This window comes from Blastococcus sp. SYSU DS0617, assembly GCF_054051075.1.
Genome location: NZ_JBJHAO010000010.1, coordinates 112,369 through 165,054 on the forward strand (window position 1 = coordinate 112,369; position 52,686 = coordinate 165,054).

General features: G+C 75.7%; 48 protein-coding genes, 1 pseudogene and 1 riboswitch (1 of these 50 only partly in view). Of the genes and pseudogenes, 29 read left to right on the forward strand and 20 right to left on the reverse strand.

The window, feature by feature from the left end; translation table 11 throughout:
* The 3 genes from pknB to ACI793_RS12885 all read right to left on the reverse strand — a co-directional run.
* A protein-coding gene (gene pknB / locus ACI793_RS12875) for a Stk1 family PASTA domain-containing Ser/Thr kinase (protein WP_456606763.1) crosses the window boundary here: on the reverse strand, positions 1–676 show its beginning. The gene continues 1,298 nt to the left of window position 1, outside the view; only the first 676 of its 1,974 coding nucleotides appear in the window; its start codon is at positions 674–676; the stop codon falls past the left edge of the window.
* Positions 677–785: 109 nt separating this feature from the next.
* Positions 786–2,255: a glycine hydroxymethyltransferase gene (locus tag ACI793_RS12880; protein WP_456606764.1), complete on the reverse strand. Its 1,470-nt coding sequence runs from the start codon at positions 2,253–2,255 to the stop codon at positions 786–788.
* Between the two features lie 26 nt (positions 2,256–2,281).
* Positions 2,282–2,366, reverse strand: a riboswitch (ZMP/ZTP riboswitch).
* Positions 2,367–2,370: 4 nt separating this feature from the next.
* Positions 2,371–3,501, reverse strand: a complete 1,131-nt coding sequence (locus tag ACI793_RS12885) for an alpha-hydroxy acid oxidase (RefSeq protein ID WP_456606765.1) — start codon at positions 3,499–3,501, stop codon at positions 2,371–2,373.
* 13 nt (positions 3,502–3,514) lie between these two features.
* Here ACI793_RS12885 and ACI793_RS12890 point away from each other — a divergent pair, with 13 nt between their 5' ends.
* The 3 genes and pseudogenes from ACI793_RS12890 to ACI793_RS12900 form a co-directional block, all read left to right on the forward strand.
* On the forward strand, positions 3,515–3,838 hold the full coding sequence (locus ACI793_RS12890; RefSeq protein ID WP_456606766.1) for an Rv2175c family DNA-binding protein: 324 nt from the start codon (positions 3,515–3,517) through the stop codon (positions 3,836–3,838).
* A gap of 43 nt (positions 3,839–3,881) precedes the next feature.
* Complete coding sequence (locus ACI793_RS12895) at positions 3,882–4,226, forward strand: lycopene cyclase domain-containing protein (RefSeq protein WP_456606767.1); 345 nt, start codon at positions 3,882–3,884, stop codon at positions 4,224–4,226.
* Between the two features lie 41 nt (positions 4,227–4,267).
* Positions 4,268–4,432: pseudogene (locus ACI793_RS12900) on the forward strand (lycopene cyclase domain-containing protein); the annotation flags it as partial.
* Here ACI793_RS12900 and ACI793_RS12905 read toward each other — a convergent pair.
* Genes ACI793_RS12905 through ACI793_RS12915 form a run of 3 tightly spaced genes read right to left on the reverse strand, consistent with a single transcriptional unit; the run spans position 4,429 to position 7,995 of the window.
* The gene (locus tag ACI793_RS12905) at positions 4,429–5,376 is read right to left on the reverse strand and encodes a phytoene/squalene synthase family protein (RefSeq protein WP_456606768.1); all 948 of its coding nucleotides are present in this window, start codon (positions 5,374–5,376) and stop codon (positions 4,429–4,431) included. The pseudogene ACI793_RS12900 and the gene ACI793_RS12905 overlap by 4 nt on opposite strands.
* On the reverse strand, positions 5,373–6,866 hold the full coding sequence (crtI, locus tag ACI793_RS12910; RefSeq protein ID WP_456606769.1) for a phytoene desaturase family protein: 1,494 nt from the start codon (positions 6,864–6,866) through the stop codon (positions 5,373–5,375). The genes ACI793_RS12905 and crtI overlap by 4 nt, the downstream gene beginning before the upstream one ends.
* A gap of 1 nt (position 6,867) precedes the next feature.
* Positions 6,868–7,995 (reverse strand): polyprenyl synthetase family protein, encoded by a 1,128-nt coding sequence (locus tag ACI793_RS12915; RefSeq protein WP_456606770.1) that lies wholly within the window; start codon positions 7,993–7,995, stop codon positions 6,868–6,870.
* A 179-nt stretch (positions 7,996–8,174) separates the two neighbouring features.
* Here ACI793_RS12915 and metF point away from each other — a divergent pair, with 179 nt between their 5' ends.
* Entirely contained in the window at positions 8,175–9,089 is a 915-nt protein-coding gene (metF, locus tag ACI793_RS12920; RefSeq protein ID WP_456606771.1) for a methylenetetrahydrofolate reductase [NAD(P)H], read from the forward strand.
* Here the strand turns inward: metF and ACI793_RS12925 are convergent.
* A complete protein-coding gene (locus tag ACI793_RS12925; protein ID WP_456606772.1) occupies positions 9,076–9,714 on the reverse strand; it encodes a hypothetical protein in 639 nt (212 codons plus the stop codon). The genes metF and ACI793_RS12925 overlap by 14 nt on opposite strands.
* A gap of 213 nt (positions 9,715–9,927) precedes the next feature.
* Between ACI793_RS12925 and ACI793_RS12930 the strand changes: the two genes are divergently transcribed.
* Both ACI793_RS12930 and ACI793_RS12935 read left to right on the forward strand, forming a co-directional pair.
* Positions 9,928–10,617 carry a CDP-alcohol phosphatidyltransferase family protein gene (locus tag ACI793_RS12930; RefSeq protein WP_456606773.1) on the forward strand — a complete coding sequence of 230 codons (690 nt, stop codon included), beginning with the start codon at positions 9,928–9,930 and terminating at the stop codon, positions 10,615–10,617.
* Positions 10,618–10,781: 164 nt separating this feature from the next.
* Complete coding sequence (locus tag ACI793_RS12935) at positions 10,782–11,759, forward strand: carbohydrate kinase family protein (protein ID WP_456606774.1); 978 nt, start codon at positions 10,782–10,784, stop codon at positions 11,757–11,759.
* On the opposite strand, the gene ACI793_RS12940 is transcribed toward ACI793_RS12935, so the two are convergent.
* The 6 genes from ACI793_RS12940 to ACI793_RS12965 are packed head-to-tail and all read right to left on the reverse strand — an operon-like array spanning position 11,756 to position 17,167.
* The gene (locus ACI793_RS12940; protein ID WP_456606775.1) at positions 11,756–12,412 is read right to left on the reverse strand and encodes a flavin reductase family protein; all 657 of its coding nucleotides are present in this window, start codon (positions 12,410–12,412) and stop codon (positions 11,756–11,758) included. The genes ACI793_RS12935 and ACI793_RS12940 overlap by 4 nt on opposite strands.
* Positions 12,409–13,569, reverse strand: coding sequence for a glycosyltransferase (locus ACI793_RS12945; RefSeq protein ID WP_456606776.1), 1,161 nt, complete (start codon positions 13,567–13,569; stop codon positions 12,409–12,411). Before ACI793_RS12945 ends, ACI793_RS12940 begins: the two co-directional genes overlap by 4 nt.
* Complete coding sequence (locus ACI793_RS12950; protein WP_456606777.1) at positions 13,566–14,336, reverse strand: carotenoid biosynthesis protein; 771 nt, start codon at positions 14,334–14,336, stop codon at positions 13,566–13,568. Before ACI793_RS12950 ends, ACI793_RS12945 begins: the two co-directional genes overlap by 4 nt.
* 47 nt (positions 14,337–14,383) lie before the next feature.
* Positions 14,384–16,054, reverse strand: a complete 1,671-nt coding sequence (locus ACI793_RS12955; protein ID WP_456606778.1) for a phytoene desaturase family protein — start codon at positions 16,052–16,054, stop codon at positions 14,384–14,386.
* A 1-nt stretch (position 16,055) separates the two neighbouring features.
* On the reverse strand, positions 16,056–16,658 hold the full coding sequence (locus tag ACI793_RS12960) for a GNAT family N-acetyltransferase (RefSeq protein WP_456606779.1): 603 nt from the start codon (positions 16,656–16,658) through the stop codon (positions 16,056–16,058).
* Positions 16,655–17,167: a YbaK/EbsC family protein gene (locus ACI793_RS12965; protein WP_456606780.1), complete on the reverse strand. Its 513-nt coding sequence runs from the start codon at positions 17,165–17,167 to the stop codon at positions 16,655–16,657. The genes ACI793_RS12960 and ACI793_RS12965 overlap by 4 nt, the downstream gene beginning before the upstream one ends.
* A gap of 219 nt (positions 17,168–17,386) precedes the next feature.
* Here ACI793_RS12965 and ACI793_RS12970 point away from each other — a divergent pair, with 219 nt between their 5' ends.
* From ACI793_RS12970 to ACI793_RS12985, 4 genes are all read left to right on the forward strand, one after another.
* A complete protein-coding gene (locus ACI793_RS12970; RefSeq protein WP_456606781.1) occupies positions 17,387–17,710 on the forward strand; it encodes a DUF6504 family protein in 324 nt (107 codons plus the stop codon).
* Positions 17,710–18,186, forward strand: coding sequence for an SAV_6107 family HEPN domain-containing protein (locus ACI793_RS12975; RefSeq protein ID WP_456606782.1), 477 nt, complete (start codon positions 17,710–17,712; stop codon positions 18,184–18,186). Before ACI793_RS12970 ends, ACI793_RS12975 begins: the two co-directional genes overlap by 1 nt.
* Before the next feature lie 73 nt (positions 18,187–18,259).
* The gene (locus ACI793_RS12980) at positions 18,260–22,087 is read left to right on the forward strand and encodes a DNA polymerase III subunit alpha (protein WP_456606783.1); all 3,828 of its coding nucleotides are present in this window, start codon (positions 18,260–18,262) and stop codon (positions 22,085–22,087) included.
* Between the two features lie 156 nt (positions 22,088–22,243).
* Entirely contained in the window at positions 22,244–22,849 is a 606-nt protein-coding gene (locus tag ACI793_RS12985) for a hypothetical protein (RefSeq protein ID WP_456606784.1), read from the forward strand.
* 166 nt (positions 22,850–23,015) lie between these two features.
* Here ACI793_RS12985 and ACI793_RS12990 read toward each other — a convergent pair whose 3' ends face one another.
* Positions 23,016–23,210 carry a hypothetical protein gene (locus ACI793_RS12990; protein WP_456606785.1) on the reverse strand — a complete coding sequence of 65 codons (195 nt, stop codon included), beginning with the start codon at positions 23,208–23,210 and terminating at the stop codon, positions 23,016–23,018.
* Between the two features lie 167 nt (positions 23,211–23,377).
* Here ACI793_RS12990 and ACI793_RS12995 point away from each other — a divergent pair, with 167 nt between their 5' ends.
* The 4 genes from ACI793_RS12995 (at position 23,378) to ACI793_RS13010 (ending at position 26,758) form a co-directional block, all read left to right on the forward strand.
* Positions 23,378–23,980 (forward strand): GDSL-type esterase/lipase family protein, encoded by a 603-nt coding sequence (locus tag ACI793_RS12995; RefSeq protein WP_456606786.1) that lies wholly within the window; start codon positions 23,378–23,380, stop codon positions 23,978–23,980.
* Positions 23,981–24,271: 291 nt separating this feature from the next.
* Positions 24,272–24,760, forward strand: coding sequence for a VOC family protein (locus ACI793_RS13000; RefSeq protein WP_456606787.1), 489 nt, complete (start codon positions 24,272–24,274; stop codon positions 24,758–24,760).
* Positions 24,761–24,827: 67 nt separating this feature from the next.
* Positions 24,828–25,577, forward strand: coding sequence for a class I SAM-dependent methyltransferase (locus tag ACI793_RS13005; protein WP_456606788.1), 750 nt, complete (start codon positions 24,828–24,830; stop codon positions 25,575–25,577).
* Positions 25,577–26,758, forward strand: a complete 1,182-nt coding sequence (locus ACI793_RS13010; protein ID WP_456606789.1) for an alkaline phosphatase family protein — start codon at positions 25,577–25,579, stop codon at positions 26,756–26,758. Before ACI793_RS13005 ends, ACI793_RS13010 begins: the two co-directional genes overlap by 1 nt.
* An 18-nt stretch (positions 26,759–26,776) precedes the next feature.
* Here the strand turns inward: ACI793_RS13010 and ACI793_RS13015 are convergent, their stop codons facing one another.
* The 3 genes from ACI793_RS13015 to ACI793_RS13025 are packed head-to-tail and all read right to left on the reverse strand — an operon-like array spanning position 26,777 to position 29,288.
* Positions 26,777–27,706 (reverse strand): sucrase ferredoxin, encoded by a 930-nt coding sequence (locus ACI793_RS13015; RefSeq protein ID WP_456606790.1) that lies wholly within the window; start codon positions 27,704–27,706, stop codon positions 26,777–26,779.
* A gap of 38 nt (positions 27,707–27,744) precedes the next feature.
* A complete protein-coding gene (locus ACI793_RS13020; RefSeq protein WP_456606791.1) occupies positions 27,745–28,998 on the reverse strand; it encodes a cupin domain-containing protein in 1,254 nt (417 codons plus the stop codon).
* A 26-nt stretch (positions 28,999–29,024) separates the two neighbouring features.
* Positions 29,025–29,288, reverse strand: coding sequence for a hypothetical protein (locus ACI793_RS13025; protein WP_456606792.1), 264 nt, complete (start codon positions 29,286–29,288; stop codon positions 29,025–29,027).
* Between the two features lie 241 nt (positions 29,289–29,529).
* On the opposite strand from ACI793_RS13025, the gene ACI793_RS13030 reads away from it, so the two are divergent.
* From ACI793_RS13030 to ACI793_RS13040, 3 genes are all read left to right on the forward strand, one after another.
* Positions 29,530–30,216, forward strand: a complete 687-nt coding sequence (locus tag ACI793_RS13030) for a permease (protein WP_456606793.1) — start codon at positions 29,530–29,532, stop codon at positions 30,214–30,216.
* 75 nt (positions 30,217–30,291) lie between these two features.
* Positions 30,292–31,596, forward strand: a complete 1,305-nt coding sequence (gene dinB, locus ACI793_RS13035; RefSeq protein ID WP_456606794.1) for a DNA polymerase IV — start codon at positions 30,292–30,294, stop codon at positions 31,594–31,596.
* A gap of 125 nt (positions 31,597–31,721) precedes the next feature.
* Entirely contained in the window at positions 31,722–32,135 is a 414-nt protein-coding gene (locus ACI793_RS13040; RefSeq protein WP_456606795.1) for a DUF3040 domain-containing protein, read from the forward strand.
* A gap of 94 nt (positions 32,136–32,229) precedes the next feature.
* Here the strand turns inward: ACI793_RS13040 and ACI793_RS13045 are convergent, their stop codons facing one another.
* From ACI793_RS13045 to ACI793_RS13055, 3 genes are read right to left on the reverse strand one after another with little or no spacing between them, the layout of a single operon-like run.
* A complete protein-coding gene (locus ACI793_RS13045; RefSeq protein WP_456606796.1) occupies positions 32,230–34,551 on the reverse strand; it encodes a transglutaminase TgpA family protein in 2,322 nt (773 codons plus the stop codon).
* Complete coding sequence (locus ACI793_RS13050) at positions 34,548–35,867, reverse strand: DUF58 domain-containing protein (RefSeq protein WP_456606797.1); 1,320 nt, start codon at positions 35,865–35,867, stop codon at positions 34,548–34,550. The genes ACI793_RS13045 and ACI793_RS13050 overlap by 4 nt, the downstream gene beginning before the upstream one ends.
* A 5-nt stretch (positions 35,868–35,872) precedes the next feature.
* Positions 35,873–36,826 (reverse strand): AAA family ATPase, encoded by a 954-nt coding sequence (locus tag ACI793_RS13055; RefSeq protein WP_456606798.1) that lies wholly within the window; start codon positions 36,824–36,826, stop codon positions 35,873–35,875.
* Positions 36,827–37,079: 253 nt separating this feature from the next.
* On the opposite strand from ACI793_RS13055, the gene mraZ reads away from it, so the two are divergent.
* From mraZ to ACI793_RS13115, 12 genes are all read left to right on the forward strand, one after another.
* Entirely contained in the window at positions 37,080–37,514 is a 435-nt protein-coding gene (gene mraZ / locus ACI793_RS13060) for a division/cell wall cluster transcriptional repressor MraZ (protein WP_116452767.1), read from the forward strand.
* Positions 37,515–37,993: 479 nt separating this feature from the next.
* Positions 37,994–38,989, forward strand: coding sequence for a 16S rRNA (cytosine(1402)-N(4))-methyltransferase RsmH (gene rsmH, locus ACI793_RS13065; protein ID WP_456606799.1), 996 nt, complete (start codon positions 37,994–37,996; stop codon positions 38,987–38,989).
* Positions 38,986–39,567, forward strand: coding sequence for a hypothetical protein (locus ACI793_RS13070; RefSeq protein ID WP_456606800.1), 582 nt, complete (start codon positions 38,986–38,988; stop codon positions 39,565–39,567). The genes rsmH and ACI793_RS13070 overlap by 4 nt, the downstream gene beginning before the upstream one ends.
* Before the next feature lie 2 nt (positions 39,568–39,569).
* Positions 39,570–41,417: a peptidoglycan D,D-transpeptidase FtsI family protein gene (locus ACI793_RS13075; protein ID WP_456606801.1), complete on the forward strand. Its 1,848-nt coding sequence runs from the start codon at positions 39,570–39,572 to the stop codon at positions 41,415–41,417.
* 95 nt (positions 41,418–41,512) lie between these two features.
* Positions 41,513–43,081: a UDP-N-acetylmuramoyl-L-alanyl-D-glutamate--2,6-diaminopimelate ligase gene (locus tag ACI793_RS13080; protein ID WP_456606802.1), complete on the forward strand. Its 1,569-nt coding sequence runs from the start codon at positions 41,513–41,515 to the stop codon at positions 43,079–43,081.
* Complete coding sequence (locus ACI793_RS13085; RefSeq protein WP_456606803.1) at positions 43,078–44,475, forward strand: UDP-N-acetylmuramoyl-tripeptide--D-alanyl-D-alanine ligase; 1,398 nt, start codon at positions 43,078–43,080, stop codon at positions 44,473–44,475. Before ACI793_RS13080 ends, ACI793_RS13085 begins: the two co-directional genes overlap by 4 nt.
* Entirely contained in the window at positions 44,472–45,548 is a 1,077-nt protein-coding gene (gene mraY / locus ACI793_RS13090) for a phospho-N-acetylmuramoyl-pentapeptide-transferase (protein WP_456606804.1), read from the forward strand. Before ACI793_RS13085 ends, mraY begins: the two co-directional genes overlap by 4 nt.
* A 1-nt stretch (position 45,549) precedes the next feature.
* Complete coding sequence (gene murD, locus ACI793_RS13095; protein WP_456606805.1) at positions 45,550–46,971, forward strand: UDP-N-acetylmuramoyl-L-alanine--D-glutamate ligase; 1,422 nt, start codon at positions 45,550–45,552, stop codon at positions 46,969–46,971.
* A 7-nt stretch (positions 46,972–46,978) separates the two neighbouring features.
* Entirely contained in the window at positions 46,979–48,574 is a 1,596-nt protein-coding gene (ftsW, locus tag ACI793_RS13100) for a putative lipid II flippase FtsW (RefSeq protein ID WP_456606806.1), read from the forward strand.
* A complete protein-coding gene (murG, locus tag ACI793_RS13105) occupies positions 48,571–49,695 on the forward strand; it encodes an undecaprenyldiphospho-muramoylpentapeptide beta-N-acetylglucosaminyltransferase (RefSeq protein WP_456606807.1) in 1,125 nt (374 codons plus the stop codon). Before ftsW ends, murG begins: the two co-directional genes overlap by 4 nt.
* A gap of 13 nt (positions 49,696–49,708) precedes the next feature.
* Positions 49,709–51,199, forward strand: coding sequence for a UDP-N-acetylmuramate--L-alanine ligase (gene murC, locus ACI793_RS13110; protein WP_456606808.1), 1,491 nt, complete (start codon positions 49,709–49,711; stop codon positions 51,197–51,199).
* Complete coding sequence (locus tag ACI793_RS13115) at positions 51,196–51,987, forward strand: cell division protein FtsQ/DivIB (protein WP_456606809.1); 792 nt, start codon at positions 51,196–51,198, stop codon at positions 51,985–51,987. Before murC ends, ACI793_RS13115 begins: the two co-directional genes overlap by 4 nt.
* The last annotated feature ends 699 nt before the right edge of the window (positions 51,988–52,686 follow it).

Genomic DNA, 52,686 nt, shown 5'->3' on the forward strand with positions numbered 1-52,686 from the left:
CGAGTGGCGTGTCACCGCCGTAGGGCGGGTGCCCGGTGAGCATCTCGTAGAGCACGATGCCGGCGGCGTAGATGTCGCTGCGCGCATCGGCGCGCCCGCGCTCGAGCTGCTCGGGGGAGAGGTAGGCCACGGTGCCGATGAGCACGCCGCCGGTCTGGCTGGTCTGCCCGGTGCCGACGACGGCGCGCGCCAGCCCGAAGTCGGCGACCTTGACCACGCCGTCGATGCCGATGAGGACGTTCTCCGGCTTGATGTCCCGGTGCACGATGCCCGCGCGGTGGGCGGCGGTCAGCCCGGACAGCACCGGTTCCAGGACGGCGAACGCCTCGCCCACGGTCAGCCGGCCGCGCGCGGTGAGCAGGTCGCGCAGGGTGCGCCCGCGCACCAGTTCCATGACGAGGAACACCAGGCCCTGGTCGCTGCCCTGGTCGCTCACGCCCACGACGTTGGGGTGGCTGAGCATCGCGGCGGCCCGCGCCTCGCGGGTGAACCGGTCGACGAAGGTGGGGTCGTGGGCCAGGTGCTCGGCCATGACCTTGACCGCGACGGTCTTGTGCAGCCGCAGATCGGTGGCCGAGTAGACGGTGGACATGCCGCCGCGGGCCACCCGTTCCTCGAGGCGGTAGCGCCCCTCGAGAACGAGGCCGACCACGGGGTCGGTCACGACGGTGTCCACTCGACCGAGTGTAGGAGCGTCGAGGGGCCCGGGAGGCCTGCGACGCGGTGCGGGGGACGCCCGGGACCCGTGGTGCGCATGCGTACCGCCGGCCCCGGGCGTGCCGTCCTCAGGCCAGGTCGAGGCCGGGGTACAGCGGGTGGGCGCTGAGCAGCTCGGCGGTGGCCGCGCGCGTGCGGTCGGCCAGGCCGTCGGTCAGCACGTACTTGGCCTTGGAGACGCCGCCGTCGCGCGTCGCGGTGGGGGTGGCGTTCGAGAGGACGTCGACGATGAGCTCGGCCGTCCGGTCGAACTCGGCCGCGCCGAACCCGCGGGTGGTCAGCGCCGGGGTGCCCAGCCGGACGCCGGAGGTGTACCAGGCGCCGTTCGGGTCGGCCGGGATCGCGTTGCGGTTGGTGACGATGCCGGCGTCCAGCAGCGCGGACTCGGCCTGCCGCCCGGTGAGCCCGAACGCGGTGACGTCCAGCAGCACCAGGTGGTTGTCCGTGCCGCCGGTGACCAGGCGCCCGCCGCGGCTGCTCAGGCCGTCGGCCAGGCTCTGTGCGTTGTCGGCGACCGCCTGCGCGTAGCCGGCGAAGGCGGGCTGGCGGGCCTCGGCGAAGGCGACGGCCTTGGCGGCCATCACGTGCGGCAGCGGGCCGCCCAGCACCATGGGGCAGCCGCGGTCGACGGCGTCGGCGAACTCGGGCTGGGCCAGCACGAACCCGCCGCGCGGTCCGCGCAGCGACTTGTGGCTGGTGCTGGTGACGACGTGGGCGTGCGGCACCGGGTCGAAGTCGCCGGTGAGCACCTTGCCGGCGACGAGACCGGCGAAGTGCGCCATGTCGACCACGAGCGTGGCGCCGACCTCGTCGGCGATCTCGCGCATCGTCGCGAAGTTCACCCGGCGCGGGTAGGCGGAGTAGCCGGCCATCATGATCAGCGGCTTGAACTCCCGGGCCCGGGCGCGGACGGCGTCGTAATCGAGCAGCTCGGTGGCCGGGTCGGTGCCGTAGGAGGACTGCTCGAACATCTTGCCGCTGATGTTGGGCCGGAAGCCGTGGGTGAGGTGGCCGCCGGCGTCGAGGGACATGCCGAGCATGCGCTGGTCGCCCAGGGCCCGGCGCAGCGTCGCCCAGTCGTCGTCGGTGAGGTCGTTGACGTGCCGGACGCCGGCCTGCTCGAGCGCGGGCAGCTCCACGCGCTGGGCGAGCACGGCCCAGAAGGCAACCAGGTTGGCGTCGATGCCGGAGTGCGGCTGGACGTAGGCGTAGGGGGCGCCGAACAGCTCGCGGGCGTGCTCGGCGGCGAGGGACTCGACGGTGTCGACGTTCTGGCACCCCGCGTAGAAGCGGTGCCCCACGGTGCCCTCGGCGTACTTGTCGCTGAACCAGTTGCCCATGGTGAGCAGCACGGCCGGGCTGGCGTAGTTCTCGCTGGCGATGAGCTTGAGCGACTCGCGCTGGTCGGTCAGCTCCTGGCTGATCGCCGCGGCGACCCGCGGCTCGACCGCACCGATCACCGACAGGGCGCTGCGGTAGGCGTCCGAGGCCGTCGCGGCGTCGAAGGGGGTGGCGTGGGTGGTGGGCGCAGTGGTCATGGGGGTCTCCTGGCCGGCGTCGTCAACAGGGTCGCCCAGGCGCGCGGCAGGGATCGTGCGGACCGCTCCCCGGTGGGTGCCCACCTCTTCGCGCCAGTCACGGCCCGGGACGAGGTTATCGCGCAGGGACGACGGTGTCGCGAGGCACCGACCGGACGTCGTCCACGCCACACAACGCCATGGTGTGCGCGAGCTCCTCGCCCAGGCCGGTCAGGACGCCGGCCACGCCGTCGGCACCGCCGGTCGCCAGCCCCCAGATGGTGGGCCGCCCGACGAAGACCGCACGCGCCCCGAGGGCGAGGGCGGTCAGCACGTCCGAGCCCGACCGGATCCCGCCGTCGGCGTAGACCTCGACCTCGTCGCCGACGGCGTCCACGACCTCCGGCAGGGCGTGCGCGCTGGCCACCGCCGGGTCGACCTGCCGGCCCCCGTGCGTGGACACCCACACCGCCGAGGCGCCGGCCTGCACGCAGCGGACGGCGTCGTCGCCGCGGAGCACGCCCTTGACCACGACCGGCAGCCCGGACAGCTCGCCGAAGCGGGCGATGTCGTCGAAGGTCCAGGTCGCCGTCGCCAGGTCCTGCAGCCCGGGCCGGTCGCCGTCGGCGGGGTGGTTGGCCATCCGCAGCCCGGCCGGCAGCGCGAAGTCGTGCCGGAGGTCGCGACGCCGGCGGCCCAGCAGGGGGAGGTCGACGGTGAGCACGAGCGCGGCGTAGCCGGCGTCCCCGGCGCGGCGGGCCAGGTCGTCGGTGTGTGCGCCGGAGTGCAGCCGGTAGAGCTGGAACCAGAGTGCGGAGTGGGGGACCTCCGCCGCCACCTCCTCCAGCGTGTGCGTGGCGCTGGTGGACACGGTCATGAGCGAACCGGCGGCTGCCGCACCCCGGGCGGTGGCGAGCTCGCCGTCGGGACGGGCCATGCCCTGGTACGCCCACGGCGCGACGCCGATGGGGGAGCGGACGGCGGTGCCGAGCAGCTCGGTGTCCAGCGGCACGGACGTGACGCCGCGCAGCACGCGGGGCCGCAGCCGCCACGTGCGCCAGGCGCCGGGGGCCTCCCGCAGGGTGGTCTCGGTCTCCGCGCCGCCGGCGTAGTAGTCGAAGACGTCGGCGGGCAGCAGCTCGCGCGCCGAGGCCTCGAGCCGGTCCAGGTCGAGGAAGGGGGGCTCCCGGTCCTCGGGCGTCTCCTCGCCCACGGCGCGCCGTCGCTGCCCCGGCACCGGGCTGTCGGCTGGTGGTGGAGGCGCCATAGGCTCGCACCTTATGGACACGTTCACCCCCGCGGAGGTCGCCCAGCTCCTGGGCACCTCGCCGAACCGGGTCCGGCAGCTGCTGCGCGACGGGAAGCTGATGGCCGTCCCCGGCAGCGGCAACGGCAAGATCCCCGCCGCCTTCGTCCAGGACGGCGTGATCCTCAAGCACCTGCCGGGGCTGCTGACCGTCCTCCGGGACGGCGGCTTCACCGACGAGCAGGCCTTCGACTGGCTGTTCCGCGAGGACGAGACGCTGCCCGGGACGCCGGTGCAGGCGCTGCGCGACGACCGGCACACCGAGGTCACCCGCCGGGCCCAGGCCCTGGCGTTCTGACCCGGGTGCATCCGCGGCCGGCACCGGCGCGGAAGGTCGTGCCGTGGAGCAGCTGACCTACCTCGGGCTGCTCGTCGGGTGCCTGGTGGTCACCGCACCCCTGGAGCTGGTGCTGCGGGTGCGGGTCTACGCCCGCTGGCGGCGGTTCCTGCTGGCGATCGTGCCGGAGCTGGCGGTCTTCCTCGTGTGGGTGCTCTACGCGATCGCGCAGGGGCACTGGGACTACTCGGCCACGCGCACCCTCGACGTGCGGCTGCCCGGCGGGATCCCGCTGGAGGAGGCGCTGTTCTTCGTCGTCGTCCCGCTGTGCTCGGTGCTGGCGCTGGAGGCCGTGCGCCGCGTGACGGGTTGGGACGCCGGCTATCCCGCCGAGGAGGCCGAGACGTGAGCTACAGCGTCCTGGCGGTGCTGGCCGTCGTCGCCGTGCTGGTGGCGGACCTGGCCGTCTTCCGCACCCGCATGGTCACCCGGAAGGTCTTCTGGACCGCCTACGCGATCATCCTTTTCTTCCAGCTGCTGATGAACGGCGTGCTCACCGGCCTGGACGTCGTCACGTACGACGAGGCCACCATCTGGGGGCCGCGGATCGCCTACGCGCCGGTCGAGGATCTGCTCTTCGGCTTCGCCATGGTCACCCTCACCCTGGCCAGCTGGGCAGCGGTCAACCGGCGGGCGAACACCGCCAGGCGGCGTGGCCTGGACACCGACACCCGGCCGTCGAGCACCCGGTAGCCCGCCCGCTCGATCTCGCCCAGGATCCCGCCGTACAGCGCGGTGGCCGCCCGCACGCAGTCGCGGGACTCCGGCGCCAGCAACGGGGTGCCGCCCGCGGCGTCGTCGTAGCGGCGGCGGGTGATCGCCACCATCTCGCGCATGAGCGCCTCGAAGCCGGGGGTGTGCCGCCGGGCGGCCAGCTGCTCGCGGGTGACGCCGTGCGCGGCCATCAGGTCGGCCGGCAGGTAGACCCGGCCGCGGTCGATGTCCTCGGCGACGTCGCGGAGGAAGTTGGTCAGCTGGAACGCCTCGCCGAGGGCGATGGCGTGCGGGGCGGCCTCCTCGCGGGTCACCCCCGGTGCGGTGCCCAGCACGGGCAGCACCTGCAGGCCGATCACCGACGCCGAGCCCCACATGTACCGGTCCAGCGCGGCCAGGTCGGGATAGCCGTCGACGTCGAGGTCGCTGGTCATGGCGGCGAGGAAGTCCACCAGGTGCTCGACCGGGATGTCGTAGCGGCGGTAGGTGTGCACCAGGGCGAGCCGCACCGGGTCCTCCGACCAGCCGGCCTCGAGCTCGGCGAGGACCGCGCGCGACCACTCGGCGAGGTCGCCCTCGGGGTCGGGGCCGGGCAGGTCCACCAGGTCGTCCGCGGTGCGGGCGGCGGCGTACAGCGCGTGCACGGCGGGACGCCGGTCGGGGGTCAGCAGCCGGGTGGCCAGGTGGTAGCTCTTGCCGTGCTGGGCGGCGATCGCGGCGCAGTGCGCGTAGGCCTCAGTGAGCTGCTGCTGCCGGGCGGCCTGGGTGCCGGCCGGCCGGATCACCGGGGCACCGGCCCGGTGATCCGCTCGGCAGCCAGCCGGCCGCTGATCAGCACCATGGGCACCCCGACGCCCGGCTGCACCGACGAGCCGGCGAGCACCACGTTCTCCGGACCGCGGCGGGGGAGGGTGGAGGGCCGGAAGGGGCCGGTCTGGCCGAAGGTGTGCGCCAGCGCGAACGGCGTGCCGGCGGCCATGCCCTGCTCGGCCCAGGTGAGCGGGGTGTCCATGTGCTCCACCTCGATCGCGTCGGCGATGCCCGTCCAGCCGCGGGCGTCCAGGGTGGCCAGCAGCTCCTCGCGGTAGCGCGGGCCCAGCGTCGCCCAGTCCAGGCGCGGGTTGCCGCCGCTGCGCGGGTCGAGGTTCGGAGTGGGCGCCACGACGCTGACCACCTGACCGCCCTCGGGTGCCAGTGATCGGTCGGTCACCGATGGCATGCTGATGAGCAGGCTGGGATCGGTCATCGGCCGGCCGTCGCGGGTCAGCTCGTCGAACACCTGCCGCCAGGCCGCGCCGAAGCTGATCGTGTGGTGGGCCTGGCCGCGGAGCTCGCTGCGCACACCGACGTGCAGGGCCACGCAGGACGGCGACCAGACGGGGCGGCGCGGAGCCGGCACGCCCGGGACCAGCCGCCACGGCTCGTCGGCGGTGACGACGACGGCGTCGGCGGGCAGCACCTCGCCGTCGGCCAGGCGCACGCCGCTGACCCGTCGTCCCGACGTCGGCAGCCCGGTGACGGTCGCCCCGTAGCGGAACTGCACGCCGGCGTCGGCGGCCGCGTCGGCCAGCGCGCGGGGGACCGCCGCGATGCCGCCCTCGGGGTGCCAGACCCCGGCGCCGATGTCGAGCTGCGCGATGACGGCGTAGGCGGCGATGGCGCGGAACGGGGAGACGCCGGCGTAGAGCGCCTGGAAGCTGAACAGCCGCCGCAGCCGGTCGTCGGCGAAGTACGTCCCGACGTGCGAGGACAGCCGGCCGAATCCCCCGCGGCGGGCGAGCCGGACCAGCTCGGGGCCCAGCAGGTCGAGGGGGGAGTCGAGGTTGCGGTCGATGAAGGTGGTCAGCTGCAGGCGGTACAGCTCGGCGAGGTCGGCGAGGTAGCGGCGCAGGGCGTCGGCCTCGGCCGGCCCGCAGACGCGGGCCACCTCGGCGGCGAAGGCGTCCGGCGCGGCGTGCACGTCCAGCGAGCTGCCGTCGGCGAACTGGGCCCGGTAGCTGGTCTCCAGCGGGGTGAGCGTCAGCCGGTCGGCGAGCTTCTCGCCCACCGCCGCGAGGGTGTCGGCCAGGACCTCGGGGGCGGTGAACACCGACGGGCCGGTGTCCAGGGCGTAGCCGCCGGACTCCATCCGCCCAGCCCGCCCGCCGGGGCCCGTCCCACGCTCGACGACGGTCACCTCGCGGCCGGCGCCGCGCAGGCGCAGCGCGGTGGCCAGGCCGGCCAGGCCGGCGCCGACCACGACGACGCGGTCGGTGGCTCCAGGAACTGTCCGCACGTCAGGCGGCTCGGGAGGTCGCCGCGACGGCGAGCGCGTCGAGGGCGGCCTTGGCGTCGTCGGCCAGGGGGGCGTCGGCGATGGCGCTGCGCGCGCGGGCGGTGCTCGCGGCGATCCGCTGCTCCACGCGGTCGCGGGCGCCGGTGCTCACGATGAGTTCGCGCAGGGCCTGGAAGTCCTCCTCCCGCGCCCCGGCGTTGCCGAGGAGTTCGTCGAGCAGCCGGCGGCCGGCGGCATCGGCGGCCTCCTCGGCCAGCGCGATCAGCAGGGTCTGCTTGCCCTCGCGGAGGTCGTCGTCGGCGGACTTGCCGGTGACGGCAGGGTCGCCGAACACGCCGAGGACGTCGTCGCGCAGCTGGAAGGCCTCGCCCAGCGGCAGGCCGATGGCAGTGGTCGCCTCGACGACCCGCGGGCCGGCCCCGGCGATGGCCACGCCGAGCTGCAGGGGCCGCTGGACGGTGTAGCCGGCGCTCTTGTAGCGGGCGACCGTGAGCGCGCCCTCGGGGCCCGGCAGACCGCCGGCGGCGCGGAGCAGGTCGAGGTACTGCCCCGCGGTGACCTCCGTGCGCATCGTGTCCCAGACCGCCCGTGCCCGGCTCAGCGCGCCCTCGGAGATGCCGGAGCAGCGGAGCAGCTCGTCGGACCAGACCAGCGCGAGGTCGCCCACCAGGATCGCCGCGCCGGTGCCGAACAGCTCGCCGTCGCCCTTGAGACCGTCGGCGGCGTGCCGCGCGGCGAAGCCGATGTGGGTGGCCGGGCGTCCGCGGCGGGTGACGGCGCCGTCCATGACGTCGTCGTGCACCAGGGCGCTGGCGTGCACGAACTCCAGGGCGGACACCGCGCGGAGGACCGCGGCGTCGTCCTCACCGGCGCCCGGACCGGTGTCGCGCGCCCCCCGCCAGCCCCAGTAGGCGAAGGACGGGCGCAGCCGCTTGCCACCGGCGGCCAGGGCGGCGACCTCGTCGACGACCGGCACCAGGCCGGCGGCCATGCCGGCCAGCGTGGTGCGCTGCCGCTCGAGGAACTCGGTCAGCGACGCGGTGACCGCGGCGTGCAGCCGGTCGAGGTCGGCGGCGGCCAGGGAGGGCGCCAGGTGGGCGGCCGTCCGCTGCGGGGTCCCGATGGTCACCAATTCAGTATCGCCCCGCATTGCCCGACGGGCTGATCCGGCGACGGCTGGGAGGGTGCTGCCGAACATGTGTGGGTCCGCCTTCCGGGTCGTCCGCTTCCTGGCCTCTTCGTCGCCACGGGCGGTTCCGGATGCGGTCGGTGGGAGAAAGTGCGCCGTCGTCCGTACCCTCGATGCCCGTGACACAGACGGTGCGTGAGCTGCTGGCCTCGGAGCGGCCGACGTGGTCCTTCGAGTTCTTCCCGCCGAAGACCCCCGAGGGCGAGCAGCAGTTGTGGAGCGCGCTCCGCGAGCTCGAGCGGCTCCGTCCCTCGTTCGTCTCGGTGACCTACGGCGCCGGCGGCAGCACGCGCGAGGGCACGGTCTCGGTGACCGAGCGGATCGCGACCGAGACGACGATGACGCCGCTGGCGCACCTGACCGCGGTCGACCACAGCATCGCCGAGCTGCGGCACGTGGTGAGCCGGCTGGCCGCGGCCGGGGTCCGCAACATCATCGCGCTGCGCGGGGACCCGCCGGGTGCGGACCCGCAGGCCGACTGGGTGGCCCACCCGGAGGGGCTGTCCTACGCCGCCGAGCTGGTCGAGCTGATCAAGTCGATGGGTGACTTCTCCGTCGGCGTCGCCGCCTTCCCGGAGCGGCACCCCCGCTCGCCGGACTTCGACACCGACGTCGACATGTTCGTGGCCAAGTGCCGGGCCGGCGCCGACTTCGCCATCACGCAGATGTTCTTCCGGGCCGAGGACTACCTCCGGATGCGGGACCGCGTCACCGACCGGGGCTGCGAGGTCCCGATCATCGCCGGCGTCATGCCCGTCACCAACGCCAAGCAGATCAAGCGCATCGTCCAGCTGTCGGGCCAGGCGTTCCCCGCCGACCTCGCCGCACGGTTCGAGGCCCTGGACGGCGACCGCCCCGAGGACAAGGCCGCCGTCCGGGCCTACGGCGTCGAGGTGGCCACCGAGCTGTGCCGCACGCTGCTGGACGAGGGCGTGCCCGGCATCCACTTCATCACCATGAACCGGTCGACGGCGACGCGAGAGGTGCACGCCAACCTGGTGGGCTCGGTGTCCGAGCCGGTCACCGCTCGCTGACCCGGCTCCCGAGCACCGCCGCGGCCTCGGCCGCCGCGCGGCGCAGCCCCTCCCGTTCCGCGGCGTAGCCACCCGCCACGCCCACCACCGGGATGTTGGAGAGCATCCGGTGGCGCCACTTGCCCTTGGGCCGGGCGTCGAGGGCGTCGTCGACGCGGCTGAGCAGCCGGGCGACGCGCCAGACCGTGCGCACGGCGCCGCGCGCGCCCTTGCGGTCCTCGGCGGCCCCGAAGGCCGCCTCCCGGTAGGCGCCGTCGGTCCCGGCGAGCAGCGGTTCGACCGCAGCGGGCGGGAGGTCCCGGTCGAGCAGGACGCGGGCGAGCACCGAGACCCGCTCGGCGGGGGCGGTCACGTCGTGCTCACCGGCGACGCCGAGCACGACCAGCGACTGGACCGCGGTGCCCACGGTGTTCTGCAGCGGGAGCAGGTCGGCGAGCTTGCCGGCGAAGCGCGGCGCGGCGGAGACGGCGGCCGCGACGCGGGACACGCGGTCGGCCCACCACCGGTCCCGTTCGGCCTGGGGGAGCGAGGGCGGCCGCCCCAGCCGGGTCACCAGCGGGGTGGCCAGCCGGTCGACCCTGCGGAGGACGTCGACGACGACGGCGTCACTGATCTGGGCAGCCATGGCGAGGGGGTATCCCGATCGCGGTGGGCGCACGCGTGAACCCTGCCGCGACCGGAACGGGGGACCATCGGCCGGACGGGTGATCACCACGCGCCAGTGGCGGCCGCACGGCCCGATGCGGCGCCGTGAGCGTGTGCTGATCATGGGGAGGCGGGGCGTCGCCCTACTGTTCCGGTCAGCAGGCGTCCGGCGCCGGGCACGGGGAGGTGCGGGATGCTCGACCGCGAGGAGTACCTGCTCGCCTGGTCGCGGTGGCACGGCGGGAGCGACACGACGTCCCCGCTGGTGCGTGGGTGGCTGAGCCTCGCCCACGCCCTCGCTCGGCCGCTCGCCGGCCTGCCGCCCGTCGTCGCGACCGTCGCGGGGCTCCTGGTGGCCGCGGCCTGCATCCCGCCCGCCGCGGCCGGGGGTGCCTGGCTCGTCGTCGCGGGGCTGCTCGTCGGTCTCTCCGGTCTGCTCGACAGCCTGGACGGCGCGCTGGCCATCGGTGCGGGACGGGCGTCCCAGCGCGGGTTCGTCCTGGACTCCGTGGTGGACCGGCTGACCGAGGTGGCCTACGCCGTCGCGCTGTGGGCGGCCGGCGCTCCCGGCTGGCTCGCCGTCGCCTTCGGCGCGATGTGCTGGCTGCCCGACTACGTGCGCGCCCGTGCCGGTCAGGCGGGCGTGGACCGCACCGGCCCGATCTCGCTCTGGGAGCGGCCCGCCCGCGTCGTCATGGCCGGCTTCACCCTCGGGGGCGCCGGCGTCGTCTCCGGACTGGAGGTGCGCGGAGTCGGCGGTGACGTGCTCACGGTCACGACGGGAGCGGCGGTGGGCGCGCTCCTGGGCCTGCTGGCGACGGCTCAGCTGGGCTGGTGGCTGCGCTCGGAACTGGCCGGGCCGGGCGGTACCGGCCCGGGCTGAGCGGGTTCCGGCCGGCGCCGGCCGGGTACCTCGGCACCGCCGTTCCGGGGCGCGGCGCCTAGGGTGTGCGTGCTCGACCCCTCCCGTTCCCCCCTCCGTCACCCAGGCCCGCTCGCGAGCCGGGCGCCCGCGCCCCTCCGGAGCCACACCCCCCAGGAGCAGCCGTGCCCGTCCTCGTCACCGGGTCCATCGCGACCGACCACCTCATGACCTTCCCGGGGAAGTTCACCGAGCAGTTCGTCGAGGGCCAGATGGAGAACGTCTCGCTGTCGTTCCTGGTCGACGACCTCGTCCAGCACCGCGGCGGCGCGGGCGCCAACATGGCCTACGGGATGGGCCTGCTCGGCCTGGCGCCGGTGCTCGTCGGGGCCGTCGGCAACGACTTCGCCGACTACGAGGCCTGGCTCGGCCGGCACGGCGTGGACACCGCGAGCGTGCACTGGTCCGAGCTCAAGCACACCGCCCGGTTCGTCTGCACCACCGACGCCGCCAACAACCAGATCGCGTCGTTCTACTCGGGCGCCATGGCCGAGGCCTCGCAGATCGAGCTGGCGCCGGTCGCCCGGCGCGTCGGCGAGCCGGACCTCGTCGTCGTCGGCCCCAACGACCCCACGGCGATGGTCCGGCACACCGAGGAGTGCCGGACCCGCGGGTACGCCTTCGTGGCCGACCCGAGCCAGCAGCTCGCGTGGGCCGACGGCGCGATGATCCGCGACCTCGTCGACGGCGCCGACCTGCTGTTCACCAACGAGTACGAGTCGCACCTGCTCCAGCAGAAGACCGGCTGGGACGCCGATGAGGTGCTCGGGCGGGTCGGCACGTGGATCACCACCCGCGCCAAGGACGGCGTGCTCGTCCGCCGGGCCGGGGCCGAGCCGATCGAGGTCATCGCCGTCCCGGAGACCAAGCCCGTCGAGCCGACCGGTGGCGGCGACGCCCTGCGCGCCGGCTTCATCGCCGGCCGCATGTGGGGTCTGAGCCTGGAGCGGGCCACCCAGCTCGGCTCGGCCGTCGCCACCGCCGCCGTCGAGGTCATCGGCACGCAGGAGTACGACCTGCCGCGGGAGAGCTTCCTGAGCCGCTTCGGCGAGGCGTTCGGCACCGAGGCCGCCGACGAGATCGCGGCGCACCTGCCGGCCTAGTCGTCGCGCAGGCGCTCCCCGATGGTGGGGTCGGCCGCCCACGTCCGGTAGGAGATGCGCGGGATCTCGCGCACCTCACCGAGGGTGGACCACTCGTTGCCGCCCAGGCGCGCCAGCGGCCGCAGGTGCTCGATGCGCGGCCGGCCGTCGCGCACGGCCTCGGCCCAGACGCTGATGTGCCGCACCCGGCCGAACACCACGGTGCTGTCCCCGAGCCGGACCGTGCCGTGCAGGACGCACTCGATGGACACGGGGGAGTCGGCCACCCGCATCGCGTCCACGGTCTCGGCCGGCTCCAGCCGCACCCCGGTGTGCTCCGCCTCGCTCTGGTCCGGCGGGAAGTCGGTGGCCGTGGCGTTGATCTGCTCGAACAGCGCCTCGGGCGTGAGGTTCACGGTGAACTCGCCGGTCGCCTCGGCATTGCGCAGCGAGTCCTTGCGGCCCACCGAGGTGAACTGCACCACCGGCGGGGACACGCACGCGACCGTGTAGAAGGAGTGCGGCGCCAGGTTGTGCACGCCGGACGCCGACCGGGTGCAGACCCAGGCGATCGGCCGGGGGACGACGACGGAGTTCAGCACCCGGTAGAAGGCACCGGTGTCCATGGCGTCGGGGTCGAAGGAGACGCGGTCGCGCGAAGCCGGCTGGGTCACCCGCCCATCCTCGCCGCAGCCGGACCGGGCGGCGCGGGCGGTGCGGTCGGCGCCGGCGCCACGGTCACGCCCCGGCCGCGCCAGCGCAGCGTCCCGCGCCGGTGCCCGGCGACCGAGCGCAGCATGAGGAGGTCCAGAGCCAGGACCGACACGGGGTGGGCCAGCGCGTCGGGCCAGACGCGGCCGCCGGTCGCGGCGGCGCTGACGGCCCGGCCGGCCACTCCGGCCGCGTATCCGACCAGGCCGGCGCGGGAGCCGCGCAGCGCCGCGGCCGGGGGCAGCACCCAGATCGCGGAGAGCACGCCGGCCGCGGCCAGCCCGGCGGCCGGCGAGCCCCCGACCGCGGCCCACAGCGACTTGCCGTAGCCCTCGCGCACGCCCGCCCAGCCGTCGTACATCCGGCACACGGCGAGGTTCGACCCGTCGACGACGACCCCGCGCCCACCGGCCGCCTTGACGGCACGCAGGAGGGCGACGTCCTCGACGACGGCGCCACGGACGGCGGCGTGCCCGCCGGCCCGCTCGTAGGCCGCGCGCCGCACGACGAGGAACTGCCCGTTGGCCGCCGCCAGGGACGGCCGGGGCGAGCGCTCGGCCAGCCGGAGCGGCAGGAACGTCGTCCACAGCCACTGCTGCAACGGCTGGACCAGCCGCTCGGCCGTGCTGCCGGTCAGCTGCCGCGGCCAGGGGGACACCAGGTCCAGCCCGGCGGCGTCCAGCACCGCGACGGCCGCGGCGACGGCGTCGGGCATCAGGCGGACGTCGGCATCCAGGAACACCAGCACGTCGGCGTCGGTCTCGGCCGCTCCCTGCGCGCACGCGTTCGGCTTGCCGAGCCAGCCCGGCTCCGGCGGCCGGGCGCGGACCAGCCGCACGCGCGGGTCGGGATGTCCGGCGACGAGCGCGGCGGTGCCGTCGGTCGACCCGTCGTCGACGACGACCACCCGGAGGTCGGGGACCCCTCGCTGGTCCAGCGCCGCCGCGAGGCAGTCGAGGACGTTCGCCGCCTCGTCGCGCACCGGGACGACCAGGGCCACCGTCCTGCTCACCGGTGCCGGGGCGGCCGGGGGGCGGCGCAGCACCGCGGCGTTCAGGGCCGCGTGCGCCGCGCCCGCGACGGACAGCGCCGCCAGCCCGCGCAGCAGCCGGCCGCTCACCGGTGCCGGGACCGCTGGACGGCGAGGACGACGAGCACCGCGGCACCCAGGACGGCGCCCCAGGCGGCCGATCCGGGCAGACCCAGCCAGCCGGCGTGCGCGAGCGCGCCGCCGAGCGTCATCCAGGCCATCGCGAGCAGCGGGGCGGCGTCACCGACCGCTGGGGGAGCGGCGGTGCGCTCGACGAGGACGTCGAGCAGCGTCATGAGGACCGCCCCGGCCAGCAGCCAGCCGGCCAGGTTGGTCAGCGGCACGGTGTCGATGCCGGGCAGCCCGGGATCGGGGTCCGCCCACGTCCAGTAGCCGGCGTCCACCATCTGCGGGTCCAGGACGACGTCCCAGGCGGCGAAGAGGGCCGCGGCCCACGCGATGCGGGCCGGCCGCCGTCGCGCCGCGCGCACCGGACGGGCCAGCCGGACGGCGAGCAGCCAGCTCGGCCAGGCCATCATCAGCCAGGCCAGCGGGACGAGGAACGGCACGCCGAGCAGGGTGGGGCCCAGGGTGCCGCTGTAGGTGTAGCTGCCGTAGGGGAAGCCGGTGGCCAGGCCGATGCTCTCGAACGCCACCGCGACGACGCCGACGAGCGCCAGCACGCCGACGCCCGTGCGCGGTCCCCCGCTCAGCCAGGCGTGCACCACCGAGAGCGTCGCGCCCAGCAGCACGATCGCCCAGCTGACCGCGTTCCGGGTGTCGCCGCTGGTGAGCGGATAGGCGATCGCCGTGCCCACGAGCGCGATCGCCAGCGCGAGGGGAGCTGCCCGCCGCACCCCCGATCCGTGCAGGACCGGTGTCCCCGGGGCCTCGGCCGCCGTCGTCACCGCGAGCCCCGGACGCGGCCGGCGACCCGGCGCACGACCCGGCCGGCCGCCGCGCGGGCGAGGGCGGCCCGCGACCGGTCGCCGAGCACCACCCGGGCCGCGCTGCGGCCGGAGTTGCCGGAGACGCCGCCACCCGGGTGCGTGGACGCGCCGGCGAGGTAGAGCCCGGGCAGGCCCGGCACCCGGTAGCCCGACAGCGCAGGCGTGGGCCGGAACCCGAACATGCTGGCCAGCCCCATCTCGACGTGCATGACGTTGCCGCGGGGCAGGGAGAGCTCCCGCTCGAGGGCCAAGGGGGTCTGGACGTACAGCCGCTGTACCGAGTCGGCGAAGCCGGGGGCGAACCGGTCGACCGCCCCGACCAGGCGCTGCGCCTCGTGATCGGCGAGGGCGTCCCAGTCGGCGCCGTCGGCCAGGGCGTAGGGGTACCACTGACCCCAGATCGTCACGACGTGGGAGCCGGCCGGCGCGAGCGTCTCGTCGCTGGCGGAGAAGGACATCGCCAGCGGCACCGGGTCGCGGGGGACCCGCCCGGCGCCCCAGTCGCCGTGCGCGGCGGCCAGCTGTGCGCGGTCGGTGCACAAGAGTTGCAGTCCCTGTAACGACTCCTCCGGGGTGGCGCCGGGATAGCCCGGGAGGGCGGTGGTGAGCGCCCGCACCACCAGCCCGAAGCCGTTGCCCACCGGCGGATCGGCCTCGGCCAGGACGGGTGGCGCCGCCTCGCCGGCCAGGCGACGGGTGACCCCGATGTGGCAGGCGGCGACCACGGTGCCGGTGGAGATGCGGCGTCCCGACTCCGTCTCGACACCGGTGATGCGCGGGCCGGTGCCGTCGTCGTCGACCAGCAGGCGGGCGGCGCCGTCCCCGAGCACCACCCGTCCGCCGTCGGCCTCCAGGCGTCGTCGCAGCGCCGCGGTGAGCCCGCCGGAGCCGCCGACGGGGTGCCCGGGCGGGACGTCGTGCAGCAGCGCGACCCAGCCGACCATGGCGGCGGTGCCGGGCTCGGACATCGGTGGCCCGGACTGGGCCCCGAACCAGGCGAGGGCCGCCTTGAGCCGCTCGCTCCGGAACCAGCGGTCCAGCAGGGCGTCGCCGGAGCCGAGGAAGTCGATGGCGAGGTCGCCGCCGGGCGTGCGCGGCCGCCCGTCCCGGGGTGCGCCGAGCGGCCAGAAGGAGCGGACCAGGCCGCCGGCGCTGGGCCGGCGGCCGAACGAGGCGACGACGGCGCGGCTGCGCGGACCCCAGACCGCGACGAACTCGCGGTAGGCCGCGGCGTCGTCCTCGCCGCACGCCGCCGCGATCGAGGCGCAGGTCGCGTCCAGGTCGACGGAGAACACCAGCGGCCGACCGTCCGGGCCGGGGTCCCCGGGGGCCGGGGCGGGGGCGAAGCCCCACGGGTCGCAGTCCAGGTAGCGGAGACCGGATGCGGCGAGGTCGAGCTCCTCCACGATGCCGCTGTGCCGGATGATCACGTGCGCGCTCGAGCCGCGGTCGACCCGCACGCCGGGCCAGCGCTCCACGGTCGACACCGCGCCGCCGAGCACGTCGTCGGACTCCACGACCTCGACCGACAGCCCCGCGCGCGCCAGGTAGCAGGCGGCGACCAGGCCGTTGTGGCCGGAGCCGATCACGACGACGTCGACGGCGGTGTCGGAGAGGGTGATCACCTCAGCTGTTCGCCGGCTGCGGGTCGCGCGGATGCATGGGGAGCTGGACGCCGAGGATGGCGAACGGCCGGGGGTCGCCCGGGAAGTGGTAGCCGCGGGCGAGGTCGACGAAGCCGTCGGCGTGGTACAGCCGGAACGCCTTCGTGTCGGCATCGGGGGTGGAGAGCAGGGCCACCGGGGCATCCGCGTCGGCGACCAGGGCGTGCAGCAGCTGCCGGCCCAGTCCGCGGCTCTGGTGGTCGGGGTGCACGTGCAGCTCGCAGACCTCGAACGCGCCGGGCAGCCACTTCTTCGCCGTCCGCCGGTCCAGGGCCGCGCGCACCTGGTCGTGCCACCACTGGCCCGGCGCGATCAGGTAGCCGTAGCCGAAGCCGACCAGCTGCTCGGCCGCCTCGCCCCCGCCCGCCCCGGTGGCGGCGAACGCCCCGACGGCGCGGAAGCCGGACCGGTCGGTGTGCTGCATGGCGTAGCCGTAGCGGCCGGCCACCACCCCGGGCTCGTACCCCATGGCGAGGCCGTAGATGGCCAGCGCCTCGTGCATGTGGTCGCGCAGCCAGGGGACCGGCAGCTCGACGATCCGGGTGTCGGGTCGGGTGTCGGTCACGGGCCGACCACTTCCGCGGCCTCGGGCAGGTCCGCGCCGACCTCGGCGGGGGTGCCTGCGGTGAGCCGGAGGAGCTCGTCGTAGGTGGTGGGGAACACCGTGGCGGGGTGGCCGGCGGCGGCCCAGACCTGCTCGTGGCGGGCGAGCTCCACGTCGACGAGGGTGCCGAGGGGTTCGGGGTGGCCGATCGGGGCGACGCCGCCGATGGGCTGGCCGGTGACCCGGCGGACCAGCTCGGCCGGCGCGCGGGAGACGGAGTCCACGCCGAGCAGGGTGGCCACCTTCGACTCGTCGACCCGGTGCGCGCCGCTGGTCAGGACGAGCAGGGGCTGGCCGGCGGCGACGAAGACCAGGCTGTTGGCGATCGCGCCCACCGGCACGCCGAGCTCGGCGGCCGCCGCCGCGGCGGTGCGGACCTCGGCCGGGAGCACGCGCACCTGGCCGGTCGCGCCCGCTTCCTGCAGCAGCCGGCCGACCGCGGCGACCCGGGGGTGCGCGGGCGAGGACATGTGCTGATCCTGCCACCGGTTCCGGCGGCGTGCGGAACCCCTCCCGCCACACGGGCGCGCGACACGCGGCAGTCGTCTTGACGACGTCCCCGGGCTCCGGTCTACTGGTCCTCGTTCGAACACGTGTTCGAACGAAGAGACGCCGTTCGCACCGATCCCCGGCCTTCCCCACGGGGTGGTGCGGACGGCGGGGCGCTGGAGACGTTGGGGAGGTCCGTCATGAGCCGGGTGCTCGGTGAGGCCGTCGATCGGGTCGGCGAGGAGGTGCAGGTGGAGCGGGGCGCACTCGGTCCGCTGCAGTTCTGGCGCGGGCAGTCCCGGTACCTCGTGGGGGAGCTGCTCGACTCGTGGGTGGAGACCTCCCCCTGGTGGCAGCGCGACGCCGGGGGCGGGGGCGCGTCGGCCGATCTCGTCGCACCGCGCGAGGTGTGGCGGGTGGAGGCGGTGCGGGCCGGGCGCTCGCGGACGGACTTCGCCGGCGTCTTCGACCTGTCCTGGGACGCCGCGGGAAACCGCTGGTGGCTCGTTCGGGTGCACGACTGATGGGCGCGCGACCCCTGATGGCCGATCAGCTGCCCCTGCCCCCGGCGCTGCCCGCCGCCGCCGTCACGCTGCTGGACCAGGCGCACCGCGGGTTGGTCGAGGCCGCCGGCTGCACCGACGCCCGGCAGCGCTACGCCACCGCGCACCTCGGGGCGCTGCGGGCCGCGGCCGCCGTGCTGGCCGCTCGCACCCGTCCCGAGGGTGGGCGCCGCCGTCCGCGCAGCGCCTGGGTGCTGCTCGAGCAGGTCGCCCCGGAACTGGGGGAGTGGGCCACGTTCTTCGCGGCCGGCGCGGCGAAGAGGGCCGCCGCCGAGGCGGGGCTGTCCTCCGCGGTGAGCGAGCGCGAGGCCGACGACCTCGTCCGGGACGTCGGCACCTTCCTCGCGGTCGTGGAGAGATGCCTGGGGGTCCGCGCCGAGCCTCCCTACCCGCGCCCCCGGGTCGTCGGCGGCACCTCGTCCGAGCCGCGGAGGTGAGCGAGCTTGCGAGCTCACCCGGAGACACAGCATCACCGGGAACGCGGTCGGCGAGCGCCAGCGAGTTGACCGCGTGATCGACCCCTTCGTCCACCTGCACGTCGCGTCGGGCTACTCCATGCAGTTCGGGGCCAACCACCCCGCCGACCTGGTGGCGCGCGCCGCCGAGCACGGGATGGATGCCCTGGCCCTCACCGACCGCGACGGCCTCTACGGGACGGTCAAGTTCGCCCTGGCCTGCCGCGCGGCGGGAATCCGGCCGATCTTCGGGGTCGACCTCGCCGTCGCCCCCGCGCTGGACACCACCGTGCCCCCGGCGCTCGCGCACGCCCTCGGCGGCGCGGCATCCGGCGCCCGGGCGCCCCGGTTGCACGCGTCCACCCCGCCGGGCACCCGCCGGGCGCCCGCCCGGGGCGGGGCGGCGGTCGACCTCCGGCTGCCGCGCACCACCTTCCTGGCCCGGGACGGTGCCGGCTGGGCGTCGCTGTGCCGGCTCACCAGCAGCACCCACCTGCGCGGCACCCGCGGCGAGCCGGTGAGCTCGCTGGCCATGGCCGCCGAGCACGCCACCGGCCTGGTCGCCCTGCTCGGTCCCGACTCACCGGTGGGGCGGGCGCTGGTCGCCGGCCGCACCGACCTCGCGGCAGTACTGCTGGACACCTGGCGGGCGGTCTTCGGGGCGGACCTGGTGCTGGAGGTGGTGCACCACCGCGGCCGGGGCGACCGGCAGCGAGCGCAGGCGATGCTCCGGTTCGCCGCCGAGCAGGGCGTGCCGGTGGTGCTCAGCAACGCGGTCCGGTACGTCGACGCCCTGGACGCGCCCACCGCCGACGTCCTCGACGCCGCCCGCCGGCTGGTCCCGCTGGACCTGCGGCACGTCGACCGGCGCACCGCCGAGGGCTACCTGAAGTCGGGCAAGGAGATGGCGCAGGTCGCCGAGGACCTCGTCGGCCCCGACCGGGATGCCGCCCTGCGGCTGCTCGAGCGCACCGCGCGGCTGGCCGAGCAGTGCGCGGTCGATCCGCGGAACGACCTGGGCATCGGCAGCGTCCGCTATCCCGAGCTCGACGTCGTCACCACGTCCGCCGAGCGGGGGATGACCTCCTCGCAGGTGCTGCGTGCCCGCTGCGAGGCCGGGCTGGGCCGGCGCGGGATGGCGCCGTCGGAGCGGGTGCGCACCCGGCTCGACGAGGAGCTCGCGGTGATCGACCAGCTCGGCTACCCCTCCTACTTCCTCACCGTCGCCGACGTGGTCGACCTCATCAAGAGCTTGAGGGTTCGGGCGGCGGCGCGCGGCTCGGGCGCCGGCAGCCTGGTCACCTACCTGCTCGGCATCTCCGACGTCGACCCGATCCGCTACGGCCTGCTGATGGAGCGGTTCCTCTCGCCGCTGCGCCACCAGCTGCCCGACATCGACATCGACGTGGAGTCCGCGCGGCGGATGGAGGTCTACGACGCCGTCCTCGACCGCTTCGGCGCCGACCGGGTCAGCTGCATCTCGATGATGGACACCTACCGGGTGCGGCACGCCATCCGCGACGTCGGCGCCGCGCTGAGCCTGCCGCAGGCCGAGATCGACGCCGTCGCCAAGGCCTTTCCGCACATCCGGGCCAACCAGGTGCACGCCGCGCTGCGCGACCTGCCCGAGCTGCGGGCCAGCCGGTACGGGTCGAAGCGGGCCGGTGGCTCCGGCGACCTCGACCTGCTGTTCGACCTGGTCGCCCGGCTCGACGGGCTGCCCCGGCACATCGCGCTGCACCCGTGCGGCGTGCTGCTGTCCGACGCCACCCTGCTCGACCGCACACCCGTCGAGAGCAGCTACCTCGGCTATCCGATGAGCCAGTTCGACAAGGACGACGTCGAGGAGCTCGGGCTGCTCAAGCTCGACCTGCTCGGCATCCGCATGCAGTCGGCGATCGCGCACGCCCTCGACGAGGTCGCCCGGGTCGACGGCGAGACCGTCGACATCGATGCCGTCCCGCGGGACGACCCGACGACGTTCGAGCTGATCCGCAGCACCCGCACGCTGGGGATGTTCCAGATCGAGTCGCCGGGCCAGCGCGAGCTGGTCGGCAAGTTCGGGCCGCAGACCTTCGAGGACATCATCATCGACATCTCGCTGTTCCGGCCCGGCCCGGTGAAGAGCGACATGGTCACCCCGTTCCTCATGGCCCGGAACGGCTGGCGCGACGCGGTCTACCCGCACCCCGACCTCGCGTTCGCGCTCGAGGAGACCGCCGGGGTGGTGGTCTTCCACGAGCAGGTGCTGCAGGTGGTCTCCCGGATGACCGGCTGCACGCTGGCCGAGGCGGACGAGGTGCGCCGGGCGCTGGGGGAGAAGGACGCCCATCCCGAGGTGCGGGCCTGGTTCATGCCCCGCGTGCTGGACACCGGCTACCCGGCGGAGGTCGCCGAGCAGGTCTGGCAGGTGCTGGTCGCCTTCGGCTCCTTCGGGTTCTGCAAGGCCCACGCGGCGGCGTTCGCGCTGCCCACCTACCAGTCGGCCTGGCTCAAGACCCACCACCCGGCGGCGTTCCTGGCCGGGGTGCTCACCCACGACCCCGGCATGTACCCGAAGCGGCTGATCCTCGACGACGCCCGCAACTTCGGCATCCGGGTGCTCGGGCTCGACGTGAACGCCTCGGGCGCGACCTACCGGGTCGAGCGTTGCGACATCGAGAGCGGGGACCGGGAAGAGGGGTGTGACGAAACCCCGGCGACGAGCGAGACCGGGGACTGGCGGCGACCGGAGTGGATGCCGACGGCGATGCCCGACCCCTCCCGGTACGGCATCCGGCTGGCGCTGGCCGACGTGAAGGGGATCTCCGACGACGAGGTCGCCCGCATCGTCACCGGACAGCCCTACCGGTCGCTGACCGACTTCTGGTCGCGGGCGTCGGTGTCCCGTCCGGTGGTGGAGCGGCTGGTGCTCGCCGGCGGGTTCGACTCGCTCTACGGCTTCGGCATGCGCGACCGCGAGTCGCGCCGGCCCGCGCACCGCCGCCGCCAGCTGACCCGCCGCGACCTGCTGCTGCAGATCGGCGAGCTGGACCGCCTGCGCCGCAGCGGTGCGCGGGCTGCCGCAGCCGGGCAGCTGAGCCTGGACCTCCTCGGGCTGGAGGACGCCGGGCAGGACGGCCTGTTCCCGCTCGAGGACGTGCCGGGGCAGGAGGAGGGCGCCGGCGGGCTCGGCAGCGGCCCCGGCTGGGCCGAGGGGAGCGGGCTGCCGGAGTTCACCGACGCCGAGCTGGTGCGGGCCGAGCTCGAGGTGCTCGGCCTGGACGCCAGTCGGCACGTCGTCGACTTCTACAAGCCGTTCCTCGCCGCGCTCGGAGCGGTCCCGGCCGCCGACCTGCTGGGCTGCCGCAGCGGCTCGGAGTTGCTCGTCGCCGGGGTGAAGGTGGCGACGCAGACCCCGCCGATCCGGTCGGGACGGCGGGTGGTGTTCGTGACGCTCGACGACGGCTCGGGCTGCACGGACTCCACCTTCTTCGAGGACGTGCAGGGGCCCTACGCGGCGACGGTGTTCCACTCGTGGCTGCTGGTGGTACGGGGGGTGCTGCGGCGGACCGGGCCGCGCGGCGTCTCCATCCGGGCCACCGGGGCATGGGAACTGCCGGCGCTGCATGAGGCGTGGGAGGCCGGCGGACTGGATGCGGTGCGCGAGCTGATGGCGGCGCCGGGGGAGTACACGGAGCAGGCGATCGCGGGGGCCGCGGCCTCACGTGCCTCGCGGCCGGTGGTGGTCAAGCCCGTGCTCGTCCACCCGACGGGATTCCGGATGTCGCCCTACGCCGACATCAAGCCGGCCGGCGACGACGCCGGGACGGCCGCTCGGCGTGCGGCCGCGAGTCCGCCGCGCAAGCTCTGGCACTCCAGCCCCGGCAGCTCCGGCCACTGAACCGGGAACGGTGCCCGCGTCGGGACCGCCGGTGCGCCGGCAGATCCGGGAACGTCCCGTCCCACATCGGTGCACATGTCGTGCGACCCGGCCGATATCGGAGGACGACGGCAGCCGGCCGTCAGCTCCGTCTCGCGACCCCTGGGAGTTCCTCGCATGAAGCGCGTTCGCCGCACCAGCGCTCTCGTCCTGGCCCTCGGCATGGCGGGGGCACTAGCCGCCTGCGGGGAGGACTCGACCGAGACGTCGGCGGATCCCTCGCCCACGACGGCGACCTCGTCGGCACCCTCCGCGCCCACCACGGCCGGTGCCGCCGCAACGGAGAGTGCTCCGCCGGCCCAGTCCACTCCCGTGCTCGGCCCGGACGGCTTCGGCGCGCTGAAGCTCGGCATGGACCGCGATCAGGCGGAGGCCAGTGGCGTCGTCGAACCGTTCGTGGACGAACCGGTCAGCGACAGGTGCCTGTGGCGCTCAGCGCTCAGCGGCGCACCGGCCGACGAAGGCTGGGTCTTCCACTCCGAGACCCTCGGCATCGCAGCCATCGACGCGCCTACGGGCGTGCAGACGGTCGAGGGGATCGGGATCGGCAGCCCGACGGCCGCCGTGGACGCGGCCTACCCCGACTGGGACCCGAGCGACCACGTCATGCGTGGCTACGCCCCGGTGCCCGGGAACGACAAGGCCGTGTACCGCATCGCGTTCTCCGACGGGGCGGTCACCGATCTGGCCCTCCAGTTCATCGACCAGGACTGCTACGAGTAGCCCGATCCTCCGCATCCGCAGACCGGCGCCGCTGCCTGACCGGGAGGGGCGCCACCCCCGCCCTTCCCGCACGGTCGAGGCCGGGAGGGCGGGGCCGGGAATCAGCCGTCGTCCTCCTCTCCGGCCACGTGGCACGGGGAGGAGAGCGGTGCGGCGCGTGGAGGGATCAGTCCTCCTCCTCGACCTCCTGCTCGGCGTCGTCCACGCCTTCCTCGACGTCGTCGACCCCCTCGTCGACCTCCTGCTCGACGCCGTCGTCGACGACGTCCTCCCCGCAGGCGACGGTGGTCAGCGAGGCGGCAGCGATGAAGAACGCGGCCGCCGTGGCGCGCAGCGGACGGGTGCGGATGGACCTGGTCAAGGCGACTCCTCGGTCGGTGCGGTACCTGTCGGGGCACATCTGCCCGCTGACCCCGCTCCGGCAAACGACCGGCCGGTCGGCAGGGGACCGGGCGCAGCTGCACCGGCCCGGCCCCGGCTCCGCAGGCATCGGCGGAGAACGCGGGCAGCACGCGGCAGGATGGCGGCGTGCCCCGGGACCTGCGGATCTGCTTCGTCGGCGACTCGTTCGTGGCCGGCGTCGGCGACCCCGAGCAGCTCGGCTGGGCCGGCCGGCTGGCCGCCGGCAGCGCGCGCGACGGCCTCGCGCTGACCAGCTACGTCCTCGGCGTCCGGCGGCAGACCACCGCCGAGATCGCCGGTCGCTGGGCCGCCGAGTGCCGTCCCCGCCTGGCGGGAGGGGAGTGGGAGGCGCGGGTCGCCCTCTCCGCCGGCGTCAACGACACCACCGAGGAGCACGGCGCCCCGCGGCTGGCGCCCGACCGGTCGGTCGCGGCGCTCGAGGAGATCCTCACCGGTGCGGCCGACGCGCGGTGGCCGGTGCTGGTGGTCGGCCCGCCGGCGGTCGCCGACGCCGCCCAGAACGAGCGGATCGCCGACCTCGACGAGCGCTTCGCGCGCACCTGCGCCGACCACGGCGTGCCCTACGTCCCCGTCGTCGCCACCCTGGCGGCCGACCCCACCTGGCGGGCGGAGGTGGCCGCCGGCGACGGCGCCCACCCCGGGACCGACGGCTACGCGGTCCTCGCCGGCCTCGTCCGCCCCGCCTGGGAGCGCTGGCTCACGGGCTGAGCGTCGTCGGTCTCCAGGAACCCGCAGGCGTCGACGTAGAAGAGGCGAAGCTCGGGCCGCACGACCCTCGAGCGATGCCCTCCCGCTGGCGCTCCCCTCGGGTCTTCGTGTCGAGCGGGAAGGCGTGGTCGCCGCCGTCCCACGCGACGTCCACGAAGCCCACCAGGGTCCCGTCCGCCCGCGCCGTCACCCAGCCGAGGCTGTGGTCTCCCTGCCGGCCGGTCGATCAGTTCCGGCGCGTCCCGCGGTCCTAGCTCCCGTCAGCGACCAGGACCCGCGAGAGGACCCACCATGCCCCAGCAGATCCCGTGCCTGTGGTTCGACGGCCAGGCCGAGGAGGCCGCGCAGCTCTACACCTCGGTCTTCCCGAACTCACGCATCGACGAGGTCACCCGCTACGGGCCCGACCTGCCCCCGCCGATGACGGAGGGGGACGTCGTGACCGTGCGGTTCACCCTCGACGGTCAGCAGTACACGGCGCTCAACGGCGGGCCGCAGTTCCGGTTCACCGAGGCCGTCTCCTTCCAGATCATGTGCGCCGACCAGGAGGAGGCCGACCACTACTGGTACGGGCTGCTCGCGGGCGGCGGCGAGGAGAGCATGTGCGGCTGGCTCAAGGACCGCTTCGGCGTCTCCTGGCAGGCCACCCCCACCGAGCTCATGAGCCTGATCGGCGACCCCGACCCGGCCCGGGCCCAGCGCGCCACCCAGGCGATGCTGCAGATGCGCCGCATCGACCTGGCCGAGATCAGGCGGGCCGCCGACAGCGTCCCCGCCTGACCCGACGACGCGGCGCCTCCCGGCGGGGAAGCGGTGGGCGCCGCGTCGCGCCACTAGGCTCCGGCAGGTGCCGACTCCGTCAGCTCCGTCGCCCGCCGAGCAGCTCCCGCCCCGCGGGGCTGCCGTCTGGGCGGCCCTGGACCCGGTCCTCGGCGCCGGCACCCCGCTGCGGGTGCTGGATGTCGGCGGTGGCAGCGGCATGTTCGCCGTCCCGCTCGCCCGGCTGGGCCACGAGGTCACCGTCGTCGACCCCAGCGCCGACGCGCTCGCCACCCTCGGCCGGCGGGCCGCCACGGCCGGCGTGGGCGACCGGGTCCGCGGCGTGCAGGGCGACGGCGACCTGCTCGGCGAGGTCCTCACCGGGCTCACCCCTGACGACGGCGGCTACGACCTGGCCCTCTGCCACTTCGTCCTGGAGGTCGTCGACGACCCCGCCGTCACGCTGCGGGAGATCGCCGGCGCCCTGCGCCCCGGCGGCCAGGTGAGCGTCGCGGCGGCCAACCGCGCCGGTGCCGTCCTGGCCCGCGCCGTCGCTGGGCACCCCGTCGAGGCGCTGGCCCTGCTCGAGGATCGCGATCCCGCGGCCACCCGCACCCGCCCCACGGCACGGCGCCGGTTCACCCCGGCCGACCTGCTCGCGCTCGTGGAGGGCGCCGGTCTGCGGCCCGGCCCGTGGCGGGGCGTCTCGGTCGTCGCGGACCTGCTCGACTCCGGCGCCGACCCCGATGCGGTGCGGGCCCTCGAGCTGGCGCTGGCCGGCGCCTCGCCCTACCGCGACGTGGCGACCGGTCTGCACGTCCTCGCCGCCGCGCCCTGATGGCCCAGCCGGACCTGCTGCCGCCGGACCTGCACCGTCCCGACTACGGCGCCGCCACCCTGGCCGACGTGCTGCCCGGCGTGGCAGCGGCGCTCGGCGTCCCCCTCGACCGTGGGGCCCTGCCCGCCGACCCGCTCGGGCTGACCGCCGCGCTGGCCGGCGCCCGGCGGGTGGCCGTGCTCCTCGTCGACGGGCTCGGCGCCGACCTCGTCCGGCAGCACGCCCACCTCGCACCCACCCTCGCCGCGCTGGCTTCCCCGGCCGGCGACCTCTCCGCGCCGTGCCCGAGCACGACCCCGGTCAGCCTCACCACCCTCGGCACCGGACTGCCGCCCGGCAGCCACGGGATCCTCGGCTTCGTCACCGACGTGCCGGGGGAGGACCGCGCCCTGGACCACACCAAGTGGCGCGACGACCCCGATCCCGACAGCTGGGCGCCGCAGCCCACCGTGTTCGCGCGGGCCGCGGCTGCCGGGGTGCCCGCCACCGTCGTCGCCCCGTACGCCTACACCGGCAGCGGCCTGAGCCGGGCGGCGTACGGCGGCGCCACCTACACCGGCACCGTCGGCGCCGGTGACCTCGCCGCCCTGGTCCTGCGGGCGGTGCACGCCACCCCGCGGGCACTCGTCTACGGCTACTTCGCCGACCTCGACCTCACCGGGCACGTCCGGGGGGTGGACTCCGGCAGCTGGCGGGCGCAGCTCCAGCTCGTCGACCGCATGGTCGAGCAGATCGTGGCCGGCCTCCCCGGCGACGCCGCCCTGCTGGTCACCGCCGACCACGGGATGCTCGACGTGCCGCCCGGGACCCGGCTGGACCTGGACGCGGTGCCCGGCCTCGACGACGGCGTCCGCCTGCTGGCCGGCGAACCGCGCGCCCGGTACGTGCACACCGTGCCGGGGGCCGCCGCCGACGTGCTGGACCGGTGGCGGGAGGTGCTCGGCGAGCGCGCCTGGGTCGTCTCCCGCGACGAGGCGGTCGCCAGCGGGGTGTTCGGCGCCGTCGACCCCGGGATGGCGGCCCGCATCGGGGACGTCGTCGCGCTGGCCCGCGGGACCTGGGCGCTCACCGCGTCCGAGCGCGAGCCGGGCCCCAGCCGGCTGACCGCCTTCCACGGCTCGCTCACGGCGACCGAGTTGGCCATTCCGCTGCTGGCCGCGCGCGGCTCGTCCCTGACCTGACGACGGCGGTTCCGCGGGTCAGGCGCCGGGCGGCGGGTCGACCGACAGCCGGTGCCAGGTGCGCACCCGGCCGGGCCGCGCCGCGGAGCAGGTCAGGCGCACGGCCTCGGGGGAGGGCCGGCTCTCGACGACGACGGTGACGGGGCCACCGGGTCCGGCCAGCGTCACCTCCCACCGCTCGGCATCCCGCTCGGTCTCCGGCAGCCGGGTGGCGCCCAGGGGGGCCAGGTCGTCGACCCCCAGCAGCCCCAGCTCCTCGCGGGCGCCGTGCTGGGCCGCCTGCACGTGCGCCGGCAGCCCCGCACGGCCGCGCAGCCACGCCAGCGCCACCTGTCCCTGCTCGTGGGCCGCCACCAGCAGCGCGCCGTCCCCCGGCACCTGGCCGTAGTAGAAGCCGTGCGGGAGGACGACGACGTTCGCGGCGAACCGGTCGCCGCCGAGATGGCTGCACTCCCACACGTCGGCGGGGCCCGGCGCGGGCATGGCGCGGGCCAGCGGCCGGCCGCGGAGCGCGCAGCAGGCGTCGTGCCCACCGTGCGTGCACACCAGGTACGTGGGGCCGCCGGCCGGCTCGCCCACCGACCCGTCCCAGGGGGCGGTCAGCAGGTCGGCGTCCGACGACCGCACCGACCACCACAGCCCCTCGCGGCCGGGCCGGCTGTCGGCGTACGCCCAGCGGCCCCCGGCGTCGGCCAGCCGGTCACCGGGACGGCGCACGAGCAGCACCCGGACGTCCTCGCGGCGGGCCCGTTCGGCCAGCAGCGGGGCCACGCCCGGGTCGAACCGCGACTGCGACAGCGCGTCGCGCCCCCACGGGCCCGGCTGCTCGACCAGCAGCCACCGCTGCACGGGGGAGGCCGTCGCGATACCGGAGTCGCCACGGGCCAGGGCCTGGACCGAGCAGCGCGTGGGGTCCAGGCGCCCCGCCGGCCGGGGAGGGACCTCCACGCGGCAGAAGTCGCCCGCGGACCGGGGAGCCGCGGGCGTCACGGTCCGGGTGCTGCGGCGTCCGGGACCACCGCGACCGATTCGGTGACGAGCCGGCGCGCCAGGGCGATCCGCTCGTCCTGCTCCAGGCCGGGCAGGTCGCCCACCTTCAGCTCGCCGACGGCCAGGAGCTCGGCCAGCGCCGGGCGCGCCGAGGCCGGGAAGGCGTGCGACCGGCGCCCGCCGAGCAGCGTCACGCCGCCGTCGTCCGCGTCGCGCAGCGCACAGCGCAGCCGCCTGCGCAGCCGGAGGACGGTGTCGGGTGTGATCGCGGCCGCCGCGGCCGACTGGGCCAGCGGCGCGACCGGTTCCGGGCGCACCTGGGCCCAGGTACGGGCGCGCAGTCGATCGGCCACCTCGGTGGGATCCACCCGGCCGAGCCACTCCTGGAGGCCGGCGATCACCGCGGCGACCTCGTCCCGGACGGAGTCGGGTCGACTCAGGTCGACGCCCAGGGGGAACGAGCCGCGCAGCCCCGGGTCCTCGGCGGCCAGGGTCCGGACGAGGTCCAGCGCCGACTCGGCCGCGCCCCAGCGGGTCACCGAGTGGATGCCGATGGTCAGGTGGGCGCTGATCTCGCCGAGCGCGGTGGCCGAGTGCAGGAAGCCGCGGGGGAGGTAGAGGACGTCGCCGGGCTCCAGGACGGCGTCGATCACCGGCTCGCGCGTCGCGGCGGCGGCCACCTCCTCGCGGCGGTCGGTCCACACCTGGGTGCGCAGCGGGTCGGGCAGCACCGGCTCGTGGATGGTCCAGTGCTTCTGGCCGGCCACCTGCAGCACGAACACGTCGTGCACGTCGTAGTGCGGGTCGAACCCGCGGGAGGACGGCGGGGTGACGTAGGCGTTGACCTGCGTGGGGTGACCGAGGTCGGCGGCCAGCTGGTCGGCGAACTCGATCAGCGGCGGCCAGAGCCGGTGCAGGCCCTGCAGGACCACGGTGCTGCCGTCGGCGAACAGCCGCAGCACGGCGTCCGAGCTGACCTGGTCGGCGATCTCCGCACCGGCGCCGCCGGAGGTCGTGAAGCGCGCCGCGTCGACGACCTGGCCGTCCTTGGCGATGCGCAGGAAGGGCGTGCGCAACCCGCGGCGGGAGAGCAGCTCGTCGACCGCGGCGAGGTCGAGCAGGTCGGTGAAGGTGTTACCGGTGTCCGCGGCGCGGGTCAGCAGCGGCCGCCGGCCCCAGTGGTCCCGGGCGAAGACCTCGGGGTCGGTGTTCGTGCACCGCCGCAGGGCCGGGTGGAGCGGCTGCTCCACCCGGCCCTGCGGGGCGGGGTTCTCGCTCAGGCCGAGCCGTCCGCGCCACCGTCGGCACCGCCGTCCGCGCCGCCGTCGGCACCGCTGTCCGCACCGCCGTCGGCACCGCCGTCCGCGCCACCGTCGGCACCGCTGTCCGCGCCACCGTCGGCACCGCCGTCGTGGCCGCCGGGGGTGCCGGCAGCTCCGTGGTCGGCCGCGCCCGCGGCGCCGTCGGCCGGACCGTGCGCGCCGCTGTCGGCGCCGCCGTCGGCCCCGCCGTCGCCGCTGGTCTTGTCCTCCAGAGCCATGGGCTCCTCCGCTTCGTCTCGTTCCCCTGCCGCCGGACGGCGGCCCTGGTCGGGCAGTACCTCGTGCCCGGCGCTCTGACACCTGCCCAGGGACATGACGATCAGGTCACGGATCGATGGAGCGGGCGTTCCGGCGCCTAGCGGGGGAAAGCCTCTTCCCGCAGGTGGGAACACCGCAACCCTGCGCGAGAGAGGTCCTGCACGAGACGAGTCAGCTGAACGCATCCGGAGGAGTGGAGCCATGACCGAGAGCCGTACGCGGACCGACACCACGTTCGAGGACAACGTCGCCCACGACCGCACCGTCCACGAGGACACCGCCCGCGAAGGGACCGCCGTCGAGCGACCGGCGGAGGGAGCCTCCGCGGTGACGCCGATGCGGGCCGCACCGCCCCGGCAGGACCGGGTCCGGTGGGGGCCGGTGTGGGCGGGGCTGATCGTCGCCGTCCCGACGTTCCTGCTGCTCCAGCTGGCGACGCTGGCCCTCGAGTGGTGGGAGGTCGGCCCGGGGGGCGGCGCCGGGAACAACGCCGACTGGTTCAGTGCGATCAACGGGCTGATCGCCCTGTTCCTCGGAGGCCTGACCGCCGGTGCCAGTGCGGTGTGGCGCGGCTTCAGCGACGGGCTGCTGCACGGCATCCTCGTCTGGGCCCTGTCGGTCGTGTCGATCCTGTTCCTGACGCTGTTCGGTGGCGGCGCCCTGCTCGGCTCGTTGGCCGGCGTGGTCAACGACGTCACGGGCATCGAGCAGGCCGACCTGCCCGACGTCGCGGCGAGCCAGGCGACCGAGGTGGCCACCGACGCAGCCGCCTGGGCGGTCCTGGGCCTGGGGCTGGGGATCACCGCCGCAGCGCTCGGCGGGATCCTGGGCGCCAAGATGTGGCCGAGCCGCACGGACGCCGAGCGTCAGCGGGTCGCCGCCGGCTGACCTGCCCGGAACCCGCTATCGTCGACCCCTGATCGAACAGATGTTCGATCGGGGGTCGACGTGCGAGGAGGGCCGGTGGGTACGGAGGCCGGCCGCGCCGGGGGCTGCACGGTCCTGCACGTCGACATGGACGCGTTCTTCGCCAGCGTCGAGGTGCGACGGCGGCCGGAGCTGGCCGGGACCCCGGTCATCGTGGGCGGGGCGGGCAACCGGGGCGTGGTCACCTCGGCCACGTACGAGGCGCGGCGCTACGGCGTGCACGCGGCCATGCCCACCGCCCGCGCGCTGCGGCTGTGCCCGTCGGCGACGGTGCTCCCCGGCGACCTGGCGCTCTACGGCGAGGTCTCCCGGTCGGTGATGGCCCTGTTCCGCTCGATCACCCCGCTGGTGGAGCCGGTGAGCCTGGACGAGGCGTTCCTCGACGTCGCCGGCGCCGGCCGTCGGCTGGGCGACGCCGCCGAGATCGGCGAGTACCTCCGCGCCCGCGTCTTCGACGAGCAGGGCATCACCTGCTCGGTCGGCGTCGCGGGGAGCAAGTTCGTCGCCAAGCTCGCCTCGACCTCGGCCAAGCCCGACGGGATGCGGATCGTCCGCCCGGCCGAGGTCATGGACTTCCTGCACCCGCTGCCGGTCGGCGCGCTGTGGGGCGTGGGCCCCAAGACCGAGGAGCAGCTGCTGCGGCTGGGCATGCGCACCGTGGGTGACCTCGCGCACGTGCCGGCCAGGACGCTGCAGCGGGCCCTGGGGCCCGCCGCCGGCGCCCACCTGCACGAGCTGGCGTGGGGACGCGACCCGCGCCGGGTGGTCCCCGACGAGCCGGAGAAGTCGACCGGTCACGAGGAGACCTTCGGCACCGACGTCGACGACCCGGAGGTCATCCACCGCGAGCTCCTGCTGCTCTCCGAGCGGACGGCGGGCCGGCTGCGCTCGGGCGGGTGGCTGGCCCGGACGGTGAGCATCAAGGTCCGCTTCGCCGACTTCGCCACGATCACCCGCAGCCGCACCCTCGACGTCCCGACCGACGTCGGGCAGGAGCTCTACGACACCGCCCGGGCGCTGTTCGACGCGCTCGGCCTCGACCGGGCCCGCATCCGGCTGGTGGGGGTGCGCGCCGAACGGCTGGTGGAGGCCGGGTCGGCGCCCCAGCAGCTGGAGCTCGGCGCCCGCGAGCACGGCCGGCGCGACGCCGAGCTGGCCGCCGACCGCGCCGCCCGCCGGTTCGGTGCGGGCGCGGTCCGCCCGGCCACCCTGCTGCACCGCGACGGGCGCCCGGGGCGCTCCCGGGGGGCTACCGGAGCCGGTCCGGCGCCCGGCGCAACGCTCCCCGGGAGCGCGGGGAACCTTCCCGGCCGATCGACCGTCGAACACCCGGAAGGATGACCACCGGCGGTTCCTCGCGGCTCGCCGTATCGTCACCTTTCGCGCCCCGCAAAGGGCTCGTATCCTCGAAGTCACCGTCGGCGGGAGCCTCCGACGGCCATGGCTCCGCCCACCTGGAGGTCGACGTGCCGCTCTCCGAGCACGAACAACGGCTGCTGGAGCAGATCGAGCGCGCCCTCGTCGATGACGATCCCAAGTTCGCCTCCTCCGTACGCACCGGTGACCGTCGGCAGAAGTCCCGCCGGCGACTGCAGATCGGCGCCGTCCTCGTCGTCGTCGGCTTCGCGATCCTCGTCGGCGGCGCCGTCGCGCAGGAGTGGCTCATCGGTGCGCTCGGCTTCCTCGTCGCCTTCGGCGGTACGGCGCTCGCCGTCCTGAACTACAAGGTCGCCACCGGGGCGGTCGAACCCGGCCCCGCTCCGACGAGCGGTCGCAACCCGTCCGGGCCCGGCCGCGGCAGCAGCCGCAGCAGCCGGGGCGGGCGCCAGCCGCTGAAGAGCCGGCTCGAGGAGCGGTTCCGCCGCCGCTACGACCAGTAGCCCTCGGTTCCAGCTCGCGCACACGCAGCCGTCGTCCTCCGGGACGGCGGCTGCGCGCGTCCGCTCGGGCCCGTCTCCGGGACCCCCGGCCGGCTCAGGCCCGTCGGCTCCCGCGCCACGGCCCGGGCAGCACCGGGCGACGGACCGCCCAGGCCGGCAGCGCGGCCCGCACCGCGGCAGGCAGCGACGCCGGCCAGAACGCCGCCCGCCACCGGGCGCGTCGGCCGGCCCCCTCGACCAGCTCCCGCCGGGCGGTGCGCAGCTCCGCGACCAGGCCGTCGTCCTGGGCGTCCGGAACCGGCCCGTAGCTGGACACCTCCTCGGCCCGCGCCAGGCGCTGGATCGCCTCTGCGCCCGGGGAGCCGGCCGTCCGCTCCGCGAGGGCGCGGCCGGCCTCCCGCGGCGTCCAGGACGGATCGCGGGGGACGCCGAGGTCGTCGGCGGTCGCGATCAGCTCGTCCCACAGCGCACCCGCCGTCCCGAGCGCCAGCCGGCGGCGCCGCTGGAGCAGCCGCAGCCCCGCCGGCAGCGCGGCCACCGCGGCGACCAGCAGGACCAGGGCACCGCGGACCGGCCAGGACGCCTCGTCCGCGGGTGCAGCGTCGGTGGTCGCCGGGTCCGTGGGGCCGAGGTCGGGGCCCAGGGGGGACACCGGGTCCAGCAGGGCCAGGTCGGGGGGAAGCGCCGGCAGCTCGGGTGTCTGCTCCGGCAGCTCCTCGGCGGCCACCCGGGGCGCCCACGGCAGCTCGGCCCGGCGGTCGACGTCGATCGGTGTCGGATCGAACGGCACCCAGCCCAGGCCGTCGAAGTAGACCTCCACCCAGGCGTGCGCGTCGTCGCTGGTGATCAGCCGGCTGCCGTCGTCCTGCACGGTCCCCGGGGTGTAGCCCAGCGCGACCCGGGCCGGCATCCCGGCCGCGCGGACCATGACCGCCATCGCCCCGGCGTACTGCTCGCAGTACCCCCGGCGCTCGGTCAGGAAGTCGACCAGGTCGTCGCCGCTGGTGCCCGGGGGAGTGGAGAGGGCGTAGGTGAAGCCGCTGGCCGGGTCGGTCAGGAAGTCCAGGACGGCCCGGACGCGCGCGTATCCGCCCTCGATCCCGCCCACCAGCTCCTCCACCTGGGCGGTGACGCGGGGATCGAGCGGTGGGAGAGCGAGGAAGCGCTCCTGGAGGTCGCCGGGACGCAGAGGTGGGGCCTCCGCCAGCTGCTCGGGCGTCGGGCGCACCTCCGAGGCGGTGGCCTCGTAGACCCGGTCCTCGCTCGTGACGCCGGACCCCGCGACGGTCCCGGTGATGGGGTCGTACCGCCAGTCGTCCCCGTCGCCCCCCAGCCGGACCTGCACCGGCGACACGGGGACCGGGAGGAACCGGTCGTCGTGCCCGAGCGCCTCGATCCTCGCGGTGACCGGGCGCGCCGCCGTCTCGTCGTGGGTCCTGGGCAGCTGGGCGTCCAGCGGCAGCAGGGCTCCGGGCGCGCCCAGCGACCAGCCGGCGGCGGCGTCGTACCGGTCGACGGTGACCGAGCGCAGGTAGCCGGGATCGGGCACTGCGGTCTCGACCCGCAGGAGGTCGACGGGGTTGTTCCGAGTCAGCTCGCCGACCATGCTCGCCACCGGGTCCAGCGACGTCCCCGTCGAACCGGATCCGCCGGGCCCGCCGCTCAGGGATCCCTCCGCCAGCGTCGGCACCATCCCGCCCCCGAGCACGCCGACCAGCACCGCCACCAGGCCGATGCGCACCGCCGTGCCGCCTCCGGCGTAGTGCCGTCCACTGCGCGCGGCGGTGTCCAGCTGGCGGGACTGGTCGGCCCACAGCAGCAGCGCCAGCCCGGCGGCGGGGCCGACGACGGGGAGCAGTCCGATGTCGCCGCCGAGCGTGAACACCGGCACGCCGAACAGCACGAGCAATGTCGGCCCGGCGAAGGCGGCCTGCCGCCCTCCGACGGCGAGCAGGTCGACGATCACCGCGACCAGCCCGACGAAGAGGGCGATCAGCGCCATCAGCGCGGCGACCGGGACGGCCGGGGCCGTCTGCTCCCGGATCTCGTCGGCACCGTCCCGCAGGACCGCCAGCAGCGCCTCGATCCCGCCCGGCGTGGGGACGAGGGCCAGGATCCCTCCCGGGGAGGTGAAACGGGCGATCAGGTAGCCGGTCAGCGCGGCCAGCTGTCCCGCCGGCACCAGCGCCGTGCCGAGGGCCGCCAGCGGCACCGGCACCGGCCGCCGGGGGAAGGCGCGGGCGGCGATCGCCTGCCCGGCAGACCGCAGCGCGAGCCCGGTCAGCAGGACGACCAGGATGGCGTCGACGGCCGGGCGCACCCACGTCCCCGACGAGAGCACCGGCGAGAGGGCGAGCGCCCCCAGCAGCGTCGCCGCCGCGGCGGCCACCGGTGTGCGGACGTCGGTGCGGCTCATCGGGCCGGCTCCGCGACCGGTCCGCCGGAGAGAGCGGCCCACGCCTGCGCGACGGGATCGCCGGCGCGCGCGACGGCGACCCGCCAGCCGGCCGCGCGCAGCATCCCGGCGGCCTCGTCGCGCTGCTCGGACAAGGCCGTGGACGCGCCGGACGCGTCCGGACGGTGCCCGCGCACGGCGGGCAGGAAGCTGCCGAGGTCGAGCAGCACCGCCAGACCGGCCGAGGCCCCGGACCGGGCGCGCACGAGGGCGGTGACGTCGTCGGGGCCCACCGCGCCCAGGACGCAGACGACCCCGCCGTCGCCGGCGATGCGGCGGAGCACCTCGATCCCCGTGGTCAGCTCGGTGCCGGCCGTGGGGGTGAGCGTGGCCAGCCGGTCGAGGAGCTCCTCGGGGGCGGCGCCGAGCGGTCCGGCCGGCCCGCGGCCGGAGCCTTCGAGCTCGCCGCTCTCGGTGACCACGCGCACCTCATGGCCGCGCCCGCCGAGCGCGATCGCGATGCTGGCCGTCGCCTCCACGGCCCACTCCAGGCTGTCGGCCGGGTCGGGGTCGTGCTGGGGCGCGATCAGGTGCGCGGGCCGGCGGGCGTCGAGGAGCACGGTCGTCCGCGCCCGCCACGGGCGCTCCTCGAGGCGGACCTTCAGGTCGCCGGTGCGCGCGGTGGCCCGCCAGTGCACCTTGCGGAGGTCGTCGCCGCGGCGGTACTCGCGGATGCTGACGTCGTCCTCGCCGTGCACGGCGATGGACCGCCGCGAGCCCTCGCCGCCGTGCCCGTCGAGCGGCCCCGCCGCACCGAGCGGTTGCACCCGCGGGACGACGAGGAGGGGCTCGGTGCCGGCGCCGGGGTTGCTGCGCTCGACCAGCCCGAAGGGGTCCACCACCCGTGATCGCAGCGGGCCGAGGGCGTAGCGGCCGCGGCGACCCGGGACCACCCGGTAGCGCAGGGCGGTCCGGCGGCCCGTGGCGAGCCGGGTCACGGTGAACTGCTGGTCGGGGCCGACCGCGGGGGGCACCTGCTCGGTGAGCAGCCAGGTGGCTCCCGTGCTGCGCCCGGCGCTGGTGATCTCGAGCGAGACGTCGGCGCTCTCGCCCCGCCGGAGCCTGGCCGGAGCCACGCTCCGCGCGACCGCCGGCCGGAAGCGGTCTCGCGCCACCATCAGTGCCGAGACGACGGGCAGGGCGAGGACGAAGACGGCCAGCTGCACCACGGGCTGCTCGCCCAGCAGGGCACCGACGAGCAGCAGAGCCGCCCCGCCGGCGAGTAGCCACCGACCGCGGCGGGTCAGCGCGGTCCGTGCCGCTCCGGGTCCGCGCACCGGCGTCAGCGCCCCCGCGGGACCGGCAGCGTGGCGACCAGTTCGGCGACCACGTGCTCGGCGGTGCGCCCGCCACCGGCCGCGGACGGTGCCAGCAGCAGCCGATGGGCCAGCACCGGGCCGGCCAGGTCCTTGACGTCGTCGGGGAGCACCATGTCGCGTCCGGCGAGGGCCGCCGACGCCCGCGCGGCGCGCAGCAGCTGCAGGCCGGCCCGGGGAGAGGCGCCCAGCCGGAGGTTGGGCGAGCGGCGGGTGCTCCCGACCAGGTCGACGACGTAGCGGCGGACCGCCTCCGCGACGTGCAGCCGACCGACGGCGGTGATCAGGTCGCGCACCGAGGCCGCGTCGGCGACGGGGAGCAGCCCGGCGAGGGGGTCGGTGGTGGCGCGGTCGTCGAGCATGGCCAGCTCGGCGTCCTGGTCGGGGTAGCCCATCGACACCCGGGTGGTGAACCGGTCGCGCTGCGCCTCGGGCAGCGGATAGGTCCCTTCCATCTCCAGGGGGTTCTGCGTCGCCATGACGAGGAACGGGCGGGCCAGCTCGTAGCTGACGCCGTCCACGGTGACCTGGCGCTCCTCCATGCACTCCAGGAGCGCCGACTGCGTCTTGGGGGAGGCGCGGTTGATCTCGTCGGCCACCACGACGTTGGCGAAGATCGCGCCGGGCTTGAACTCGAACTCGCGCGACTCCTGGTCGTACACCGCGACGCCGGTCACGTCGCTGGGCAGCAGGTCGGGCGTGAACTGGATGCGGCGGACCGTCGCGTCGATCGACGCCGCCAGTGCCTTGGCCAGCGTCGTCTTGCCGACGCCGGGCACGTCCTCGACGAGCAGGTGTCCCTCGGCGAGCAGCGTCACCAGGGCCAGCCGGACGACGGCGTCCTTCCCCTGCACGACCCGGCCCACGTTCGCGGCGATGCGCCCCGCGGCCGCGGCGACGTCGACGGGTGGATCGGTCACTCCGCCGGTCCTGCGCGCCGCCTCCGTCACGCCACCCACGGTACGTGGCCGCGGGCGCTGCGGAGGGGGCGTCGGTCCCGGTCGGACGCGGGCTGTGCGGTGCGCTGGGAGGGGAGTGGGGAGCCCGGCCACGACACGGCGTCGAGTGGTGTCTGGTGGGGGCCAGTGGGTTACTGTGTCGCCTGGTGGGGAGGCAGGGACCGCTCAGGGGTCGCTGCGGAGCCAGTGGAGGACAGATGCAGGGGGTGATCCGGTGTTCGTCGGCAGCTACCCCCTGCGTCTCGACGAGAAGGGCCGGCTCGCCCTCCCCGTCCGCTTCCGCGACCAGGTGGCCGACGGCATGGTGATCAAGAAGGGCCAGGAGCGCTGCGTCTACGGCCTCACCATGGCCCGCGTCGCCGAGCAGAGCGCCGCGATGGCCGCGATGGCGCCGTCGGACACCGCACGGGCGCGCATGGCCGCCCGCATGAGTTTCGGCTCGATGGTCGAGATCGAGCCGGACAAGACCGGCCGCATCACGATCCCCGCGAGCCTCCGCGAGTACGCCGGGCTGGACCGCGACGTCGTCGTCGTCGGCGTGGACACCCGCTTCGAGATCTGGGACGCCGCCAACTGGGAGGCCTACGTGGCCGAGCTGGAGGCCGCGTACGCCGACCTGGAGAGCGAGGGGATGCCGACCTTGTCGTGATCCCAGGCCGCCTCCACCCGCCCCCACCCGGGCCCCGGAAGCCCCCGAACGAGCCGCCTTCCCCGCGGCTCGACCGGGTCCAGGCCCCAGCCGCCTTCCCCGCTGCTGGGTCCCCGCTCCCGAGAGTCCCGCCCCGGCGGGTGGAACCGGCTCCGCCTCCCGGCGGATCCGGCCCCGGCGACCTCCCGGCCCCGCGGGGCACCACCTGACGCTCTTCCCCGACGCCAGGCGGCGCCCCGCGGGGACGGATCTCCACCGAGCGGCCCGTCCCCGCCCACCACACCGAGTCCGCCCCACCACGCCCCACCGGCCCCACCACGCCCCACCCCGCCGCCCGCCCCACCCGAGCGCTCCCGCCCCATCTGCGCCTTCCGCCCCACCCGCCCTGTCCCCACCTCGCGGACGGGCGACCTCCCCCCACCGCTCCCCGGGGCGCGGCACGATCGCGGCGCTCCACCGGAACCGAGAGGCAGTCGACGATGAGCAGCACCGGATCCGCCGCGGCGCCCGATGCGCCCCGGCCCCCGGTGCACGTGCCCGTCCTGCTGGACCGGATCTCCGAACTGCTCGCACCCGCCTGCGCGTCCCCCGGCGCCGTGCTCGTCGACGCGACCCTCGGTCTCGCGGGCCACTCGCTGGCGCTGCTCGACGCCCACCCCGGCCTCCGGCTGATCGGCCTGGACCGCGATCCCGACGCCCGCGCCGAGGCCGCCCGCCGCATCGAGGCCGCCGGCCACACCGACCGGGTCACCCTGGTGCCCGCCGTCTTCGACGAGCTGCCCGACGTCCTGGACCGGCTCGGCGTGGCCGAGGTGCAGGCCGTCCTGTTCGACCTCGGCGTCTCCTCGCTGCAGCTGGACCGCCCCGACCGCGGTTTCAGCTACTCCGCCGACGCCCCGCTGGACATGCGGATGGACCCGGGGGCGGGCCGCACCGCCGCCGAGATCGTGAACACCTACCCGCCCAAGGAGCTGGCCCGGGTGCTGCGGGTGTACGGCGAGGAGCGCTTCGCGTCCCGGATCGCCGCCGCCATCGACCGCGAGCGAGCCCGCGAGCCCTTCAGCACCACCGCCCGGCTGGCCGAGCTGGTGCGCGACGCCATCCCCGCCGCCACCCGGCGTACCGGAGGCCACCCGGCCAAGCGCACCTTCCAGGCGCTGCGGATCGAGGTCAACGACGAGCTGGGCGTCCTCGAGCGGGCGCTGCCCGCGGCGATCGAGGCGCTGGCCGTCGGAGGGCGGATCGCCGTCATCACCTTCCACTCCCTCGAGGACCGCATCGTCAAGCAGACCCTCGCCGAGGGCGCGACCGACCACACCCCGCACGGCATGCCCGTGCCCCTCCCGGAGCACGGCCCCGTGCTCCGGCTCCTGACCCGTGGCGGCGAGGCCGCCTCCGACGCCGAGGTCGCCGCGAACTCCCGCGCGGCCTCGGCCCGCGTCCGCGCGGCCGAGCGCATCCGGAGGGCGGCATGAGCGGCCGTGCCACTGCCCGTGTCCCCGTGACCCCGCGGGCGGCGACCGCGCGCGCCGTTCCGGCCCGGACGGCACCGCGGTCCCCGTCCCGCCCGCAGCTCAGCGTGGTCACCACGCCGCCGCCCCGCCCCCGCCGGCGCGCCCGCGCGGCCCTGCGCTCCCGCCGGGCGCCGTTCGTGCTGCTCGTCGTCGCACTCCTGGCCGGCACGACGCTGGGGCTGCTGGTCCTCAACACCGCGATCGCGGTCGACTCGCTGGAGGCCAGCCGGTTGCGCGCGGACAACGCCCAGCGGGCGCAGGACGTGCAGCGCCTCGAGCAGCAGGTCATCGACGGCAACACGCCCGCCGCGATCGCCCAGGCCGCGGTGGCCGCCGGACTCGTCCCTGCGGGCGCGGCCGCCTACCTGGTCCTCGACCCCGACGGCGCACCCGTCCTCCGGGGCGAGCCGGCGCCCGCCGAGGCGCCCCCCGCACCGGAGCCGCCCGCGGCGGAGTCGTCCGCACCGCAGCCGCCCGCACCGGAGTCGTCCGCCACGGAGCCGTCCGCACCGGCGGAGCGCCCCGCGGGCGGGAACTGACCGTGGCGGGCACCGTCCGCGGCCCCGGAGGGGGAGCGCGCAACGGCCGGCCGGCACCCCGTACCGGACCGGGCGCCTTCACGTCGCGGCGTCCACCGGGCAGCCGGCGCAGCGGGGGAGCCGGGCTGACCCTGGCCCAGCGCACGCAGCGCAACCGGATCGGCCTGATCCTGCTCGTCACCCTGCTCCTCCTGGTCATCGGCCGGCTGGCCGTGGTCCAGGGCGTGGACGGCGCGGCGTACGCCAACGCGGCCTCCCAGGACCGGCTGCGCACCTATCCGATCGCGGCGATCCGGGGCGAGATCCAGGACCGCGAGGGCCGTCCCTTCGCCTACACCGTGGACGCCTCGAAGGTCACCGCCGACCCCACCGTGGTCCGCGACCCGGCGCGGACGGCGCTCGCGCTGACCACCCTGCTGGGCGTCCCCGTGGGCGAGCTCACCGAGAAGCTCTCCGCGGAGGGCCGCTACGTCGTGCTGGCCACCCAGGTGCCGCCGGAGACCGCCGAGGCCGTGGAGGAGCTCGAGCTCCCGGGCATCGTCCTCGCCGACGACCCGGTGCGGCTCTATCCCTCCGGTGTCGTCGGCGGCCAGGTCGTGGGCTTCGTCGGGCGCGAGGGCGCCGGGCTCGCGGGCATCGAGCAGACCTTCGAGGACGTGCTCGCCGGCACGCCGGGCAAGCGCCGCGTCGAGGTGGGCAGCGGGGGCAACCTCATCCCCTCCCGGGGCATCGACGAGGCGCTGCCGGCGACCGACGGCAGCGACGTCACCCTGACCCTGGACCAGGACCTGCAGTACGTGACCGAGCAGCGGCTGGCCGAGTCCTGCGCCGACGGCGCGACGACCCGGGCCTCGGCGGTCGTGCTGGACGTGCGCAGCGCCGAGGTCGTGGCCATGGGTTCCTGCCCCGGCTACGACCCGGGCCGGTACTCCGAGACGCCCGACCTGCTGGGCAACCCCATCGTCTCCAGCGTGTTCGAGCCCGGCTCGGTCCTCAAGGCGGTCACGATGGCGGCCGCCGTCGAGGAGGGCGTGGCGACGCCGGACCGGGTGCTCAGCGTCAACGGGCACATCGAGGCCGGCGACCGGGTGGTCACCGACGCCCACGACCACGCACCCGTCGACTGGACGGTCACCGGGATCCTCGCCAAGTCCAGCAACGTCGGCACGATCATGCTGGCCCGCGAGGTCGGCGACGAGAAGCTCGAGCAGTACCTGCGCGCGTTCGGCGTCGGCAGCCGGACGGGCATCGAGCTGCCCGGCGAGAGCGCCGGCATCCTGCAGGACGCCGCGGACTGGAGCGGGATCCGCGCCGCCAACATCGCCATCGGGCAGGGCGTCTCGGTGACCACGCTGCAGATGGCGTCGGTCTTCCAGGCCATCGCCAACGACGGCGTCCGCGTCGAGCCCCGCATCGTCCGGTCGGTGACCTCCCCGGAGGGGCAGGTGCGCCCCGCGGACGAGCCCGCGACGAGCCGGGTCATCAGCGAGGCGACCGCCGACTCGCTGGCCTACATGCTGGAGGCCGTCGTGGGGCCGGGCGGCACGGCGCCGCTGGGTCAGATCGACGGGTTCCGCGTCGCGGGCAAGACCGGTACCGCCCAGCGCGCCAATCCCGAGACCGGCGGGTACGCCGGTGGTGGTTACGTGACCACGTTCGTCGGGTTCGCCCCCGCGGACGATCCGCAGTACGTGGTCGCCGTCGACCTCGAGCGGCCCACGAGCTCCGCGGAGGGCGGCCAGGTGGCCGCGCCGGTGTTCCGCGACATCCTCCGCTACGCGCTGACCGCCGACGGGGTCGTCCCGTCGGGCACGGCGCGGCCCGACTTCCGCCTCACCGCCACCCCCTGACCGTGCCGGCCCCGGTGGGGGCGCAGGCCGACGGCGTGCCCGGGGAAGGCGCAGCTGCGCGGTTCCGGTCCACGGCGCCGGTAGATTGGAGCCTCGTGACCCCGACCGACGCCGGGTCGGCACCCCGGCCCACCGGGAGCCGGCCACTCGATCCGCGCCCCTTGCCGCTCGCCGAGCTCGCCGACCTGGTCGGTCCGCCGTCCACCGGCACCGCGGACGTCGCCGTCTCCGGGCTCACCCTGGCCTCGGGGGAGGTCTGCCCGGGCGACCTCTACGCCGCCCTCCCCGGTGCCCGCACCCACGGCGTCCGGTACGTCGAGGAGGCGGTCCGCCGGGGCGCCGTCGCCGTCCTCACCGATCCGTCGGGGCGCGAGGACGCGGTGGCCACCGGCCTGCCGGTGTGCGTGGTCGACGACCCCCGCGGGGTGCTCGGCGAGGTCGCGGACCGCGTGTACGACCGGCCGAGCGAGCGGGTGGGCGTCATCGGGATCACCGGCACGAACGGCAAGACCACGACCGCCTACCTGGTCGAGGCAGGCCTCGCGGCCGCCGGCCGGGCCACGGGCCTGATCGGCACGGTGCGGACGCAGATCCGGGCCGCCGACGGCACGGTCACCGCCCTACCCAGCGAGCGCACGACCCCCGAGGCGCCGGCGGTCCACGCGCTGCTCGCGGCGATGGCCGAGTCGGGTGTGTCGACGGTGGTCATGGAGGTGTCCAGCCACGCGCTGGTGCTGGGCCGGGTGGGCGGCGTGCGGTTCGCCGCCGCCGGATTCACCAACCTCGGCCGCGACCACCTGGACTTCCACGGGGACCTGGAGGAGTACTTCCGGGCGAAGTCGCTGCTCTTCGACGGCCGGGCCGCCGCCGAGGTGGTCGACGTCGACGACGACCACGGACGCCGGCTGCTCGACCGGCCCGGCCGCCCCCGCCCGGTCACCGTCTCCACCCAGGGCGCCGACGCCGACTGGCGGGTGACCGACGTCGCGCCCGCCACCGGCGGCGGCTCCACCTTCACCCTGCACGGCCCCGGCGGGCTGCGGCGGGAGGCGAGCGTGCGGCTCCCGGGCCGGTTCAACGTGGCCAACGCGGTGCTGGCCGTCGCCCTGCTCGACGCCGTGGGCGTGCCGGTCGACGCCGCGCTCGCGGGCGTGGCCACGACGGTGGTCCCGGGCCGGATGGAACCGGTCGAGGCCGGCCAGCCCTTCGTCGCCGCCGTCGACTACGCGCACACCCCCGACGCCGTCGCCACCGCGCTGGGTGCCCTGCGGGCGGCCACCGCCGGCCGGCTGATCACCGTGCTGGGCTGCGGCGGTGACCGGGACGCCGGGAAGCGGGCCGCCATGGGCGCGGCCGCGGCCGCCGGCAGCGACGTCCTCGTGGTCACCGACGACAACCCGCGCTCGGAGGACCCGGCGGCGATCCGTGCCGCGATGCTCGCCGGCACCCTGGACGTGCCGGAGGACCGCCGCGCCGAGCTGCTCGAGGTCGGAGACCGGCGGGCGGCGATCGAGGCCGCCGTGGCGCTGGCCGGGCCGGGTGACGCCGTGCTCGTCGCGGGCAAGGGGCACGAGACCGGCCAGGAGATCGCGGGCACGGTGCACCCCTTCGACGACCGCGCGGTGCTGCGCGAGGTCCTTGCCGCGTCGGACGCCTCGGCATGATCCACCTGACCCTGGCCGAGGTGGCCGAGCTGACCGGCGGCACGCTCACCGGCGGCGACCCGGGCATCGCCGTCACCGGTGCCGTCACCCTCGACTCCCGCACGGTCGCCCCCGGCGACCTCTTCGTCGCCGTCGCGGGCGAGCGGGTGGACGGGCACGAGTTCCTCGCCGCCGCCGGGGCTGCCGGCGCCGTCGGCGCGCTCGGCACCCGGTCCGATCCCGCGCTGCCCTGCGTGGTCGTGGAGGACCCCGTGGTCGCGCTGGGCCGGCTCGCCGCCGGGGTGCACGCCCGGCTCACGGCCGCCGGGCTGCGCACGCTGGCCCTCACCGGCTCGTCGGGCAAGACCTCGACCAAGGACCTCCTGGGCCAGGTGCTGGCGGTGGCGGGGGCCACGGTGAGCCCGCCGGGGTCGTACAACAACGACATCGGCCTGCCGCTGACGGTGCTCTCCGCCGACGAGGACACCCGGTACCTCGTGCTCGAGATGGGCGCCCGGGGTCCCGGCCACATCGCCACGCTCTGCCGCGTCGCCCCGCCGCAGATCGGCATCGTCCTGAACGTCGGCTCGGCGCACCTGGGCGAGTTCGGCAGCGCGGAGGTCATCGCGCAGGCCAAGGGCGAGTTGGTGGAGGCCCTGCCCGAGGACGGCACCGCCGTCCTCAACGCCGACGACCCGCGCGTCCTGGGCATGGCCCCCCGCACCCGGGCGCGCGTGCTGACCACCGGCCGCGGGACCGACGCGGACGTGCGGGCCACCGGCGTCACGCTCGACGACTCCGCGCGCGCCCGCTTCGCCCTGGTCGCCGCCGGCGAGGAGCACCCCGTCGCGCTGCGCGTCGTCGGCGAGCACCAGGTCGCGAACGCCCTGTCGGCCGCCGCCGCCGCGCTCGCCGCGGGAATGGCCCCGGCCGACGTCGCCGGCGCCCTGTCGGCGGCCGGTGCGCGCAGCCGGTGGCGGATGGAGGTCACGCGGCGGGCCGACGGCGTCACCGTGGTCAACGACGCCTACAACGCCAACCCGGAGTCCATGCGGGCGGCGCTGGCCGCCCTCGCCGGGCTGCCCGCGACCCGGCGGATCGCGGTGCTGGGTGCGATGGCCGAGCTGGGTCCGGACGCGGAGGCCGAGCACCGGCGGCTGGGGGCCGACGCGGTCGCCACCGGGGTGGACGTGATCATCGCCGTCGGGCGCGATGCCGTAGGGATAGCCGAGGCAGCGGTCACCGCCGGACTCGGCGCGGGAGAGGAATCGATGCACGTGCCGGACCGGGCCGCGGCCCACGAGTTGCTGGCCCGGGAGCTGCGCCCCGGGGACGTCGTCCTCGTCAAGGCCAGCCGCTCCTACGGGCTGGAGCTCCTCGCGGCCGATCTGCTCGACGAGGGGACGCAGGCATGAGGAGTGTCCTCATCGCCGCGGGCGTCGGGCTGATCCTGTCGATCCTGCTCACCCCGCTGGCCATCCGCGCGTTCCGGCGGCAGGGGATGGGCCAGGAGATCCGGGACGACGGACCCGAGAGCCACCTGTCCAAGAAGGGCACGCCCACCATGGGCGGCACGGTGATCGTCGGCGCCACCGTCGTCGGCTACCTGGTCGCCCACCTGGCGTTCATCGGCGACGCCGGCTGGGGCTTCAGCGCCACCGGCCTGCTGCTGCTGTTCCTCATGGTCGGCATGGGCACCGTCGGCTTCCTCGACGACTACCTGAAGATCCGGCACCGCCGCAGCCTGGGCCTGAACAAGACCGCGAAGCTCGTCGGGCAGCTGCTCGTCGGCGTGACCTTCGCGGTGCTCGCGATCAACTTCCCGAGCAACGGGCTGACGCCGGCGTCGACCGTCGTGTCCTACGTCCGCGACATCGAGCCGCTGGCGCTGGGCTCGATCGGCTTCGTGATCCTGGCCTACCTGTTCATCGCCGGGTTCTCCAATGCCGTCAACCTCACCGACGGCCTCGACGGCCTGGCGGCCGGCTCCTCGGCGATGGTGCTGGCGTCCTACATCGTCATCTCGTTCTGGCAGTTCACCCACGACTGCGCCAGCGAGCTCATCGACGGCTGCTACCAGGTGCGCGACCCGCTGGACATCACGCTGGTCGCCGCGGCCGGCATGGGGGCCTGCCTGGGCTTCCTCTGGTGGAACACCAGCCCGGCCCGCATCTTCATGGGCGACACCGGCTCCCTCGCGCTCGGCGGGCTCATCGCCGGGCTGGCCATCGTCACCCGCACCGAACTGCTGCTCGTCGTCATCGGCGGGCTGTTCGTCGCAGTCACGCTCTCGGTGGTCATCCAGGTGGCGTTCTTCCGCGCCACGCGGCGCCGGGTGTTCCGGATGGCCCCGCTGCACCACCACTTCGAGCTGGCCGGCTGGACGGAGAACACCGTCATCGTCCGCTTCTGGCTGGTCACCGGCATGGCCGTGGCCTTCGGGCTCGGGCTGTTCTACGCCGACTGGCTCTCCTTCGCGGGGCTCTGACGTGACCGATCTCCGGGGCGCCACGGTCCTCGTGGCCGGGCTCGGCGTGTCCGGCGTCGCCGCGGCGCGGGTGCTCCTCGACCTGGGCAGCACCGTCACGCTCACCGACGCCGCCGAGCGCCCCGTCGTCGCCGAGCTCACCGCCGCCGGCGCCACCTGGCTGGGTGAGCTGTCCGCTGTTCCCGAGGGCACCGACCTCGTCGTCACCTCGCCGGGGTGGCGCCCCGACCACCCCCTGCTGGCCGACGCCGCACGCCGCGGCGTCGAGGTGGTGGGGGAGCCGGAACTGGCCTGGCGGATGCGGATCGCCGGTCCCGACGGCGTCCCGGCGCCCTGGCTGGCGGTCACCGGCACCAACGGCAAGACGACGACGGTCACCATGCTCGAGGCGATCCTGCAGGCCGCCGGCCGGCGGGCGGTGGCGGCGGGGAACGTCGGCCGGCCGCTGGTCGAGGTGGTCACCGCCCGCGACGCCGACGGCACGCCGGCCTTCGACGCGGTCGCCGTCGAACTGTCCAGCTTCCAGCTGCACTGGTCCTCCACCCTGGCCCCGGCCGCCGCGGCCGTGCTGAACGTGGCCGACGACCACACCGACTGGCACGGCTCCTTCCCCGCCTACCGCGACGCCAAGGCCCGCATCCTCGAGCGGTCGCCGGTGGCCGTCGCCGACGCGGGCGACCCCGTCGCCGCCGGGCTGGCCGCGCGCCATCCGCACCCGGTGACCGTCACCCTCGGCGAGCCGGCGCCCGGCCAGCTGGGCGTGCGCGACGGAGCGCTGGTCGACCGCGCCTTCGCCGCCGACCCGGCGGGGGAGGTGCTGCTCGAGCCGGGCCTGCTGCAGGTCCCCGGCCCGCACAACACGGTCAACGCCCTGGCCGCCGCTGCCCTGGCGCGTGCCGCCGGGGTCCCGGCGGAGGCCGTGGCGCGCGGCCTGGCCGGCTTCCGCGGCGGCGCGCACCGCAACGTGCTGGTGGCCACCGTCGACGGCGTGGACTGGGTCGACGACAGCAAGGCGACCAACCCGCACGCCGCCGGTGCGTCGCTGGCCTCCTACCCGCGCGTGGTGTGGATCGCCGGGGGCCTGCTCAAGGGCGCCGACGTCGATCCGCTGGTCGCCGCCGTGGCACCCCGGCTCGCCGGCGTCGTGCTGCTGGGCCGCGATCGGGACCGGATCGCCGCCGCAGTGACGCGACACGCCCCCACGGTCCCCGTGGTGACGGTGCCCAGCGGCGACGATGGCGGGATGGATGGGACGGGTGTGACAGCCGAGGCGACGACGGCGCGCGTCGTGGCCGCCGCACGCGACCTCGCGCGCCCCGGCGACACCGTCCTGCTCGCCCCCGCGGCGGCGTCCATGGACGTGTACCGCGACTACGCTCACCGCGGCACCGCCTTCGCGGACGCCGTCCGGGCGCTGGGCTGAGGCAGCCATGACCGCGACGCAGGCGCGCCCCCGTCCCGTCCGGGCGCCGCGGGAGGACCGGGCCCCGGCCCCGGCCCGGCGCTGGTCGGGCCCCGCCTGGCTCGACGGACCGATGACCAGCTGCCACCTGGTGCTCGGCGCGGCCGGGCTGCTGCTGCTCATCGGGCTGACCATGGTGTTCTCCGCCTCCGCGATCGACGCGGCGCTCAACGACCAGCCCGCCTGGGCCCCGGGCGTCAAGCAGCTCATGCTGGCCTGCATCGGCCTCGTGGGCATGGTCATCGCCATGCGCCTGCCCATCGGGCTGGTGCGGCGGTGGTCGCCCATCGCCCTGCTCGCCGTGGGGGCGATGCTGCTCCTGGTGCTCGTCCCCGGGATCGGCGTCAAGCTCAACGGCGCGCGGCAGTGGATCGACCTGGGCTTCATGTACTTCCAGCCCTCCGAGCTCGGCAAGCTGGTGTTCGCGCTCTGGGGGGCCCACGTGCTCGCGCTGCGCGAGCGCTACCTCACGACGACGTCGCTGCTGGTGCCGGTGCTGCCGGTGTTCGGCATCCTCTCGCTGCTGATCATCGCCGAGCCGGACTTCGGTGGGGTGGTGAGCCTGGGCCTGGTGCTGGTCGGGCTGCTCTGGGCCGGCGGGATGCCGCTGCGCTGGTTCGGCTGGATGGCCCTCGCCGGAGTGGCGCTGCTGGCCACCGTCGCGCTGCTCTCCCCGGTCCGCATGGCCCGCCTGACCTCGTTCCTGGATCCCTTCGCGGACCCGAGCAACACCGGCTTCCAGGCCATCCGCGGGTTCTACGCGCTGGCCAGCGGCGGTCTGTCGGGGGTGGGGCTGGGCAACAGCGCGATGAAGTGGAACATCCTCCCGGAGGCGGAGTCGGACTACATCTTCGCGATCATCGGCGAGGAGCTGGGCTTCCTCGGCTGCCTGGTCGTCGTCACGCTCTACGGCGTGCTGGCCTACGCCGGTTTCCGCATCGCCCGCCGTGCGGCCGACCGGTTCGTGCAGCTGGCCTGCGTGGCCATCACCGTGTGGCTGGTCGGCCAGGCCACCATGAACATGGGCTACGTGGTCGGACTGCTGCCGGTGACCGGCGTGACGCTCCCGCTGATCTCCGCGGGTGGCACGTCGCTGATCCTCACCCTCGTCGTCGTCGGTCTGCTGGCGCGCTTCGCGTGCACCGAGCCCGCGGCCGTGGAGTCGCTCCGCGCGCGCGACCGGGGCCGGCTCGCCCGGCTGGTGCTGCCCGCGCCGTCGGCGGCGGTCGAGCCCGTCCGCCCGCGCCGCCGGCCCGAGGAGCGCGCCGCCCGCCGCCCGGCCGTGGGGTCCGGGCGCACGGTCGTGCACGCCCGCAGCGCCCCCACCCGGCGTGGCCCGGCGCCTGCGGGCGGCCGCAGCGAGCGGCCCGCCGCGGCGCCGCGGCCGGTGCGGGACGAGCGCCCGTTCCGGGACCAGCGGCCGATCCGGGAGGACCGGCCGGGCCGCGACCAGCGACCGCTCCGGGACGAGCGCCCCGTCCGTGGCGCGCGGGCGGCCGAGCGACCCCAGCAGAGCCCCGCCGCCAGGAAGCCGGCCGACCGCCGTCCGGGGGGAGCCCGGTGAGCGCACCGTCGCCCCGCCCGCTGTCGATCGTCCTCGCCGGAGGCGGCACGGGTGGTCACATCGAGCCGATGCTCGCCCTCGCCGACGCGCTGCGGCGCCGTCCCGCCGCGGACGGCGAGCTGTGCATCACCTGTCTCGGCACCGAGCGGGGCATGGAGACCCGGCTGGTGCCCGCCCGCGGGTACGACCTGCGGCTGATCCCGCCCGTGCCGCTGCCGCGCAAGCCGACGGTCGACCTGCTCCGGGTCCCCGGGCGGGTCCGCCGGGCGGTCGCGCAGACACGGGCGCTGCTGGACGAGCTGGCCGCCGACGTCGTCGTGGGGTTCGGGGGATACGTCGCCCTGCCGGCCTACCTGGCGGCGCGGCGGGCGGGAACACCGATCGTCGTGCACGAGCAGAACGCCCTACCGGGGCTGGCCAACCGGATCGGCGCCCGGCTGGCCGCCCGGGTGGCCGTCACGACACCGGGGACGCCGCTGCGCGGCGGGGTGCACGTGGGCATGCCGTTGCGCACCGCGATCAGCTCGCTCGACCGTGCGGCCCGGCGGGCCGAGGCGCGCACGGCCTTCGGCCTGGAGGCCGACCGCCCCACCCTGCTGGTGTTCGGCGGCTCGCAGGGCGCGGCCACCCTGAACCGGGCGGCGGTGGGCGCCGCCGGGGCGCTGTCCGCCGCCGGGATCCAGGTGCTGCACGCGCGCGGGCCGAAGAACACCGAGGTCCAGGCGCCGGGGCACACGTCCGGTGCTGCGCCGTACGTGGTCGTCGACTACCTGGAGCGCATGGACCTCGCCTACGCAGCCGCCGACCTCGCCCTCTGCCGGTCCGGTGCGGTGACCGTCGCGGAGCTCTCCGCGGTGGGGCTGCCGGGTGCGTTCGTCCCGCTGCCCATCGGCAACGGCGAGCAGCGGCGCAACGCCCTGCCGGTGGTGGAAGCCGGGGGAGGGCTGCTGGTGGAGGACGCGGAGCTCACGTCCGCCTGGATCGTCGAGCACCTGGTCCCGCTGCTCACCGACCCCGACGCGCTCGCGGGATACGCGCGGCACGCCGCCGCGGCGGGGGCGCCCGACGCCGACCAACGACTGGCTGAGATGGTCGTCGACGTGGCGAGGACCGGACGATGAGCGGAGTCGAGCGATGAGCGCCGACGACGTGGCCGCCTGGTCCGGGCCGGTGCCCGCGCCCGCGGACCTGGGTGCCGTGCACTTCGTGGGCATCGGGGGCGCCGGCATGAGCGGCATCGCCCGCATCCTGCTGGCGCGCGGCGTGCCCGTCTCGGGCAGCGACCGGCGGGACACCCCGACGCTGCTGGCCCTGCGTGCGCTGGGTGCGCGGGTGGCCGTCGGGCACGCCCCGGAGAACCTCGGGGACGCCGACACCGTCGTCGTGTCCACCGCGATCCGCGTCGACAACCCCGAACTGGCGGCCGCGCGCAGCCGGGGGCTGCGCGTGCTGCCGCGGGCGGTGGCGCTCGCCTCCGTCATGGCCGGACGGCGGAGCGTGGCCGTGGCCGGGACGCACGGGAAGACCTCGACCACCTCGATGCTCACCGTCGCCGTCCAGGCCTGCGGCGCCGACCCGTCCTTCGCGATCGGCGGCGACCTCAACGAATCGGGCAGCAACGCACACTCCGGGGAGGGCGACATCTTCGTCGCCGAGGCCGACGAGAGCGACCGCTCCTTCCTGCTGCTGGCGCCCTTCGGAGGGATCGTCACCAACGTCGAGGCCGACCACCTGGACAACTACGGCGACCTCGCCGCGGTCGAGGAGGCCTTCGACCGCTTCCTGTCGACGGTGCACCCGGACGGCTTCGTCGTCGTGTGTGCCGACGACCCGGGCTCGGCCCGGCTGCGGGGCGTGCCGTCGCCGGCGCGGCTGCGCAGCTACGGCCGGGCTGCTGACGCCGACCTGCGCCTGGACGACCTGCGCGTCGAGGGCGACGCGACCAGCTACACCGCCGTGCTCGACGGACGGGAGCTCGGCCGGGTGCGGATCCTCGTGCCCGGGGAGCACATGGCCCTCAACAGCGCCGCCGCCCTGCTCGCCGGCCTCGAGCTGGGACTGCCGGCGGACGGGCTCATCGACGGGCTGGGCCGCTTCGGCGGCGTGCACCGGCGGTTCGAGCTCAAGGGCGTCGTCGACGGCGTCCGCGTCTACGACGACTACGCGCACCACCCGACCGAGGTGCGCGCCCAGCTGCGTGCGGCCCGCGCGGTCGCGGGGGACGGGCGGCTGGTCGTGGCGTTCCAGCCGCACCTCTACAGCCGGACGCGGGAGTTCGCCGCGGGCTTCGGCGAGGCCCTCGGCCTGGCCGACGAGGTCGTGGTGATGGAGATCTACGGTGCCCGCGAGGACCCGGTGCCGGGCGTGACCGGCGCGATGGTGGCCGACGCCGTCCCGCTGCCGGCGGAGCAGGTGCTGTTCGAGCCGTCGTGGTCGGCGGCGGCGCCGGCGCTGGCCGGCCGGGCCCGCGCCGGTGACCTGGTGATGACCATGGGCGCGGGCGACGTCTCGATGGTCGGACCCGAGGTGCTGGAGGCGCTCACGGCCCGCGCGGCCCTGCGGGACGAGCGGGATGGGCGGGATGGGGAAGGGAAGGCGGGCGACGCGACGGGCGCGGGCCGGTGAGCAGGACGGGGACGACCACCCGCGATCGCGGCTCGTCCCGGCCGTCCCCCGGGCGGCGCCCGGGCGCCCCGGTCACCCCGCTGCGCAACCGCCGGTACGCGGCCCGGCGCCGGCGCGCCCTGCAGCTCGCGGTCGGCCTGCTCGTGCTGGCCGCCCTGGGCTGGGGCCTGTGGTCGGGGCCGCTGCTCGCCGTCCGGTCCGTCCAGGTCGACGGCGCGACCACGCTGCCCGCGGCACTCGTGCGGGAGGCCGCGGGCATCGAGGGGGGCCGGTCCCTGCTGCGGGTGGACGTCGACGCGGCGCAGGCCGCGGTCGCCGAGCTGCCGCAGGTGGAGTCGGTGACCGTGACCCGGGGCTGGCCCAGCCGCGTCGTGATCACCCTCGTCGAGCGGACCCCGCTGGCCGTCGTCGGGGAGGCCGGACGCCGGTCGCTGCTGGACGAGCGCGGCGTGCTCTTCGACTCGGTCACCGGCGAGCCGCCGGCCGGTGTCGTCCCGCTCTCGGTGGCCGATCCGGGGCCGGACGACGAGGCGACCGCGGCCGCGCTGGCCGCCATCGGCGCGCTGCCGGAGTCGGTGCGGGCGCAGGTCGCCCGCGTGGAGGCGCCCGGCCCCGACGAGGTCGTGCTCGAGCTGTCGGACGGGCCCGTGGTGCGCTGGGGCGGTGCCGAGGAGTCGGACACGAAGGCCGACATCCTCGGCGCGCTGCTCGCTCAGCTGGCGTCCGGCGCGCTGGAGCCCGCGGACGAGCTGGACCTCACCGTCCCGAAGGCCGTCGTCGTCCGCTGAAGAAGGCCCCCTGCCCCCCACCGCTCGCAGGCTCGCGGCGGGCCCCTGCCTGGGGCCGTTGCAGACGGTCGCCGCTCGCCTCCACAGGGCGGGGACCGGCCAGTCCGGGCGACACGCCCACGACCGCGACACGCCCGGTGGCAGAAACAAATGTCGCGCGTGTGATTTCTGCGTCGGACGGGAGTCTGGACCCTCACCTGAGACAAAACCGGCGCGGGTCGTCACGATCAGTGGTGCAGTTGTGATCCGTGAGTCGTCAGTGAACCGTCGTCATCCGCTCTACCGACACGCCGAGCCGGACGGGGTGCTTGTAGCGCCTCTCGACCCGCACCTAACTTCATCCACGTCGACCGAGTTGACATAACTGTAAGGCTGAACTTGAGGATGAGGGTCCAGTTGGGGAGCGCCGCATGACACCTCCGCACAACTATCTAGCGGTCATCAAGGTCGTCGGCATCGGCGGCGGCGGGGTGAACGCGGTCAATCGCATGATCGAAGTCGGCCTCAAGGGGGTCGAGTTCATCGCGATCAACACCGACGCCCAGGCCCTCCTGATGAGCGACGCCGACGTCAAGCTCGACGTCGGCCGCGAGCTCACGCGGGGGGGGGGGGGGGGGGGGGGGGGGGGGGGGGGGGGGGGGGGGGGGGGGGGCGGGGGGGGGGGGCGGGGGGGGGGGGGGGGGGGGGGGGGGGGGGGGG

Bases quoted from the DNA above. Each gene is read 5' to 3' on its own strand.
- ACI793_RS13025 (WP_456606792.1), bottom strand. From the start codon at position 29,288: ATGGCTCTGGAGGACAAGACCAGCGGCGACGGCGGGGCCGACGGCGGC.
- rsmH (WP_456606799.1), top strand. From the start codon at position 37,994: ATGAGCAGCACCGGATCCGCCGCGGCGCCCGATGCGCCCCGGCCCCCG.
- ACI793_RS12930 (WP_456606773.1), top strand. From the start codon at position 9,928: ATGCTCGACCGCGAGGAGTACCTGCTCGCCTGGTCGCGGTGGCACGGC.
- ACI793_RS13070 (WP_456606800.1), top strand. From the start codon at position 38,986: ATGAGCGGCCGTGCCACTGCCCGTGTCCCCGTGACCCCGCGGGCGGCG.
- ACI793_RS12890 (WP_456606766.1), top strand. From the start codon at position 3,515: ATGGACACGTTCACCCCCGCGGAGGTCGCCCAGCTCCTGGGCACCTCG.
- ACI793_RS12970 (WP_456606781.1), top strand. From the start codon at position 17,387: ATGAGCCGGGTGCTCGGTGAGGCCGTCGATCGGGTCGGCGAGGAGGTG.
- ACI793_RS12985 (WP_456606784.1), top strand. From the start codon at position 22,244: ATGAAGCGCGTTCGCCGCACCAGCGCTCTCGTCCTGGCCCTCGGCATG.
- ACI793_RS13000 (WP_456606787.1), top strand. From the start codon at position 24,272: ATGCCCCAGCAGATCCCGTGCCTGTGGTTCGACGGCCAGGCCGAGGAG.
- ftsW (WP_456606806.1), top strand. From the start codon at position 46,979: ATGACCGCGACGCAGGCGCGCCCCCGTCCCGTCCGGGCGCCGCGGGAG.
- ACI793_RS13030 (WP_456606793.1), top strand. From the start codon at position 29,530: ATGACCGAGAGCCGTACGCGGACCGACACCACGTTCGAGGACAACGTC.
- ACI793_RS12925 (WP_456606772.1), bottom strand. From the start codon at position 9,714: ATGGCTGCCCAGATCAGTGACGCCGTCGTCGTCGACGTCCTCCGCAGG.
- ACI793_RS12885 (WP_456606765.1), bottom strand. From the start codon at position 3,501: ATGGCGCCTCCACCACCAGCCGACAGCCCGGTGCCGGGGCAGCGACGG.
- ACI793_RS13010 (WP_456606789.1), top strand. From the start codon at position 25,577: ATGGCCCAGCCGGACCTGCTGCCGCCGGACCTGCACCGTCCCGACTAC.
- murC (WP_456606808.1), top strand. From the start codon at position 49,709: ATGAGCGCCGACGACGTGGCCGCCTGGTCCGGGCCGGTGCCCGCGCCC.
- ACI793_RS12975 (WP_456606782.1), top strand. From the start codon at position 17,710: ATGGGCGCGCGACCCCTGATGGCCGATCAGCTGCCCCTGCCCCCGGCG.
- mraY (WP_456606804.1), top strand. From the start codon at position 44,472: ATGAGGAGTGTCCTCATCGCCGCGGGCGTCGGGCTGATCCTGTCGATC.
- ACI793_RS12965 (WP_456606780.1), bottom strand. From the start codon at position 17,167: ATGTCCTCGCCCGCGCACCCCCGGGTCGCCGCGGTCGGCCGGCTGCTG.
- ACI793_RS12880 (WP_456606764.1), bottom strand. From the start codon at position 2,255: ATGACCACTGCGCCCACCACCCACGCCACCCCCTTCGACGCCGCGACG.
- ACI793_RS13045 (WP_456606796.1), bottom strand. From the start codon at position 34,551: ATGAGCCGCACCGACGTCCGCACACCGGTGGCCGCCGCGGCGGCGACG.
- ACI793_RS13085 (WP_456606803.1), top strand. From the start codon at position 43,078: ATGATCCACCTGACCCTGGCCGAGGTGGCCGAGCTGACCGGCGGCACG.